Genomic DNA, 50,692 nt, shown 5'->3' on the forward strand with positions numbered 1-50,692 from the left:
CGCCGATGCCCGCCCCACCGGCACCGCCGATGCCCCCCCCCCCCCCCCCCCCCCCGGCGCCCCCCCCCCCCCCGGGGGGGGGGGGGGGGCGCCCCGCCCCCCCCCCCCCCCCCCCCCCCCCCCCCCCCCCCCCCGCCCCACTCCCCCGCCGACCCGGCTCCCACCCGGATCGTCGGCCCTCTCCACCAAGGACTCCGATGCACTCGATCCAGGTCACCGTCGGCTCCAGCAGCGGCCTGCACGCCCGCCCGGCCTCGCTGTTCGTCCAGGCCGCCGCCCGCCAGCCCGCCAAGGTCACCGTCGGCCGCCCGGGCCAGACCCCGGTCGACGCCCGCAGCCTGCTCTCCGTCCTCGCCCTCGCCGCCCGCTGCGGCGAGACCCTGGAGCTCACCACCACCGGCGACCAGGCCGAGGACTCCCTGAAGACACTCGCCGACCTGCTCGCCGCCGACCTCGACGCCGCGGCATGAACGACCCGATCCGCGGGATCGGCGTCGGCACGGGCAGCGCGGCAGGCCCGGTCGCCCGGATGGCGCCCGTCCCCGCGCTGCCCGCCCCGAGGCCCGTCACCGACCCGGCGGCCGAGACGGCCGCGGTCCGCACAGCCCTCGCCGCGGTCGTCACCGACCTCGAGGAGCGCGCCGCCCGGGTGACCGGCCCCGGCTTCGACGTCCTCACCGCACAGGCGCTGATGGCCTCCGACCCGCTCCTCGCCGACGAGGCGACCGGCCTGGTCGAACGGGGCACCGACGGCGCCCACGCGCTCACCGCCGCCTTCGACGGCTTCCGCGCCGCGCTGCTCACCGCCGGCGGTCACTTCGCGGAACGCGCCGCCGACCTGGACGACCTGCGCGACCGCGCGGTGGCCCACCTGCTCGGCCTGCCCGTGCCCGGCCTGCCCGACCCCGGGCACCCGTACGTCCTGGTCGCCGAGGACCTGGCACCCGCCGACACGGCGCTGCTCGACCCGGCCCGGGTGCTGGCCCTGGTCACCGTCCGCGGCGGGCCGACCAGCCACACGGCGATCCTCGCCAAGGCGCTCGGCGTGCCCGCCGTGGTCGGCTGCGCCGGCGCCGTGGGGTTGGCGGACGGCCGGTACGTCCTGGTGCACGGTGCGGACGGCGTGGTCGAGCCCGACCCGAGCCCGGAGGCGCTGGAACGGGCCGCCGAACGGGACCGCCGTCGCCGCGAGCTGTCCGCCGCGGTCCGGGGACCGGGCCGTACGGCGGACGGCCATCCGGTCGCGCTGCTGGTCAACCTCGGCGCGCCGCACGAGCTGGCCGGCGCGGCCGGCGCCGACGCCGAGGGAGTCGGCCTGTTCCGCACCGAGTTCCTCTTCCTCGACCGCGCCGAGGCGCCGGGCCTCGCCGAACAGGCCGCCGCCTACCGGGAGGTCTTCGCGGCCTTCGCCGGCCGCCGGGTGGTCGTCCGCACCCTCGACGCGGGCGCGGACAAGCCGCTGCCCTTCGCCACCGCCGCCGACGAGGAGAACCCGGCCCTGGGCGTCCGCGGCCTGCGGACGGCCGCCCGCGATCCCCGGCTCCTGGAAACCCAGCTCGCCGCGATCGCCGAGGCCGCCCGGACCGGCGGCGCACAGGTGTGGGTGATGGCCCCGATGGTGTCCGTCCCGCGGGAGGCCGCCGAGTTCGCCGCCCGGGTCCGCGCGCACGGCCTGCCGCTGGCCGGCGCGATGATCGAGGTCCCCGCAGCGGCCCTGCGGGCCGATCGGCTGGCCCAGGTCTGCGACTTCTTCAGCATCGGCACCAACGACCTGGCCCAGTACACCTTCGCCGCCGACCGCACCCTCGGCTCCCTCGCCGACCTGCTCGACCCGTGGCAGCCGGCCCTGCTCACCCTGATCGCCACCGCCGCCCGCGCCGCGGCCGAGCACGGCCGGCCGGTCAGCGTCTGCGGCGAAGCCGCCGCCGACCCGGACCTCGCCCTGGTCCTCGTCGGCCTCGGGATCACCAGCCTGTCCGCCGCACCCTCCGCGCTCCCCGAGGTACGGGCCGCCCTGGCCGCCCACACCCTCGCGCACTGCCGCGAACTCGCCGAGCTCGCCCTGCACGCCGACGACGCCGCCGACGCCCGCGCCAAGGTCCGGTCGAGGACCGCCGGCAGCCGGTGAACGGCGGCGCGGAGGACGGGTGAGATCGCCTTCCGCGGTGGCCCCGGTGGAACCGCGGCGTTCCGCCCTCCGGTCCCCGGGGAGGTCCCTCACCCCGGCGGCCCGCACAAACCGGTGAGAGGTCGTTTCGCGTCCAGGCCGAGGGGAAGCCGCTCGGCACGCCGCCGGGGCGCCGGAGCTCGGCCCGGCGGGCCGGTGGCGGCGCCCCCCGTTCCACCCGATCCGGGTGAACGGTCCCTGGAGGCGCACCGGAGGCACGCACGACGTCGTGCCGACTCTCGCGAGGCGGGCTCTCGCGCCGTCTCATTCACCGCCGTGCCGCAGTCGTGCCACGGCAAGAGGGAAGTCCTCATGAAGGCAGCGGTATACGAGGGACCGCGGACGGTCACGGTGAAAGACGTGCCGGACGCGAAGATCGAACATCCCTGCGACATCATCGTCAAGATCACCACCACCAACATCTGCGGCTCGGACCTGCACATGTACGAGGGCCGCACCTCGTTCGAGACCGGCCGCACGCTGGGCCACGAGAACATGGGCCAGGTCGTGGAGGTCGGCTCGGCCGTCCGCAAGGTCCGGACCGGCGACTACGTGGTCCTGCCCTTCAACATCGCCTGCGGCTTCTGCAAGCAGTGCGAGCGGGGCCTGACCAACTACTGCCTGACCATGCAGCCCGAACCCGCCCTCGCGGGAGCCGCCTACGGGTTCGCCGACATGGGCCCGTACCAGGGCGGCCAGGCGGAGCTGCTGCGTGTGCCCTACGGCGACTTCAACGCCCTGCGTCTGGGCGAGGACGCCGCCGAGCGGCAGACCGACTACGTGATGCTCGCCGACATCTTCCCCACCGGCTACCACGCCACCGAGATGGCGCACGTCAAGCCGGGTGACCAGACGATCGTCTTCGGGGCCGGTCCGGTCGGACTGATGGCGGCCTACTCGGCCCTCCTCAGGGGTGCCGGCCGCATCTGGGTGGCCGACCACCAGCGCGACCGGCTGCAGATGGCGGAGGACCTCGGCGCCATCCCGATCGACACCGGCGAGCAGGACCCGGCGGAGGTCGTCAAGGAGGCCACCCTCGGTCTCGGTGCCGACAACGGCTGTGAATGCGTCGGCTACCAGGCGCACGATCCCCAGGGACAGGAGGATGCCAGTCTCACCCTCAACGGGCTGATCGACTCGGTCAGGTTCACCGGCGACATCGGCGTGGTCGGCGTGTTCCTGCCCCAGGACCCCGGCGGCAAGGAGGCCCAGGGAGAGCTGGAGGCGCAGGGCAAGATCCCGATCGACTTCGGGATGATGTGGTTCAAGGGACAGCGCATGAGGACCGGACAGGCGCCGGTGAAGAGGTACAACCGGGCGCTGCGAGACCTGATCGCCGCCGGGAGGGCGATGCCGAGCTTCGTGGTCTCCCACGAGCTCAGCCTGGACGAGGCCCCCACCGCCTACGAGCACTTCGACGCCCGTGACGAGGGCTGGACCAAGGTGGTCCTGCATCCCGACGGACAAGGCAACGGCCACAAGCGGCGCTGAGGCCGCCGTGACACCTGGCTGGTGGACCGGCGACAAGCTCGCGGGGACGGTCACCCTGGAGTGGGCGGACGGCCGCGCGGTCATCGCCCGCGTCGTGGGGGGCATGGACGTCGTCAACCGCATCAAGGGCGTCGACACGGCCGACAAGGCTGGCCACCTGTGTGCCTGCCCCGCGGCACTGGCTCGGCATCACCCCTGGTAGCGAGCGGCCAGGGTCCGTACCGTCCCGGCGATGCGGTCGCGGAGTTCGGCCGGTGCCAGGACCTCGACGTCGGCGCCCAGCCGCAGGAACTCCCCGTGGGCGTGGTCGAGCGATTCGATGGGCACCCGGGCCTCGGTCCAGCCGTCGCCCACGGGTGTCACTCCGAGGCGGTGGGCGCCCTCCGGGGTGAGCCGTACCAGCGCCTCCCCGGTGTGCAGTCGGGCTCGGAAGTCGGCCAGATAGCCGTTCCAGTGCGCGGCCAGCTCGAACCCGTCCGGGATGACGAACTCCTCTTCCAGGGAGCCGAGTCCGATGACCTGGTCGACCCGGTAGGTGCGGATCCCGGACGGCCCGCCGGCGACCAGGTACCAGCGGCCGGCCTTGAGGACGAGCCCGTACGGTTCCACCCGCCGCTCGATCTCCTCCGGCGCGCGCCAGCGCCGGTACCGCAGGACCACCGCCCGCCGCCGCCACACCGCGTCGGCGACCGCGGCCAGGTGGGGCGTGCGGTCGGCGTTGCCGTACCAGCCGGGGGCGTCGAGCAGGAAGCGTTCCTGGATCCGCCCGGCGTGCTCGCGCAGCCCCGCCGGGAGAGCGGCCCGCAGCTTCAACCGGGCGGTGGCGAGCGCCTCACCGAGGCCGAGTTCGGCGGCGGCGCGGGGAAGTGCGGCGAGGAACGCGGCCTGCGCCTCGTCCGCGGTCAGCCCGGTGAGCCGGGTCCGGTAGCCGTCGACCAGCCGGTAGCCGCCCGCGTGTCCGGCGGCGCCGTACAGCGGGATCCCGGCGGCGCCGAGCGCCTCCACGTCCCGGTAGACCGTCCGGACGGAGACCTCCAGCTCCTCGGCCAGCTGCTGGGCCGTCATCCGGCCCCGGTTCTGGAGCAGCAGAAGCAGGGTGACCAGCCGGCTCGCGCGCATGCCGCCCAGTATCCCCTGACAGTGGATGTCAGTGGAGCGCCCCTAACCTGCGGCCCATGGACGACTTCGACTTCCTGCACGGCTCCTGGGACGTGGCCAACCGCCGCCTCACCGCACCGCTCGGCCCCGGCCCCGGCACCTGGGTGGAGTTCCCCGGACACGCGGTGGTCCGGCCGCTGTTCGGTGGTGCCGGCAACATCGACGAGATCACCTTCCCCACCCTCGACCGCCAGGGCGTGACCCTGCGGCTGTTCGACCGCGAGACGAAGCTCTGGTCGATCCACTGGTCCGACAGCCGGACGGGCCGACTGGATCCCCCGGTGACCGGCGGCTTCACGGACGACCGGGGTGACTTCCACGGCGAGGACACCTACGACGGCCGCCCGATCCGGGTGCACTTCACCTGGTACCGCCTCGGCCCGGACGCCGCCCGCTGGGAGCAGGAGTTCTCCGCCGACGGCGGCCGCACCTGGGAGCTCAACTGGATCATGGACCTCACCCGAACCGGGCGGGCCGGCGTATGAGCATCGTCGAACTGCGGCAGTACACCCTGCATCCCGGCGCCCGGGAGACCCTGATCGAGCTGTTCGAGCGCGAGTTCGTCACGGGCCAGCAGGCGGTCGGCATCACCGTCGGCGGCCGGTTCCGCGACCTCGACGACCCGGACCGCTTCGTCTGGCTGCGCGCGTTCCCCGACATGGCGGGACGTCGACGCGCGCTGGAGGCGTTCTACACCGGCCCGGTCTGGCGGGAGCACCGCGACGCGGCCAACGCCACCATGATCGACAGTGACGACGTGCTGCTGCTGAACGGTCCGGGCTTCGCGCCGGGGCCGGGCACCCGCGAGGTGGTCGCGACGCTCTGCCGGCCGTCCGACCCGGCCGCCTTCGACGCGTACGCCGCCCGGCACCTGGGCCCGGGCCACGCGCTGCACCGCACCGAGCACGCCGAGAACGACTACCCCCTGCTGCCCGTGCGCACCGGGGAGGACCTCCGGGTCTGGTTCGGCCCCGCCGACCCACCGCCCTGGCCGGTCCGGCGGCTGCGGCTGGCACCCGTGACGACTCGGCCGCGCCACTGCCCCGAGGCGAGCCGTCGAACGCCCCTCGCCGCCGGCGACGGTCCCGAACGCCGGTGATGCGAACGGCTTCCGTGGTCGTACGGGGTCAGAGGGCGCACGACGGGTCGTCCCGTGCGGTCGTCGTGCCGGATCACAGCGGCGGGTAGGCACCCGGGCCCGGCCCGCCTCACCGAGGAGGGCCGGGCCGGGAGCGCTCGGGGAGCCGGCCCCGCAGCCGGCCGGGGCGCCGGCCTCAGACCACGGCCGCACCGCTGCCGGCGATGACCTCGGGCCGCAGCAGGGCCGCGAGCCGCTCCGCCGGGAGCAGTCCCTTCTCCAGGACGAGTTCGGCCACGCCCCGGCCGCTCGCCAGGGCTTCCTTGGCGATGTCGGTGGCCGCCGTGTACCCGATGTGCGGGTTCAGTGCCGTGACCAGGCCGATGGAGTTCTCGACGGTCGCCCGCAGCACCTCGGTGTTGGCGGTGATGCCGACGACGCAGCGCTCGGCGAGGGTGAGGCAGGCGGCGCGCAGGTGGGTGATCGACTCCGACAGCGAGTGCAGGATGATCGGCTCGAAGGCGTTGAGCTGGAGCTGGCCGGCCTCGGCGGCCATGGTGATCGCGACGTCGTTGCCGATCACCTCGAAGGCGACCTGGTTGACGACCTCGGGGATCACCGGGTTGACCTTGCCCGGCATGATGCTCGAACCGGCCTGCACGGGCGGCAGGTTGATCTCGCCGAGGCCGGCGCGCGGCCCGGAGGACAGCAGCCGCAGGTCGTTGCAGGTCTTGGACAGCTTGACGGCGATGCGCTTGAGCACCCCGGACATCTGGACGAACGCCCCGCAGTCCTGGGTGGCTTCGACCAGGTTGGCCGCCGTGACCAGGGGCAGCCCGGTGAGGTCGGCGAGGTGGCGCCGGGCGGCTTCGGCGTACCCGGCGGGGGCGTTGAGGCCGGTGCCGATCGCCGTCGCGCCGAGGTTGATCTCGTGGATCAGCTCGACCGCCTCCGCGAGCCGGCTGCGGTCCTCGTCGAGCATCACGGCGAAGGCCGAGAACTCCTGTCCGAGCGTCATCGGCACGGCGTCCTGCAGCTGCGTGCGGCCCATCTTCAGCACGTCGCGGAACTCGACGGCCTTGCGGGCGAAGGCGTCCTGGAGGACGGCCATCGCGCCGAGCAGGCCCCGCACCGCGAACACCGTCGCGATCCGGACGGCGGTCGGGTAGACGTCGTTGGTGGACTGGCCGAGGTTGACGTCCTCGTTGGGGTGCAGGTGCCGGTACTCGCCCTTGGCGTGCCCCAGCAGCTCCAGCGCCCGGTTGGCGACGACCTCGTTGGCGTTCATGTTGGTCGAGGTGCCGGCGCCGCCCTGGATGACGTCCACGACGAACTGGTCGTGCAGCTTCCCGCCGCGGATCTCGCGGCAGGCGGCGACGATCGCCCCGGCCTTGGCGGGTTCCAGCAGGCCGAGTTCCTCGTTGGCGAGGGCGGCGGCCTCCTTCACCGCGGCCAGCGCGTCGATCAGGTGCGGGTAGGCGGAGATGGGCGTGCCCGTGATGGGGAAGTTCTCGGTGGCGCGCAGGGTGTGGACGCCCCAGTAGGCGTCGGCGGGGACGTCGCGGTCCCCGAGGAGGTCGTGTTCGCTGCGGGTGGCGGCGGTCATGGGTGGGCGGGTCCTCTTCTCGGAGTGGTGGGTCGGGTCACGCGGGGGCGAGCGCGGCGGACGGGTCCAGCGCCGCGACCGGCCGCACGCCGCCGACGGGTCGCCCGCCGCCGGTCGCCGGTTCCCCGGCGAACCCGGTGAGCAGCCGCGGGTCGACTCCCGCCAGCGCCAGGGCGGCCGCCGCGACCGGGACGCGCGCCCGGTTCGCCCCGTCGGCGATCTTCAGGGCGACGGCGCGGCCGTCCGGCAGCGCGGCGACCTGGACGCCCTCGAAGCCGTCCTTGGCGAGCAACCCGGGTACCGCACGCATCAGTTCGGCCACGTCCCGCCCGGCACCGGAGGCCATCTCCGGATGCTTGCGCAGCGCGTCCGCGACCCGGAACTCGGGGGTCCCGGGCGCGGCGGTGGCGATGCGTGCGGCGGCACGGGCCAGGCCGTGCAGGGAGACGGCGAACAGGGGGGTGCCGCAGCCGTCCACGGTGGTGCGCGCGATGCGCTGGCCGGTGAGGTCCTCCACGGCGTCCGCGATCATCCGCTGGAGGGGGTGCCCGGGGGCGTCGTAGTCGTGCAGCGGCCACCCGTTGAGCTTGCACAGGTGGAGCATCGCGGCGTGCTTGCCGGAGCAGTTCTGGGCGAGCCGGGTGGGCGGGCGGTCCTCGCGGATCCAGGCGTCGCGGACGGCCGGGCCGTACGGCAGGTCCGGGACGTTGCGCAGGTCGTCCTCGGTGAGGCCGGCGAGCGCCAGGATCCGTCGGGCGCCGGCGAGGTGGCGTTCCTCGCCGGAGTGGCTGCCCATCGCGAGGGCGAGCAGTTCGCCGTCGAGCGGCAGCCCGGCGCGGACCATGGCGACGGCCTGGACGGGCTTGAGGGCCGAGCGCGGGAAGAAGGCGGTCTCGACGTCGCCGAGGCGGAAGCGGACGCCTCCGTCCGCGTCGAGGACGACGACGGAGCCGTAGTGGGTGCCCTCGACCACGCCGCCACGGGTGACGTGGGCGACGGGCACGTGGTAGGGCTCGCGGATCGCGGGCGCGTCCGCGAGGGGGCTGGTGAGCATGGTGGCCTCGATCGGGATGGCGTGGGGGCTGCTGGCCTGCGGGCGACGGGCCCGGGCGGATGCGCGGGCGACGGGCCCGGGCGGATGCGCGCGGGGGTTCCGCTCATCCGCCCGGGCCGTCCGGGCCGTCCGCTGTCAGTCGTCGGTTCCGGCGGCGACGCGCGCGATGCGCCCGCGGATCGCGTACCAGCCGGCGACGAGTGCGGCGGCGATGAGCGGTACACACAGCACGGTGGTGCGCCCGGCGCCGCCGTCGGCGTACATCAGGACCAGGACGGTGGCGAGGAAGCCCAGCGTCAGGAGTTCGGTCCAGGGCGAGCCGGGCAACCGGTAGGCGGGGCGGGTCAGTTCGCCGGCCTGGGTCTTCCGCCAGAACAGCAGGTGGCAAACCATGATCATGCCCCAGGTGGCGATGATGCCGATGGCGGCGAGGTTGAGCACGATCTCGAACGCGTCGGCGGGGACGACGAAGTTGAGGACGACGCCGAGCACGCACATGCCGCTGGTGAGCAGGATGCCGCCGTAGGGCACCTGGCTGCGGCTCATCCGGGCGGTGAAGGCCGGGGCCGATCCGTTGACGGCCATGGAGCGCAGGATGCGGCCGGTGGAGTAGAGGCCGGAGTTGAGCGAGGACATCGCCGCGGTGAGGACGACCAGGTTCATCACGCTGCCCGCCGCCGGGACACCGATGTGGGAGAGCACCGTCACGAAGGGGCTCTGGCCGGAGCTGTACGAGCTCCACGGCATCAGCATCGACAGCAGCACGACCGAGCCGACGTAGAACAGGCCCACGCGCCACATGATCGAGTTGATCGCCTTCGGCATGATCTCCTCGGGGTTCTCGGTCTCCCCGGCCGTCACGCCGACCAGTTCGACGGAGGCGTAGGCGAAGACGACGCCCTGGATGATCAGCAGCATCGGCAGCAGGCCGTTGGGGAAGATGCCGCCGTTGTCGGTGATCAGGGACGGACCGGGGACGACGCCGTCGACCGGGTGCTGCGTGACGAGCAGGAAGATCCCGATGCCCATGAAGACGACCAGGGCGCTGACCTTGACGATGGCGAACCAGAACTCCAGTTCGCCGAAGATCCGCACGGAGATCAGGTTCACGGTGAGGACCACGGCCAGGGCTATGAGCGCGATCACCCACTGGGGGACGTCGGAGAACAGGTGCCAGTAGTGGGTGTAGGTGGCGACGGCGGTGATGTCGGCGATGCCGGTGGTCGCCCAGTTGAGGAAGTACATCCAGCCGGCGGTGAACGCGCCCTTCTCCCCCAGGAACTCCCGGGCGTACGACACGAAGGCGCCGGAGGACGGGCGGTACAGGACGAGTTCGCCGAGCGCTCGGACGACGAGGAACGCGAAGACGCCGCAGACGGCGTACGCGACGAACAGGGAGGGCCCGGCGTCGGCGAGCCGGCCGCCCGCGCCGAGGAACAGCCCGGTGCCGATGGCACCGCCGATGGCGATCATGTTGACGTGCCGGGCTTTCAGGGACTTGCTGTAGCCGGTGTCTCCGGCGTCGACGTGACGGGTCGTGGGGCGCTTCTCGTCTTTGAGGAACTGCTCGCTCACGCCTCGGCTCTGCCTTCTCTCGGGGTGTCCGCCCGCTGGGGGCGCACGATGTCGGTCAGGGTGGCCTCCACGCGGTGGAGGTGGTGGGACATCGCCTCGACGGCGTCGGGCTCGGAACCGTCGATCAGGGCCTCGACGATCGCCCGGTGCTCGCAGTTGGACTGCTCGCGCCGACCGCCGAGTTCGTTGAGGAAGGTCGACTGACGCGCCAGTGCGTCACGGATCTCCTCGATCACCCGGCGGAACACCGGGTTGCCGGAGGCCTCGGCCACCGCCAGGTGGAACACGGTGTCCAGGGCGACCCACGCGGTGGTGTCGGTCTCGCGCTCCATCCGGTCGAGCAGGTGGGCCAGGTGGTCCAGGTCCTCCGGGGTCCGGCGCAGTGCCGCGTAGCCGGCGACCGGGATCTCGACGTGCCGACGCACTTCCAGGAGGTCGCTGGCCGCGTAGTCGCCGAAGGTGGGGTCCTCGACCGCGTTCGCCACCACGAAGGTGCCCTTGCCGGTCTTCGAGACCGTCAGGCCCATGGCCTGCAGGGCGCGGAGCGCCTCCCGCAGCACGGGCCGGCTGACCTCCAGGGTCCGGCACAGCTCGGCTTCCGAGGGGAGCTTGTCCCCCACGGCGTACTGACCTTGCTCGATGGCGTTGCGCAGGTGGCCGAAGACCGCTTCCATCGCGCTGACGCGCCGCGGGACCCCGCCACCTGTCTGGCTGTCTGACAGGTTCACGGGCTGATCCTGCGGGGTGGAGCACAGCGGTGTCAAGAGACCGCGGTCGTACCGGTGACTTCGGGCGCACTCCGCCGGACCCGGACCCTCCGCTCACCGGCGGGGCTCGGAGCGGGAGGCGGAGACGGAGTCGACCTGGCCGCGGCCACCAGCGCGTGCACCACCGCCGAGTCGAAGGCCATCTCGGGGTGCCACTGCACGCCCATCACGAAACGGTGCCGCGTGCTCTCGATCGCCTCGACGGTGCCGTCCGCCGTGCGCGCACCCACGACCAGGCCGGCCCCGAGGGACTCCACCGCCTGGTGGTGGTGCGTGGCGACCTGGCGCGTCCCCGGGAGGAGCGCGGCGATCCGCGTCCCCGGCACCGTGGTGACGGCGTGCGGCGAGAAGTGCCCGCCGTGCAGGTTGTGCCCGTGGTGGCCCACCGTTTCGGGCAGGTGCTGGATCAGCGTGCCGCCCGCGTGCACGTTCAGCAGCTGCATTCCGCGGCACACTCCGAGCACCGGGATGTCCCGCGCCAGGGCCTCGGACAGCACGGCCCACTCCCACCGGTCGCGCTCGTGCACCGGCGGTCCCGTGCAGGGGTGCGGCTGCGCCCCGTACAGTGCCGGGTCCACGTCCTCACCGCTGGTCAGGACGATCCCGTCCAGGCGCGCGACGACATCGGCCGCGGCCTCCGGAACGTCCGGCGGCAGGAGGACCACGCGGCCGCCCGCCGCCTGGACGCAGCTGTTGTACGCCGCGGGCAGCAGCGCGGCGGGCAACTCCCACTCCGCCCACTGGGCGTGGGCGAGATAGGTGGTGAGTCCGATCAGTGGCTTGGGCATACCACTTCCTTCCGGGGGTGGCGGGATTCGACCGTCGACGGCCGTCTCCCCCGCAGCCCGACCGACGGAGGCGTGGCGGGCGGGCTGCGGAGGAGGGGGTGCACGGCCCCGACGGGCGCGCGAACGCGCCCGACGACGGTGGGGGCGGGCCGCGGTCCCGGGCTTGCGCATCCGGGCCGCGAGCAAGAATCCTGCTTCCGTTCACGCTTAAGCACAAGAAAAGACATCTTCGCGACAGATAAGTGAGCGTTAACTCGGTGCAGAGACTCGACCCCCGGCTGCTCGCCACCCTCGAAGCCGTGGTCCGCCACGGCTCCTTCAACGTCGCCGCGCGCGAACTGGGCTACAGCGCGCCCGCCGTCTCCCAACAGATCGCCGAACTGGAACGCCGGGCCGGCCTCATCCTGATAGAGCGCCGCCCGGTGCGCGCCACCGCGGCCGGCACGGTCCTCCTCGACGCGGAACAGCGCGTCCGGAGCGCCCTGGCGGCGGCCTCCGTGGAACTCGACGCGATGCGCGCGGGCACGGCGGGACGGATCAGGCTCGGCGCCTTCGCCTCCTCCGCCGCCGGCATCGTCCCGCAGGCGCTGGCCGAACTCCACGCGGCCTATCCCGACGTCCGGGTCAGCCTGTCCCAGGTGGAGCCCGAAGCCGGCTACAGCCGGCTCAAGCGAGGCGACATGGACCTGGCCCTCACGTACGACTACGACTTCATCCCGATGCCGCCGCCCCGGACGCTGCGCCGACTGCTGGTCGCCCGGGACCCGGTGGTGGCGGTCGTCCCGGCCGACCACCCCCTCGCCGACCGGGACGTCATCGCCCTGGCCGACCTCGCCTCGGAGACCTGGATCGCCGCCCCCGAGGCCGCCCTGCGCCTGGAACTGCTCGCCCAGATGGCCAGGACTCCCGGCTTCCAGGCCCGCCTGGACTACGACGGCGACGACTTCAACACCGTGCTCGGCTTCGTGGCCGCCGGCCTGTGCGTCGCCGTGATGCCCCGGCTGGCGCTGCCCCCGGGCAGCGCGCAGGTCGTGGCGCGCCCCCTCGCCGACCCGGAGCTGACGCGCTTCATCTACACCGTCCGCATCGACACCCGGCACGCCCCGCGCGCCCTCCTGGCCCTGGAACGGATGCTCGCCGCGCAGGCACAGGCCGCCCTCTCCTGAGCGGGGGGGGCGACGCCGCACGGTTCGGAGCGTCGTCGGCCCGCCCCCGGGCCGGCCCTCAGGCCTCCGACCCGGCGCCCCGGTCGGCGGTGAGCCGCTCGCGCCACTCGGCCACGGCGGCGGGGGACATCGCCGCGAGACCGGCGATCACCTCGTCGTCCCGCCCGTCGGTCCAGCTGAGGACCCGGGTCAGGACGGTGTTCCGGATCAGGCGGACCTCCTTCAGCAACTCCTCCAGACGCTTCAGCTCCTCCCCGGTGGCGGCGAGCGTGTCGTCGACTGCCTCCCTCTCCTCGGCCCGCTGCTGCCGCAGGTAGGCCGGCAGGCCGGTGAGGACGACGCCGTCGTCGGCCGCAGCGCCCCGGAACGTCTCGGCGAGGTGGTCCAACACGCAGTCGGGGGCGTCGGCGAGACTCGCTCCCACCACCTTCGCGCCCTCCCAGCTGCTCCGCCCGGCATCGCTGGTCCGCAGCCAGAGCCCGGCCTCGACCGGGGCGCGGTCGCCGCAGGCGGCCGCACGGTAGGCGTACAGGGCCGCGCGGTGACCGTAGAAGGTGTAGCCCTCCTCGATCCGGACGCCCGCCGGGGCGCACATCCGCCCCGGCACGCCGGCGTAACCGGAATCGGGCCGGTACGCGGCGTACGCGTCCAGTTCGGCGTCGGTGGCGGTCGCCCACGCCGGGTCGCACAGCTCGGGATTCCGGTCGAGGAAGTCCGCCACTTCGACCCGCCAGGCGGGAACCGGGCTCATCCGGGGTTCGGCCCAGGCCACCGCTCCCCCGGCGTCGAGCGTGTACCGGCAGGCCTGTTCGAGATCGACCCAGGCCGTGGCGGCTTCTGCGGACCATTCCAGGTCCGCGTCCGGACCCACCCGGTGCAGCGAGCCGATCACCCGCTGGACCAGGGGCAGGGTCCGTCGGGCCAGGGCGTGGAGCTCCTCGGCCGTGAAGAACCGCCAGGTCTCGGAGCCCCGCTCGTCGACGGCGCGGTGGGTGAGCAGGATCGCGAACACGGCCGGGGAGGGCAGCGCGCCGTCACCGACCGTCGCCCGGCGGTGTCCCGGGAGCCAGGAGCCGGCGTCCTCACCCCCGGTCCGCCAGTCGGTGTCCCCGAACCACACCGCACCGGTGGCGGCGTCGACGGCGAGCCACTGGTGGTAGCCGTTGCCCGGCCCGTACCGCTCCTCGCGGTGCTCGGCCTGCCGGTCGTGCCACACGTACTCCGCCGGGGGCGGGTTGAGTTGGACGGCGACGAAACCGTCCTGCGGGCTGTAGCCGACGACGAGGTGTGCTGCTGGTTTGCTGTGCTCGGTCCCGGACATGCGGCTCCCTCCGTGCCGGACCGTGGCGGTTCCGCCACTGTGCGGCACCGAGCCTGCCCTGCGACAGCCGAACGATCAAATCCGATCAGTTGTGGACTTGTCGCCCCCAGAAGGCTCCGTACACGAGCGGAACCGGCGACGGACGGGCCCCGGAGCGCGCACGCTCCTCGCGGGAGGGGCGCGGGAACCTCACCTTGACGCGATGCCGCGCGGCGGCGCATCATCGACCTGTGAACCTGTCAGACAGCAAGACAGGCAGGCGGTTTGGTTCCGGGCCGCCAGAACCACCGACTCGGCCCCGTCCTGTCGGGCCGCCTCGCACAGATGCCGTGCAAGCGGTCCACCAGGCGGGGCCGAGTCGGGGTTCGGCCCTCGTTCGCGACCGAACCGGGTGATGCGGCGAGGTCGATCGGTTCCGCGACGCGTGCCGGACATCGCTGGGGGCGGCTCGGCCGCCCGGCCGTGGCCCCGCCGCCTGGGCCGTGGCCGCCGACGTCCCGCTGAGCGCTACGGCGCGAGGGCCCGCTTGGCTTCCTGCCGCCCGGTGACGGTGAGGTTCACCGCCCGGTCTCCGAGGACGCCCAGCTTGTGCTCGTCGAGGTTCGCGCCCGAGGACGCCGACCACCGGTTGGCCAGGCAGACGGTCTGGTCCTTGAGCTGGACGAAGAGGCCCGCGCCCTTGGGGTGAGGCCGCCCAGTGCCGTGACCAACTCCCGCTGCTGGACGGCGAAGTGGACGCCCTGATCGTCCTGCCAGGCGTCACTGCTCGGCTTGTCGTGCACGTTGTAGGTGTCGTTGACCAGGGTCAGTACGGCGTGGGTGTCCGCGGCGTAGTCGGCGACGGCTTCGGCGAGGGGGGCGGCGGACGTCCGGGTGGACGCGGTGGTCCTTGCTCTCCGCGAGCGTGAGGACGACGGCGCGCATGGCGCGGGCCTGCTCCAGGGTGTGGACGCCGGGCCGGTCGCCGGTCGCGAGGCGTCGACCGCGCACCGGTCCAGGACCAACCGTCCTGCTCCCACCGCGTCCGGCGCCGACGCCCCGTCGTCGCGATCATGCAAAGAGCGGCCGACAGCACCCGACGCCGTCCTCGAAGGACCGGACCGACCGGGGGGCTGTCGCTCAGCCGGATCGTGGGGGCCGGGCGTCGTCGATCGGCCTTGCGTCGTCGATCGGCCTCCCGTCGTGGATCTGCTGGAGGTCGTCGAGCAGGCCCGCGAGCCAGACCGCCACGTCCACCGCGTACGGCGACACCGGTCCGGCGGCCCACGGCGCCGCGGCGTCGAGTTCGCCGGCCAGGGCGGCGCGGGCCCGGTCGAGGGCCGGGCGGGCGGCGCCCGCCGACTCGCGGGCGCGCAGGGCAGCCGCCTGGCGTCGGAAGGCCGCCGCGACGTCCTCCGCGTGGCGCAGCAGCGCCCGCGCCCCGCCCTGGTGGGGCGCGGCCGAGCCGGGCGGGATGCGGGCGAGCAGCGGTTCGGCCCTGTGGACGGCGTGCTGGCCGGTGAGGACGGCCGCCTGCCAGTTGGGCCCGTCCTCGGCGCGGTCGTGCCGTTCGCAGCGGTACTGGGCGTACATCGCCTCGGTGAGCAGGGCGGAGCGGCGGGCCCGCTGCAGGGCCCCGGTGGCCGGGCCGGCACCGGTCAGCAGGGTCACCGTCTCCCGCACGACGTCGGCGCTGTCCTCCAGCAGCCCGGCGGCGCGCCGGCGCAGGTCCTGGCCACCGCCGCGCGGCCAGGCGCAGAGCCCGGCCAGGATGCCGATCGCCGCTCCGGCGGCCACGTTGATCACCCGGGCCTCGGCGAGCCGCCAGCTCGCGGGTGCCAGCTGGGTGAAGACCAGGGCGACCACGAGGGTGAACAGCCCCTGGCCCCAGGCGAGTCCGAGCGCCGGGCCGGCCGTGAAGGCGAGCAGCATCACCGGGGGCAGCGCCAGCGCGTAGACCAGCGGGTGCTCCCCCACTCCGAGCAGCACCGCGGCGGTGACGGCGGCGCCCGCCGTCGTGCCGAGCAGCGCGGGGCGCAGCGTCATCCGGGTGTCGGCGGCGCTGGTGCGCATCAGGGTGAGCGTGGCGAGCAGCACCCAGAAGCCGTGGGTGAGGTCGAGGGCGCCGGCCAGCAGCCGGGCCGCGCCCAGGGCGCCGGCGGTGCGCAGCGCGTTCCGGAAGGCGACCGAGCGCGGGGTGAGGTTGGCGCGGAAGCGCCGCCACCAGAGCAGCGGGGTGGGGTCGTAGGCGTACCAGAACGGCCCGGGGCGCTGGTCGGCGGGCGTCTCGTCGGGCGGCAGGGCCGCGTGCCGGCTGACCCGCACCGCGCGGGCGACGAAGCGGGCGCCCTCGGCGGCGTCGAGGGCGGCGGTGCCGAGCGCCCGCCGGGCGGGTCGGACGCCGTCCCGGTCGGCGGCGCGGGCGGTGTCGAAGACGGCGAGCTCCGCCTCGATCGGCACAGTGTCCGGGGCGGGGCCCCCGGGGCGCACCCCGGCGGCGGCCGCGCGCAGGGCCTGTCCGGTGGCGGCGGTGAGCCGGGCCGCGCCCGGATCGGGCCGGGCGCCGGCGGTCCCGGCCGGGGCGAGCCGGAGGATCCGGAGCAGCTGCGGGCCGGTGTAGCGGAGGGCGGCCGCACCGTGGGTGAGGGCGCGGTCCACGGCACCGGCCGAGGTGGGGCGCTCCATCACCGGGACCCGGCTGAAGCGCAGCTCGTCCAGCAGCGCGCGGGCCCGGTCGGCGGCCGCGTCGACGGCGTCGCTGGCAGCGGGCGTGGCGGACGCGGCGGGCACGGCGGGCATGGCGGGCACGGCGGGCACGGCGCGGCCCGCGCAGGCGTCGGCGGCGAGGTCCGCCAGGTCCGCCAGGGCGGAGGCGGCCCGCGACAGCCGGCTCCGGTAGTCGGGCGGCGCCGGCTCGGGCCACAGCAGCAGCTCCGCGGCGGCGAGCAGCACCAGGCCCGCCGTCACGCCGAGCAGCCGCTGCGGAAGGGTGTCGGGGCTGTACGGCGGGAAGCACGGGAGGATGTAGAGCAGCTGCAGCCCGTTGGCCAGCCCGACCATCCGGGGGCCGCCGACGGAACCGTAGGACACCGCGAAGCCGACCGCGACCATGCCCAGGGCCGCCGCCCAGGAGCGCACGGCCAGGACGGTGCCGAGGCAGACCAGCCCGCAGGCGACCGGCAGCGTCCACAGGATCGTCCGGGCCCGCGCCCGCGCGGCCCCCTCGACCCGGGCCAGCACACCGAGGGCGACCGCCGCGAACAGCGCGTAGGTGGCGGACACCGGGCGGTGCAGGCCGTAGCGGAACACGTAGAACCCCGTGCACGCGGCCAGAGTGACCCGGACGGCGCGGTGCACCACCACCGCGTCGGGACGTGCCCTGCGCGGCCGCTCCGTGCGGGGCCGTGCCGTACCGGGCCGTGCCGTTCCGGGCCCTTCCGTGCCGGGCCGCTCCGTCCGCTCGCGCGATCGGTGCATCGCACCTCGCTCCGGTGGGGTGTGCCGCCCCGGCGGGCGCGTGCCGCCGCCGGGGAGAAGCCTGGGACACCTCTCACGGTAGGACGCCCCGGGCCTACCGGCAGCGTCTCCTACCCCGCCGACCGCCCGGCCGGAGGCAAGGTCGTCGCCGAGCCCGGCACCACCGCCGGAGCCGAACCCGCCGTTCGGTCGGGCGTCCGGTCGGCGGTCTGGTCACGGCGGCCGGGGCCTGCCAGGCTCTCAGGCCGACCCGGAACGACCAGGAGGATGCAGATGCCCGGATTACGGAGATGCCTGTCCCGCTGGCTGGCGGTCACGGCCCTGCTCCTGGGAGGGCTGACCCTCGTCGGCTCCCCGGCCGCGCAGGCCGCGCCCGCCACTCAGGCCGCACAGGCCGGACAGGCCGCGCCGCAGGACGGCGGCACCACGACCATCTGCGGCTACACCCCGGTGCCCACCGGCTGGGTGATCGTCAGCGAGCAGTGGTCCGGCTGCAGCGGCTACGGACTGTTCACCATCACCGACGTCTCGGCCAGAACCTCCGTCCAGGCCTGCTCCAACGGACCGGTCCCCGGCGGCTGGGTGATCACCGCGATGCAGAGCGGCGCGGGCACCTGCGGCAGCTACCCGCTGTACTCCCTGCTCAAGGTCACCACCCAGACCACGCTCCAGACCTGCGGACAGTCCCCCATCCCGGCCGGCTGGGTCGTCACCGCGATCCAGGCCGTCTCCCCCGCCTGCGGCACCTACGGCACCTACACCCTCGTGCCGCTGGGCGACCGCACCACCATCCAGGCCTGCGCCAACTCCCCCGTCCAGAGCGGGTGGGTGATCACCGCGATGCAGAACGGCGCCGGCTGCGGCAGCTACCCCCTCTACTCCCTGCTCAAGGTCACCACCCAGACCACCCTCCAGGACTGCGGACAGTCCGCCATCCCCAACGGGTGGGTGATCACCGCGATCCAGACCGACTCCCCCGCCTGCGGCACCTACGGGACGTACACCGTCCTCAAGGTCACGACCCAGACCGGCCTCCAGGCCTGCGCCAACTCGCCGGTCCCAAGTGGATGGGTGATCACCGCGATGCAGAACGGCGCCGGCTGCGGCAGCTACCCGCTCTACTCCCTGCTCAAGGTCACCACCCAGACCACGCTCCAGACCTGCGGGCAGTCCCCCATCCCGACCGGCTGGGTGATCACCGCGATCCGGACCGACTCCCCCGCCTGCGGCACCTACGGGACCTACACCCTCGTCAAGGTCACGGACCAGACCACCCTGCAGGTCTGCGGGCCCTCCACGATCCCGCCCGGCTGGGTCGTCAGCGCCCAGGGCTCCGGCGCCCAGTGCGGCGTCTACGTCGTCTACACCATCACCCGGACGGCCTGAGCCGACCCGGCCGTCGGGCCTGCCGGCGGTCCCGCGGGGTTCCGTCCGCGCGGGACCGCCGTCGTCCCCGGCGGCCGCCGGTCAGGACGCGCAGTCCCGGCAGATGGGCTGCCCGTTGCGGTCCTCGCCGGCGAGCTGGGCGCGGTGGTGGACCAGGAAGCAGGTCATGCAGGTGAACTCGTCGTCCTGCAGCGGTACGACCCGGACGGTGAGTTCCTCCCCGGACAGGTCGGCGCCGGGAAGCTCGAAGCCCTCGACGGCCTCGGGCTCCACGTCGACGCTGGAGCTCTGCTTGTCGTCGCGCTGGTTCTTCAGCGCCTCGATGCTGTCGTCACTGCTCTCGTCGCCGGTGTCGCGCGGGGCGTCGTAGTCGGTGGCCACGGTGGCGTCTCCTCGTCGGGTGTCGCTCACGGCGGGCGGCTCGTGCCGCCCGCCGGCCCCGCACGGTACCGCCCCGGCGCGTGTTCCCGGCCGATCCGGCCCGAGGGGCGCACCACCATCCCACCTGTGGTGGCCCGTCGGCGCACGACGGGCCGGTGGCGGCCGCGCTCGGCACGCCCGCCGCGCCGGGCTTGCGGGCCCGGCGCACGACGGCGCAGGGTTCGGTACGCGCACGACCGGGTGGCGCCCCGTGCGCGGAGGGCCGCGCCACCCGTTCGGGCGAACCGGTCGGGTACGACCGGTGGCACCGCCCGGACGCTCCGATACTGGCGCGACGTCCACGAGTCCCCGGGTGGGGAGAGGTGCGGTGACCGATGGGTAAGAGCGCGATCCTGCTGGCTTTGCACGAGGGGCCGGTTCGGTCCGGTGCCGCCGGCGAGCAACTCCGTCGAGTGGGAAAGGAGTTGGAGAACCGCGGCTTTGAGTTGCGGTGGGCCTCCACCGCCCGCGACGCCCGGGCGGTGCTGCAGACCGAGGCGGCGATCGCCGCGGCCGTCGTCGCCTGGGACCTCGCCCCCGGCGGGCCCGGCGGCGGGCCGGCCGGCCCACAGGACGGGGGCGCCGACGTGCTGCGGACGATCGGGCGCCGCTTCAAGGACCTCCCCTCCTTCCTCGTCATGCCGGACGACTCGGAGCAGGAGTTCGAAGCGCTGCCGCTCTGGGTGTCGGAGGTGGTGACCGGGTACATCTGGCCCCTCGAGGACACTCCGACCTTCGTCGCCGGCCGGGTCGAGGCCGCCGCGCGGGCCTACCACAGCGACATCCTGCCGCCGTTCTTCAAAGCGCTGCAGCGGTTCGACGACGCGCACGAGTACTCCTGGCACACCCCCGCCCACTCGGGCGGCGTCGCGTTCCTCAAGTCCCCGGCCGGGCGGGCGTTCTTCGACTACTACGGCGAGCGCCTGTTCCGCACCGACCTGTCCATCTCGGTCGGTGAACTGGGTTCGCTGTTCGAGCACAACGGTCCGATCGGCGAGGCCGAGCGCAACGCGGCCCGGGTCTTCGGGGCCGACCGCACCTACTTCGTCCTGCACGGCGACTCCACGGCCGACCGGATGGTGGGCCACTACAGCGTCGCGAGGGACGAGATCGCGCTGGTGGACCGCAACTGCCACAAGTCGGTGCTGCACGGGCTGGTGATCTCCGGCGCCCGCCCGGTCTACCTGGTCCCCACCCGCAACGGGTACGGACTCGCCGGACCGCTGCCACCGACCCGGACGGACCCGGAGGTGGTCCGCGCCAGGATCGCGGCCAACCCGCTGACCGCCGGCGCCGTCGACCCGCAGGCGCAGTACGCGGTGATCACCAACTCGACGTACGACGGCCTCTGTTACGACACCGTCCGGACCGCCCGCGCGTTCGCGCCCAGCGCGCCCCGGCTGCACTTCGACGAGGCCTGGTTCGCCTACGCCCGCTTCCACCCGCTGTACGAGGGCCGTTACGGCATGGCGGTCGGCCCGGAGACCTTCGACGACCCGCTGCGGCCCACGGTCTTCTCCACCCAGTCGACGCACAAGCTGCTCGCCGCCCTCTCCCAGAGCGCGATGGTCCACGTACGGTCCGCGCCCCGGGCCCCGGTGGAGCACGAGCGGTTCAACGAGGCGTTCATGATGCACGGCACCACCTCGCCGTTCTACCCGGGGATCGCCTCGCTCGACGTCGCCACGGCCATGATGGACGGCCCACAGGGGCAGTGGCTGATCGACGAGGCCGTCACCGAGGCCATCAGGTTCCGTCAGGCCGTCGTCCGGACGGCACGACGGATCGCCGCCGCCGGCGACCGGCCCGCCTGGTTCTTCGGCGTCTGGCAGCCGGACACCGTCACCGACCCGGCCACCGGCGAGCGGTTCGACTTCGCGGACGCCCCGGCCGCGCTGCTGAGCCGGGAACCGAGCTGTTGGCACCTGGAACCGGACGCGGACTGGCACGGCTTCCCCGACCTCACCGAGGGGTACTGCCTGCTCGACCCGATCAAGGTCACGCTCACCTGCCCCGGCGTCACGGCCACCGGGCGGACGTCCGACTGGGGCGTTCCGGCGCGGATCCTGACCGCCTACCTGGCCGGCCGCGGCATCGTCGTGGAGAAGACCGACAGCTACAGCACCCTCGTGCTCTTCTCCATGGGCATCACCAAGGGCAAGTGGGGCACCTTGATGGACGCGCTGATGGACTTCAAGGCGCTGCACGACGGCGAGGCCCCGCTCGACCGCGTCCTGCCCGGCCTCGTCGAGCAGTACCCCCACCGGTACACCGGTCTGACGCTCGGGCAGCTGTGCCGACGGATGCACGAGCACCTCACCGGCGCCGAGCTGATCGACGCCCTCGACACGGCGTTCCGCGAGCTGCCCGAGCCGGTCGCGCCACCCCAGCACTGCTACCGACAGCTGATCCGGGGCGGCACCGAGCGGCTGCCGCTGGCACGGGCCGCCGGCCGGGTGGCCGCCGCGATGGTCACCGTGACGCCGCCCGGGATCCCGGTGCTGATGCCGGGCGAGGCCGTCGGCGCCCCCGGCGGGCCGCTGCTGCGCTATCTCGGGGCACTTGAGGAGTTCGACCGGCAGTTCCCCGGGTTCCGCAGCGAGACCCACGGCGTCACGATCGACCCGGCCACCGGCGACTACCTGATCGAGTGCGTCCGCGAGCCGTGACCGGGCCGCAGTGCTTCACACGCCGTCCACTCGGGCGGACCGGGCGGACCGGACGGCCGGGCGGCCCCGCCTCGGACAGCGTCGGCGCTCAGTGCCGCCGGGACGGGCTGCCGATCCGTAGCAGGTTGCCACTGCGGTCGACCAGCGCGAACTCCCGCATCCGGTAGCCGGTGTCGGTGGGCGGCATCAGCCGGCTGCCGGTGGCCCGGTCGGTGGGCACGCCGAGCCGTGCCCAGTCCCGGTGCAGCGCGTCCGCGTCCCGGACCTGCAGGTAGCAGCTGCCGGCCGTGGTCAGCGGGTCCACGCCGGGGTCGTAGCGGAAGTGCAGTTCGACCGTGCCCCTGACGACGATCAGGTAGCCGTCCTCGCCGTCCTCCCCGTCCCAGCGCCCGCGCGGCTCGAAGCCCAGGCGGGCGTAGAACTCCGAGGTCTCGTCCAGGTCCCGGCTCGGCAGGACCGGTACCGCGTACTCGACGCGTGTCCCGTACTCGTCCACGGCGCCACCGTAGGGCCTCCCACTGACACCGGCCCCGTGCCGGGCGCTCGGGCGTGTCCGGAGCGCGGCCCGCCGCCGCGGGTGTGACGCGACGCCGTGCGGTGTGTGGGCGCTCTCCGGGCCGGGGACGTTCGTGCGATGCACAAGGAAATCACCGTACGGGTCGACGGGGCCGCGCGTCGGCTGACCGTCGACACGCGCACGACACTGCTGGACGCCCTACGCGAGCGGCTCGGGGTGACGAGCCCCAAGAAGGGGTGCGACCACGGGCAGTGCGGCGCGTGCACGGTGCTGTCCGGCGGCCGGCGCGTCCTGAGCTGCCTGACGCTCGCGGTCACCCAGGACGGCGCCGAGGTCGTCACCGCCGAGGGGCTCGCCGCCGGCGCGGCGACCGGCGACGGACCGCCGGGCGGCGAGGGCGGCCTGCACCCGGTGCAGCGGGCCTTCGTCGACTGCGACGCGCTCCAGTGCGGCTTCTGCACCCCGGGGCAGGTCGTCTCGGCGGTCGGGGCGCTCGACGAGCTCGCCAGGGGCTGGCCGAGCGCGGTGACCGAGGGGCCGGGGGCGCCACGGCTGGACCGGACCGAGGTGGCCGAGCGGATGAGCGGCAACCTGTGCCGCTGCGGGGCCTACGTCAACATCGTGGCCGCCGTCCGGCAGGCGGCCGGAGCCTCCCCGGCCCCGCGGGCGGGCGCCACCCGGCCGGGCGGTCCCCGGGCCACCGGCACGGAGGCGGCGGGGTGAAGCCGTTCGACTACCTCAGCCCCGCCGACGCCGCGGCCGCCGTGCGCAGCGTGGCCGGGAACCCGGGCGCGGTGTTCCTCGCCGGCGGGACGAACCTGGTGGACCACCTCAAGCTGGGCGTCGTGGCGCCCGAGTTGGTCGTCGGCCTCGCCGGTGTCCTGCCCGCCGAGGTCGAGGAGCTCGACGGCGGTGGTCTGCGGATCGGCGCGGGGGTCGGCAACAGCGAGCTCGCCGCGGATCCGCGGGTGCGCGAGCGCTTCCCGGTGCTGTCGCAGGCCCTGCTCTCGGGGGCGTCGGGGCAGCTGCGCAACATGGCGACCGTCGGCGGCAACCCGCTGCAGCGGACGCGCTGCGCCTACTTCCAGGACGTCACCACCCCCTGCAACAAGCGGGAGCCCGGCTCCGGCTGTTCCGCGATCGGCGGGTGGACCCGGCACCACGCGGTCCTCGGCGCCTCCGAGCACTGCATCGCGGTCCACCCGTCCGACATGGCGGTGGCGATGGCGGCGCTCGACGCGCGGGTGCGGGTGCTCGGTCCGGCCGGGGAGCGCACCGTCCCCTTCGTGGGGCTGCACCGGCTGCCCGGTGACGCACCCGAGCGCGACACCGTCCTGGAGCACGGTGAGCTGATCACCGCGATCGACCTGCCGGCCGCGCCGATCGCCCGCCGCTCGGCCTACCGCAAGGTGCGCGACCGCGCGTCCTACGCCTTCGCGCTGGTCAGCGTGGCCGCGGCGCTCGACGTCGAGGACGGCGTGATCGTGGACGCGCGGGTCGCGTTCGGCGGCGTCGCGCACACGCCGTGGCGGGCGTACCGGGCCGAGGAGGCGCTGCGCGGCGCGCCGGCCTCGGAGCGGAGCTACCGGGACGCCGCCGACGCGGAACTGGCCGGTGCCCGGCCCGCCGAGGGGCTGGACGGCGGCAACGCGTTCAAGATCCCGTTGTTGCGCCGAACCCTCGCCGCCACCCTGCGCGGCCTGGCAGGAGAGGACTCCCCATGACGTTCCCGAGCGAGCCGGACGCCGTCGGCCGCGATCTGCCCCGCCGGGACGGGGCGGTCAAGGTCCTGGGTACCGCCGGCTACGCCGGTGACGCCCCGTTGGCGGACCCCGCGTACCTGCACGCCGTCCAGGCCACGATCGCGCGAGGTCGCGTCACCGAGCTCGACACCGCCGCCGCCGAGGCACTCGAGGGCGTGGTCGCCGTGCTCACCCCCGCGACCGCCGAACGCCTGGCCTCCACCGAGGACCGCGAGCTGGCGGTCCTGCAGGACGAGGAGGTCGCCTTCCGGGGCCAGGTCGTCGCCCTGGTCGTCGCCGACAGCTCCGAGGTGGCGCGGCACGCGGCCGCGCTCGTCCGGGTCGGCTACGCACCGCAGGCGCACGACGTCGAGCTGCGGGCCGACCGCGACGACCTGTACGCGCCCGAGAAGGTGAACGCGGACTTCCCCGCCGCCACCTCCGAGGGCGACGTCGACGCCGCGCTGGCGGCCGCGCCGGTGACCGTCGACGAGACGTACACCACCGCGATGTACCACAACAACCCGATGGAGCCGCACACCACGGCGGCCCTGTGGGACCCGGCGGGTGACGGGTTCCTCACCCTGTGGGACTCCACCCAGGGCGTCCACCCGACGCGTGCCGTCCTGGCGCCGCTGTTCGGTCTGGACGAAGCGCGGGTGCGGGTCGTCTGCCCGTACGTGGGCGGCGGGTTCGGGTCCAAGGGGCAGCCGCACGTCAACGTGGTGCTCGCCGCGATGGCGGCGCGCGCGGTGCCAGGCCGACCGGTGCGGATCGCGCTGACCCGGCAGCAGATGTTCGCCCTCGCCGGCTACCGCACGCCGACCGTCCAGCGGTGCCGCCTCGGTGCCGACCGGGACGGCAGGCTCACCGCGCTCGCCGTCGACGTCGTCGAACAGACCTCGCGCATCAAGGAGTTCGCCGAGCAGACCGGGGTGCCGGCGCGGATGATGTACGCCGCGGCGAACCGGCGGACCTCGCACCGGCTCGCCGTGCTCGACGTCCCGGTGCCCTCCTGGATGCGCGCACCGGGCGAGTGCCCCGGCATGTTCGGCCCGGAGGTGGCGATGGACGAGCTGGCCGAGCGCCTGGGACTGGACCCGGTCGAGCTGCGGATCCGCAACGAGCCCGCCGTCGAACCCGGCTCCGGCAAGCCCTTCTCCAGCCGCGACCTCGTCGGCTGCCTGCGGGAGGGCGCGGCGCGGTTCGACTGGTCGCGGCGCGATCCGCGGCCCGGGGTGCGCCGCCGCGGCGACTGGCTGGTCGGCACGGGCGTCGCGGCCTCCACCTACCCGGTCAGCCGCATGACGAAGTCGACGGCGACGATCCGGCGGGAGGGCGGGCGCTACGTCGCCGAGATCGGGGCGGCCGACCTCGGCACCGGCACCTGGACCACCCTGGCGCAGATCGCGGCGGACGCGCTCGGCGTGCCGGTGGACCGCGTGGAGGTGCGGATCGGCGATACCGATTACCCGGTGGCGTCGGTGGCCGGGGGCTCCTCGGGCATGACGACCTGGGGCTCGGCCGTCGTCGAGGCCGCACGCGCCTTCCGCGCGGTGCACGGGGCCGAGCCGCCGGACGGGGCCGAGGCCTCCGGCGCCGTCGGTCCGGCCGACGACCGCTACGCGATGCACGCCTTCGGGGCGCAGTTCGCCGAGGCGCGCGTCCACGTCGACACGGGCGAGGTGCGGGTGGCGCGCCTGCTGGGCGTGTTCGCCGCCGGCCGGATCATCAACCCGCGCACGGCGCGGTCCCAGTTCGTCGGCGGGATGACGATGGGGCTGTCGATGGCCCTGCACGAGCAGAGCGTGCTCGACCCCCGCACCGGCCACGTCGTCAACCACGACTTCGCCGACTACCACGTCGCGGCCAACGCGGACGTCGACGGGATCGAGGCGCACTGGCTGCCCGAGCACGACCCCCACGTCAACGCCATGGGGTCCAAGGGCATCGGGGAGATCGGCATCGTCGGCACGGCCGCCGCGGTGTCGAACGCGGTGTGGCACGCCTGCGGGGTGCGCGTGCGGGACCTCCCGATCACGCTGGACAAGGTCCTGCACGCTCTGGAGCAACGGCCCGGGCGGTGAGCGCGGGGCGGTGAGCGCGGCGGCGGACCGGGTGAGCGTCAGGCCGAGCCGTCCGTCCGCCGCGCGTGGTCGTGCGCCGCCAGCACGGCGAGGTACCGCCGCCGGACGTCCTCCCGGTCGGCCGGCTCGGCGACCGACTCCCGGCTGAGGCGCTCGATCATCCCCGCCTGGTCGAGCAGCACCTGGCGCTGCCCCTCGTTCCTCGTCTCGGCCATGATCTCCGCGAGGGCGTCGAGCTGGCGGATCAGCACGGCCGGCATCCCGGGGGCGGCCTGGCGGATCTTCTCGAAGGCGCGCTGGACCAGCCGCTCGTAGCTGACGGGCGCGGTCATCACCCGGATGTAACCGGCCTCGTCCCGGTGGACGGGGTTCGGGCTCCACCGGGCGGCGATCCGGCACAGTCCCTCGCCGAGCCAGTCGATGCAGGTCAGGGTGGTGAAGGTGTCGTTCACCGCGGTGGACAGGGCGCGGATGGCGATCTCCACCAGCTGGTCGACCGCGAAGGCGATGTCCTGGGCGAGCGTGCGCGTCGAGCCCGCGACGTGGGCGCGGGCGAAGCTGCGGGCCACCTCGGGCGCCGCCTCGGGCGGCCAGACGGTGGCCAGTTGGTGGCCCTGGACCAGGAAGTGCCCGGGCCGGTGGTCCAGCCGGATGACGGCGTCCAGGTCGGCGGCCATCCGCACCAGCGTGCGGTGCCGGACGAACTGGAGGTACCCGCTGGCGGGCGCCGGAACGGCGGCCCCCTCGGTGTCGAGCCGGATGCCCAGCTCCTGGGCGGAGGGCCCGCGGGTGACGCCCTTCGGCTCCGGGCCGCCCGCGCTCGCCTCGATCGCCTCGGACAGCTCGGCCGCGATGCTGGCGATCACCCGGGGCAGCTGGATCGAGGTGGCGATGTGGTGGATGAAGAAGATCAGCACGGCGAGGTCGGCGAGCACCAGCACCATGCACACGGTGATCGACAGGTGCGGGACGAAGTCGCCGTTCGGACCCGGCCCGGTGACGACCAGCGCGAGGATCGCGAAGGTGAACGTGCCGACGAAGGTGCCCAGGGTCAGCTGGGTGGTGCGGTCCCGGATGAAGGTGCGCAGCATGCGCGGCCCGAACTGGGTGGAGGCCAGCGTCAGGGTCACGATCATGATCGAAAACACCACGCCGACCACCGTGATGAGGGCCGCCGCGATCGCCGCCAGGATCTGCCGCGCCGAGTCCGCCGTCCCGCTGATCACCCAGGACGGCAGCCCCAGGTCGCCGGCGTAGGCCGCCCGGTCCAGCGCGGCGGTGCCCGCGAACAGCGCCCCGGCGAGTACCACCTCCAGGATCGGGACGACCCACAGGTTGGTACGCAGCGCCTCCCGCCGCCACTGCGCCTCCAGGTGGACCCCACGGATCACAGCGCGCCCACTTCCCGTACCCCGGCCCGGTGCGGCGCCGTTCGGACGACCGCGTACCCACCCTAATCAACCCATGTCGGACGGTACGGCCGGATGGCCCTCACCCTCCGTCAGGTGTCGGCCTCCGTCCGTCGGTCTCCGCTCCTCGGTCTGCGCCCGTCCTGCGCTCCTCGGTCTGCGGGCGTCGGTCTCCGCTCCCGGCCTCCGCCAGGCGGCGGCGGAGGTACCGGCGTTCGGCGTCGCCGGTCGCGAGGGCCAGGGCCGCCCGGTAGGAGTCGGTGGCCTCGCGGTGGCGGCCGAGGCGGCGCAGCAGGTCGGCGCGGGTCGCGGGGAGCAGGTGGTAGCCGGCCAGCCGGGGGTCCTCCGCCAGACGGGCGACGAGCTCCAGGCCGACGGCCGGGCCCTCGGCCATCGCCCGGGCCACGGCCAGGTTGAGCGCGACCACCGGGGAGGGCGTCAGTTCGGCCAGCCTGCCGTACAGCCGGGCGATCCGCGGCCAGTCGGTGTCGGCGGCCGTGACGGCCGTGGCGTGGCAGGCGGCGATCGCGGCCTGGAGGCCGTAGAAACCGGGCCCGGCCGACCGCCGGGCGGCGGCGTCCAGGACGGCCACGCCCTCGGCCACCGCGCCGGCGTCCCACCGGGAGCGGTCCTGCTCCTCCAGGGGGACGAGTTCACCCGCGGCGTTCACCCGGCCGGCCCGGCGGGCGTCGTGCAGCAGCATCAGGGCGAGCAGGCCGAGCGCCTCGGGCTCGTCGGGCATCAGCTCGGCCAGCAGGCGGGCCAGTCGCAGCGCCTCCGCGCAGAGTCCGGCGCGGATCAGCTCGGCTCCCCCGGTCGCGCTGTACCCCTCGTTGAACAGGAGGTAGAGCACGGCCAGCACGCCGGCCGTCCGCTCCGGCAGCAGGTGCCCGGGCGGCACCCGGTAGGGGATCCGCGCGTGCCGGATCTTGGCCTTCGCCCGCACCAGGCGCTTGGCCATCGCCTGGTCGCTCACCAGGAAGGCGCGGGCGATCTCCGGGGTGGTCAGCCCGGCCAGGGTGCGCAGGGTGAGCGCCACCCGGGCCTCCAGCGGCAGGGCCGGGTGGCAGCAGGTGAAGATCAGCCGCAGCCGGTCGTCGGCGATGCCGCTGTCGTCCGCCGCCGGCGGCTCGGGCTCGGGCGTCGTCATCGCGAGCTCCCGCAGTTTGGCGGCCTCGGTGCGGGTGCGGCGCAGCCGGTCCACGGCCCGGTTGCGGGCCGTGGCGATCAGCCACGCCCTGGGGTTGGCGGGGACGCCGTCCCGGGCCCAGCGCTCCAGCGCCTTGGCGAAGGCGTCCTGGGCGCACTCCTCGGCGAGGTCCCAGTCACCGGTCCAGCGGATCAGGACGGCGACGATGCGGCCCCACTCGGAGCGGAAGGTCTCGGCGACGGCGTCCGCCGCGTGGTCGGTCACCGCTCCCAGATCGGTCTCACCTCGATCGTCCCGTGGCGCGCCCCGGGGATCCGGGACGCGATCTCGATCGCCTCGTCGAGGTCCCGGGCGTCGACCAGGTAGTAGCCGCCGACCTGTTCCTTCGTCTCCGCGAAGGGGCCGTCGGCGACCAGCACCTCGTCCTCGCGCACCCGCACGGTGGTGGCGTCGGTGGTCGGCCGCAGCCGCTCCCCGCCGAGGAGCACGCCGCGCCGGCCCATCTCCTCGCCGAAGGCGGTGTACTCGGCGAGCATCGCCCGGCCCTCCTCGGGGCCGAGGGCGCCGACGGCGTTCTCGTCCGTGCAGATCATCAGCAGGTACCGCATCTCGTCCTCCTCGTTCCGGTCGCACGTTCCGGCCGTTCGGACCGGTCGCACGTTCCGGACGGTCGTTCCGGCCGTCACCAGTGGGACGAACGGGACGAACCAGGATGGACCGGACGGACCACCCCGAGCGAACCCATCGTCCGCCGGGGGAATCCGGGCGGCCATCGCTGTCCGAGCCATCGCCCTCCGGGCCATCGCCGTCCATCCGGGCCGCCCCCGTTCGTCCCACCCGTGGAAACCGAGCGAGGAGGTGCCATCCGTCATGGCCACAGCCCCCAGCGCGACACCATCCGGTGCCGCGGCATCCGGCGCGCCGGCCCGGCCGGCCCACCAGGCCTGGACGCTCGTCCTGGCCTCGCTGGGCGTCTTCATGACCGCCCTGGACACCCTGGTCGTCACCACGGCGCTGCCCGTCCTGCGGGTGTCGCTGCACGGCGGCCTCACCGACCTGGAGTGGACGGTCAACGCGTACAACCTGTGCTTCGCCTGCGCGCTGCTCACCGGTGCGGCGCTCGGCGACCGCTTCGGCCGGCGGCGGATGTACGGCATCGGCCTGGCCGTGTTCACCGCGGCCTCGGCCGCCGCGGCGCTCGCCCCGACGGTCGGCGCACTGGTCGCCGCCCGGGCGGTGCAGGGCGCGGGGGCGGCGCTGGTGATGCCGCTGACCCTGACCCTGATCAGCGAGGCGTTCCCGGCCGGCAGGCGCGGCATGGCCATCGGTCTGTGGGGCGGCATCGCCGGGCTGGCGGTGGCCGCCGGGCCGGTGGTCGGCGGCGCGGTCGTCCAGGGGATCAGCTGGCACTGGATCTTCTGGCTGAACGTCCCGATCGGCCTGGCCCTGATCCCGCTCGCGCTGACCCGGCTGCGCGAGAGCTTCGGGCCCGATCCGCACCTCGACGTTCCCGGGCTGCTGCTCGCCGGGGCGGGGTTCTTCGGGCTCACCTGGGGGCTGGTGCGGGCGAACACCGTGGGCTGGGGCAGCGGTGAGGTGCTGGCATCGCTGATCGCGGGCGGGGCCGTGGTGGGCGCGTTCCTGTGGTGGGAGCGGCGCGCCCCGGCGCCGATGCTGCCGCTGACGATGTTCCGCCGACGCCGCTTCGCGGCCGCCAACGGCGTCAGCTTCTTCCTCTACGCCGGACTGTTCGGCGCGCTCTTCCTGATGGCGCAGTTCTTCCAGACGGCCCAGGGGCTCTCACCGATGCAGGCGGGTCTGCGGCTGCTGGCCTGGACGGCGGCACCGGTGGTGGTGGCGCCGCTCGCCGGGCGGCTGGCCGACCGGTTCGGGAACCGGCCGTTCATCGTGGTCGGCCTGCTGCTCCAGTCCGCCGGGTTGGCCTGGGTCGCCGGCCTCGCCCGGCCCGGCCTCGGCTTCGCCGAGCTGGGCGTCGCCCTCGCCGTCGCCGGGATCGGCACCTCGCTGGTGTTCCCGACCGTGGCCAACGAGGTCGTGGCGGCCGTCGACGACCGGGACGTCGGGATGGCCGCCGGCACCAACAGCGCGCTGCGCGAGCTCGGCGGGGTCTTCGGGGTGGCCGTCCTGGCCTCGGTGTTCGCCCGCCCGGGCGCGTACGGCTCGCCCGACGCCTTCGTGGACGGCTTCACCTCCGCCCTGTGGGTGGGGGTCGGACTCTCGGCGGTGGGCGTCCTGATCGGCCTGCTCGGGCCCGGGCGGCCCGCCGTCCGGATGCCGGCGGCCGTCACCGCCCTGCTGGGCGGCGACCGGGTGCCGGCGCGACGGTAGCGGCCCGCCCCGGCACCGACCGGACGTGGCCTCAACCCACCTGCGGTGCGGCGGTGGCCCGGGCGTACGCGGCGGCGCGGATCTGCGAGGGGCCGCAGGCCCACACCATGATCCGCCCGCCCGTCCGGGCCAGCGGGCGGTCCCACGCCGCCCGGACCAACCGGGGCCGCCGGACGGCGAGTTCGGCCCGGGCCCAGGGCGGCAGCAGGCCGATCGAGGCGTTCGTCAGCACCCGGACAGCGGCCCGCTCGCGGCGGCTTCGGCCGAAGCCGCGCAGCAGCCGGAGCACGTCCAGGGCCGGCGGCGTCACCCGCAACTCCGGCCGGATCCCGGCCAGATAGGCCACCACCTCGGCACGGGAGCGCGGCACCTCGCGGGCGCCCAGCCGCTCGGCGACGCGCGCCGCCTCGGCGTAGTAGCGGTCGCACTCGGCGGCGGACAGCGGGGTCGCGGCGAAGACCTGGTAGCCGGTCAGGAGGCACACCACCTCGGCGGTGTGCACCCAGGTGAGCAGCTCCGGGTCGTCGGCGCGGTAGGGGCGGCCGTCCGGTGCGGTGCCGGTGATCCGGGGGTGGATCCGCCGCACGGCGGCGATCGCCTGCTCGGCCGCCGTCGTCGAACCGAGCGTGGTGGTGGTGACGAACCGGGCCGTCCGGTTCAGCCGCCCGGTCGGGTCGACGCGGAAGTCCGAGTGCGCGTCGACGGCGGCCATCGCCAACGGGTGCAGGGACTGCAACAGCAGCGCCGCGAAGCCGCCCATCAGCATCCCGGCCGGGTGCCCGTGTACCCGCCACACCACGCTGTCCGGACCGAACAGGCCCGGGTCGCCGGCCGGGCGGTCGTAGCGCTCCAGGTGCAGGTCCCGGCCGTGCACGGTGGCGTTGATCTCGGCCAGCAGCCGCGCCCGCAGTGCGCCGAGCGGCGTCCACCGCGCAGGCCCCGCTCCCGTCGCCGTCCCCGATGTCCCCATGCCCACCGTTCCCATGCCCACCCCTCCTCGCCCCGGCCCTCACCGTACCGAGGGGGCCGACGGCGGTCCGGCCCCGGGTCCGCGCGCATTGCGGTTCTAGGGCGAACCGTTCGTCAGGAGTAGGTGGAGGGTGTGGCCCCGGTGGATGAGCGTGGCGGTGTCGGACGGACCCCCGTCGAAGTAGGCGGGGTGCCGGGGCACCTCGTCGGTGCGGTAGCCGGTGGAGCGGAGGAAGTCCGGGGTGACGGCGGCGCATGACCACCGGGGGCCGTTCGGGCCGAGGAGCGCTCGGGTGAAGGCGGACACCGAACGGTCGGCGTCGGCGGGCGAGGAGTGGCGGCCGTAGGGGCTGGGCGCCTCGGTGAGCATCCAGCGCAGGCGGGTCCGGAGGCCGGCGTGGGTGAGCGGGGTGAGGATCGCGAGGTGCCCCTCACGCAGAAGGGGCAGGTCGGACGGCTCGGCCAGGTTGTGCCAGTTCCGGCGGGCGTCGGCGGCACACAGCAGGTGCTCGAACGCGGTGCTGCGCAGGAAGGCGTGCAGGACGTCCTGTTCGTTCTCGGCCGTGACGGGCACGTCGCATTCGGCGCTGAGCAGCAGGGTGTTGCTGTTCATCGCGCGGTCGACGGCGGTGAGGAAGGCGTCGACGGCCGGGGGTTCGGGTCCGGCCGGCGACGTCGTGAAGGTCGGGGCGTCCATGGGGGCAGTTTCGCGGACGGCATGCGGCGGCTTCACATCGATGGGATCCGGGTCTTCGTCCGCCGGGCGCCCGAGGTCTCCGAGACCTCGGACCGAACCTGCCAGCGTCGCGACTGGAGGGGCCTTTCGGTCTGCTCGGGCGGGCGGCTCGGCGACGGTCTACGGCTCTGCCCCGATGAGGGGCAGAGCCGCCGGCTGGAGACGCCGTCCGGTTCAGGGGATGACCGTGTAGGTACCGTTCATGTCCAGGGCGTACTTTCCGCTCTTGTGACCGTCGACGGCGGTGTGCTTGAGCCATTGCCGGGCGATGTGGTGCAGGCACGGGGCTCGGGTCTCCCAGACCAGCTGGTGCCCTGCGCAGTCGAGTCTGATCATCAACTTGTCGGTGCCGGGGATGGCGGCATAGAGCTGGGGGACGGAGAAGTTGAGCCGGGGGTCGGCCGACGGGTGCATGGCCTGGGTGTCGAACTCCCCGTAGACGATGGCCACGGGCACGACCGTGCCGAGGATGTTGTCGAGCGGCACGGTGGTGTTGTTCCAGCCCCACCAGAAGGAGTTGCGGAACCGGCAGACGCCCTCCGGCGCGCCGGCGGACCCCGCACCCCAGGTCCTGCCGACGGGGTCGTTGTCCAGGACGGCCTCCCACACGACGTCCTCGATGCCGCTCTCCCGCTGGTCCGGGCACTGCAGCTCGGGGGCCCACACGTTCTTCAGGGCGGTCTTCGTGAGGAGGTTCATCGGGAAGCCGAACTGGGCGGCCGGGGTGGACAGGGGCAGCGGGAGAGGCGCGCCGAACCGGGTGCCCGGTTTGCTGGCGCTGCCGTTGGGCGGGAAGATCGGCGCCAGCAGGAACAGGCTGCTCACCTTGCCGGGGTGTTGGATGACGTACGGTCCCATCACGAACGCGGCCGCGGACCAGCCGATGAACGCGACCCGTGACACGTTCCGCAGCTTCTTGATGAATTCGACGACCGTGTCCAGCTCGTCCCACTCGCTCTGCGAGTTGCCCAGCTGGTGCGGATAGGCCGGGGGGCACGTGGCGGCGAGCGGGTCCGGGACCAGGTCGTCGTGCTGCTGCGCGGGGTTGGCGTTGCACGGGTTGTCCATCTTCGGCCGCGGTGACAGGCCGGAGCCCTGGAGCTCCATGATGAACACGTCGTAGCCCGCGTGGGCCAGGTTCTGGGCCCAGCTGTAACTGCCGTGCTGGAGGTCGAACCCGGCGACGGCCGGAACGCTTCGGCCGTGCAGCATCAGGACGGGCTCGGGGGCGTGGGACCCCGTGGTCCCGTCGTACTCGCGGACGAAGAGCTCGACGTGCTCGTTGAGGTTCGCGGGGAGGGTCGAGACGTGCGGGACGGCGTGGTCCTGGGGAGGGATCTGGGGCATCGTTCGCCTCCAATCCGTGGACTCGGCCCGGGTCCGGGCGGCCGGGGCCATCCCGGCCAGGATCCGCCGGACGGGTGTTCGATGCGCAGCTGGTTGGGCTGCTCGGGTGATGCGATCGTCCGTCCTTCTTGTTGACGCCCGTCCACCCCGTCGGCAACGCCCCAAGGCCGTGCCGACGAAAACCCCCTTGCACCAGGGGAGGTGAGTGATCCTCAGGTCGTTCTCCCCCCTCCGATCACCACCCCGTGCGCACGACAGCGAAGTGTTCGGCGCCGGTGATCCAGTGGCCGCGGCGCATGACGGCGACCAGGTCGTGGGTGGTGGAGTCGAGGACGGCGAGGTCGGCGAGTTTGCCGGTTTCGAGGGTGCCGATGGAGTCGGCGAGGCCGAGGAGGCGGGCGGGGGTGGTGGAGAGGGCTTCGACGGTCTGGTGGAGGGTGAGGCCGTTGACGGTGACCGAGCGTTTGAACGCGGTGTCGAGGGTGAGGGTGGAGCCGGCGATGGAGCTGCCGTCGGGGAGCATGGCGATGCCGTTGGTGACGTGGACGTGGAGGGGGCCGAGGGGGTAGCGGCCGTCGCCCATGGCGGCGGCGGCCATGGCGTCGGTGATCAGGGCGACGCGGGAGGGGCCGGCGGTGCGGTGGGCGAGGTCGAGGACGGAGGGGTGCAGGTGCACGCCGTCGTTGATCAGCTCGACGGTGACGCGTTCGTCCTCCAGCAGGGCGATGATCGGGCCGGGGGCGCGGTGGGCGATGGCGGGCATGGCGTTGAACAGGTGGGTGGCGACGGTGGCTCCGGCGTCGATCGCCTCCTGGGTGGTGGGGTAGTCGGAGTCGGTGTGGCCGATGGCGGCGATCACGCCGAGGTCGGTGAGCATGCGTATCGAGTGGAGGCCGCCGGGGAGTTCGGGGGCGAGGGTGAGCATCCTGGCGTGGCCGCGGGCGGCGTCGAGGAGTGTGCGCACGAGGGCGGGGTCGGGGTCGCGGAGCAGGTCGGGGCGGTGGGCGCCGCAGCGGCCCGGGGAGATGAAGGGGCCTTCGAAGTGGATGCCGGCCAGGATGCCGTCCTCGGCGAGTTCGGAGAGGACGGCGGCCTGGCGGGCGAGGTCGTCGATCTCGCCGGTGACGGTGGAGGCGACGGTGGTGGTGGTGCCGTGTTCGAGGTGGGTGCGGGCAGCGTGCAGGGCCTCCTCGGCGATGCCGGAGGTGTAGGAGGCGCCGCCGCCGCCGTGGACGTGCAGGTCCACGAAGCCGGGGACGACGGTGTGGCCGGTGAGGTCGAGGTCACCGGGCTCGGCCGCCCCGCTCGCGACGGCCGCGATGCGGTCACCCTCGACCACGATCCGGCCGGCCACCAGGACCTCACCGGGCAGCACCAAGCGGGCTCCGGCCAGCACGACACGGGAGAAGGACATGCCATCACCTGCTCACAGTTGATCGGTACATGACTCTCGAATCACTTTCGCGCAGGCCTGATTCTCGGCCAGACCGGGCCTCCAGGGAATCCCCAGGCTGGTGATGGCCACTGTCGGGCCGTCGGAGGCTACACTTCGGTCATGCTCAAAGCTGATCGCGCCGCCCGGATCCTGGCGCACGTCACCGAGTCGGGCAGCGCCGATGTGCACGAGCTGGTCGAGCTGCTGCAGGTGTCCTCGGCCACCGTCCGGCGCGACCTGCAGGAACTCAACGACCAGGGCCTGCTGCTCCGCACCCGCGGCGGCGCCGTCACCGGAGCCGTCAACCTCGAACTGCCGCTGCGGCACAAGCACGGGAAGCGACAGGCCGAGAAGCGGCGGATCGCCCTCGCCGCCGACCGACTGGTGCCGGACGGCGCGGTGGTGGGCCTGACCGGCGGCACGACGACGAGCGAGCTGGCGCGACTGCTGGCCGAGCGCAGCGGGATCACGATCGTGACCAACGCGGTCAACATAGCGGCCGACCTGATCGTCCGCCCGGACGTCCGGCTGGTCGTGATCGGCGGGATCGCCCGGACCACGAGCTACGAACTGGTCGGCCCGGCGGCCGAGCGGATGCTCTCGCAGTACCACCTGGACATCGCCTTCATCGGCGTGGACGGCCTGACCGCCGGCGAGGGTTGCACCACGCACGACGAGATGGAGGCCAGCACCGACAAGGCCTTCCTCCGCAGCACCGCGCGCTCCGTGGTGCTCGCGGACAGCACCAAGGTCGGCCGGGTCACCTTCGCGCGGATCTGCCCGCTCACGGACATCCACGACCTGGTCACCGACGGCGAGTTGACGGATGCTCAGGAACAGGACATCGCCGCCGCCGGTGTGGAGGTCCTGCGGGCCTGACCGAGTACGCTTCGGCCCGGCGTGAACCTCCCGGCACGAGCCCACGGCGTGCATCCCCGGCATGAACCCCCCGGAGCAGCGGGCTACTTGACCGACCCGGCCGTGAGCCCGGAGACGACATGCCGTTCGATGACGGCGAAGAGCACCACGACGGGCACGATCGCCACCAGCGAGGCCGCGAACACGTGGTTCCACTGCACGCTGTAGGCGCCGATCATGTTGTTGATGCCGACGGTCAGCGGTTGCCGGTCCGGGGAGTCCGTCAGGGTCAGGCCCATGATGAACTCGTTCCAGGCCGCGATGAAGGTGAAGATCACCGCGGTGACCACACCGGGCAGCGCGAGCGGCAGGGTGACCCGGAACAGCGCACCGGCCCGGCCGTTGCCGTCGATCTGCGCGGCCTCCTCCAACTCGACCGGGATGGAGCCGATGTAGGCGCTGAGGATCCAGATCGCGAAGGCCAGGTTGAACGCGGCGTTGGCGAGGACCAGCACGAGCACGGTGTCCAGCAGGTCCAGCGTGTAGAACTCCCGGTAGAGGCCGACCTGGAGGGCGGTGGGCTGGAACATCTGGGTGACGAGCACCAGCAGCAGGAAGGCCTTGCGGCCGCGGAAGCGGACCCGGGCGGTGTAGTACGCGGCGGGCAGCGCGACCAGGAGGACCAGCAGGGTGGACCCGCCGGCGACGAGCAGGGTGACCTGGAGGTTCTGCCCGAGCGTGGTGTCGGTCCAGACCCTGGTGAAGGAGGACCAGTCGAAGCGCGTCGGCAGGTAGGAGGAGTCCCGCAGCTGGTCGGCGGGGCGGCCGGCGGTGATCAGCATCTCGACGTAGGGCAGCAGGAAGAGCGCGGCGAGCGCCCAGGCGGTGGCGGTGAGCAGGACGGTCCGTCCGCGCGGTCGGCGGGGGCTCGGCGTCCGGCGCTGGGCGGTCATCAGTTCTCCGCTCCCTTCCAGCGGCTGACCTTGAGGAAGACGATCACCATCAGGATCACCACGGCGAAGTTGACGACGGACATGGCGGCGGACTCGGCGACGTCGTAGCCGCGCAGCATGTACATGAACACGGTGGTGGTGGCGGTGTCGGCGTTGGGGCCGCCCTGGGTCATGCCCCAGATCACCGGGAAGGAGTTGAAGACGTTGATCAGATTGACCACCAGGGCCACCAGGAAGGCCGGGCGCAGCAGCGGCAGGGTGATCCGCCGGTACGCCTGCCAGGTCGTGGCGCCGTCGACCCGAGCGGCCTCGTAGAGCTCGCCGGGGACGGTCTGCAGGCCGGCGAGCAGGGTGTAGGTGGTGAAGGGCAGCGAGACGAAGACGGCGGCGAGGACCAGCCAGGGCTTGGCGTGTCCGGCGTCGCCGAGCCAGGCCCGGGCGTGGTCGATCAGGCCGAGGTCGAGGAGCAGCCGGTTGAGCACGCCGGCGACCTGGTCGAGCATCCAGCGGAAGCCGATCGCCGTCATCAGCACGGACGCGGCCCAGGGCGCGATGAGCGCCCAGCGGGTGATCCTGCGCCCGGGGAAGTTCTGGTGGAACAGCTGGGCCAGGGCGAGGGAGACCAGCATGGTCAGCCCGACCACGGCGACCGTCCAGACGACGGTCCAGCCGAGCACGGCCGGGAGCCGGGGGTCGTCGAACAGCTTGTGGTACTTGACCAGACCGGCGGGGCCGTGGTCGGTGCCGGTGGTGTCGATCCGGCGCAGCGAGGTGGCGACCATCTCGATCACCGGCCAGACGACCACCCCCAGGATCAGCAGGACGGCCGGGGCCAGCCAGGGCAGCGGGCCGAGCCGCGCGAGCAGCGGTCGGCGCCCGGCCCGGGTCACTCGGCGGCCTGCCGGGCGGCCTGCTGGAGCGCGTCGAGGGCCTTCCCGGGGTCGCTGACGGCCGTGCCGATCTGGGTCTTGACCTGGGCGGAGACGGCCGGCCAGGTGGGGTCGCTGAGCGGGTAGAAGGTCGCGGTGGGCAGGGCCGCCAGGAAGGGTGCCAGGGCCTTCTCGTCGGGGTCGGCCTGGAGGGCGGCGAGTGCGGACTGGGTGACCGGGAGCAGGCTGTACTCCTTGTCGAAGGCCACAGTGTTGTCCTTGCGGTACGCGAAGTCCAGGAAGGCCTTGATCTGGTCCTTGTGGCCGCCCTTCTTGAAGGCCATCATCCAGTCGGCGACGCCCAGGGTGGCCTTGGTGGCACCGTCTTTGCTGGGCATCGCGGTCCAGGTGACGTCCATGGCCTTGACGTCATTCAGCTGGGTGGGGATGCCGTTGAGCATGCCGACCTTTCCGGAGGCGAAGTCCTTGGCCAGCTCGGTGCGGTTGACGGACGCCGGGCTCTGTTCGGTCAGCCCGGCGTCCACCCAGCTCTTGAGCTGGGTGAAGGTCTCGACGTTGGCCGGGGAGTTGATGGCGTACGCGCCCTTGGCGTCCTGGTAGCCGCCGTGGTTCTCCAGCATCCAGATGAAGGACTCGCCCTGGGCCTCCTCCTTGCCCAGCGGGACGCCGAGCGGGATCTCCACCCCGGCCTTCTTGAGCGCGGTGGCGGCGGCGGTGACGTCCGCCCAGGTCCTGGGCGGGGCGGCCGGGTCCAGGCCGGCCTTCTTGAACAGGGCGTTGTTGATCAGGAACATCCGGGCGCTGGAGATGAACGGGATGCCGTACGCGGTGCCGTCCTGCTCGCCGGCATGGGCGATGGCGGGGATGAGGTCGCTCAGGGTGGCGTCGGAGAGGACGTCCCGGGCGGGGTAGAGCTGGCCGTTCTTCGCGAAGTCGGCGTAGCCGCCGGTCTGCAGGATGTCCGGTTGCCGGCCGTTCTGCACCATCGTCTTGACCTGGGTGTCGATGTCGTTCCAGTTGATGACCTGGAGGTCGACCTTGATCTTCGGGTTCTGCTGCTCGAAGGCGGAGATCACGCCCTGCCAGTACGCCTGGCTCGGGTTCTGGCCGTTGGAGCCGTAGTCCGCGGCGACGAACCTGATGGTCGTGACGCCGTCGGCGGACGTCCCGCCGGAGTTCGAGCCCTTGCCGCACCCCGACAGCGCGAGCGTTCCGGCCAGGGTGACCGCCGACAGGGCGAGAAGACGCCGCTTCATCTCTGATACCGCCTTTGCTGCAGGGGCCGGCCGCGACGGCCCGGGTGGGGGCGTGCGTGTTTGCACGGAGGTGCGCCACTCTGGGGGGTATCTGCGCAATATCGAGCAACTGTGCCCCCAGAGTGTGCATCCTTGCTGTCACGGCGGGCCAGCCGCGTTATCGAAGCGTTGCAGTGGGGTGGCCCGACCGCACGGATGACTGACGATTCCTCAGTCACCTTCGGTGTTGCCTTCAGCCTCTTCAGTCGTCGGATTGGGCGCTTCGGCGACCGACGCCCTCTTGCTCAGGGATGATTCGTTGGGTTATCAATAGCTCAGTTTTGTGCACTCATTTCTCAGCATGAGCCACTCAAGCCACTCACCCTGCGCGGTCCGCCCCCGTCAGCCCCGTCGAGGAGAGCCCGATGAGCCCGATGAGCCATGTCGAGCATGAGATCGCCAGCCAGCCGGACTGCTGGCGCAAGGCACTGGAGCTGGAGCCGGCCGGGCTGCCCGAGCGCGGCGAGCGGGTCGCCGTGCTCGGCTGCGGCACCTCGCTGTTCATCGCGCAGGCGTACGCGGGGCTGCGCGAGAGGGCCGGGGCGGGTGAGACCGACGCCTTCGCGGCCTCCGAGTTCCCGGAGGCCCGGGACTACGACCGGGTCCTGGCCATCAGCCGCTCCGGCACCACGACCGAGGTGCTGGCCGCGCTCCTGCGGGCGGCCGACACCCCGACGACGGCGCTCACCGGCGATCTCGCCACCCCGATCAGCACGGCCGCCGACACCGTCGTCGACCTGGAGTTCGCCGACGAGCGCTCGGTGGTGCAGACCCGCTTCGCCACCACCGCGCTGGCGCTGCTGCGCAGCCACCTCGGCCTCGCCCCGGTCGACCTGGTCGCGCAGGCCGAACGGGCCCTCATCGAGCCGCTGCCCGAACGGGCTCGATCGGCACGGCAGTTCACCTTCCTCGGCAGCGGCTGGACGATCGGCCTCGCCAACGAGGCCGCGCTCAAGCTCCGTGAGGCCTCCGGGTCGTGGACCGAGTCGTACCCGGCCATGGAGTACCGGCACGGCCCGATCAGCGTCACCGGTTCCGACAGCGTCGTGTGGTTCTTCGGTGAACCGCCGGCCGGGCTGGTGGACCAGGTCCGGCCGACCGGCGCCGTGCTGTCGGTGAGCACCCTCGACCCGCTGGCCGACCTGGTCCGCGCCCAGCGCCTCGCCGTCGAACTGGCCGCCGCCCGGGGCCTGGACCCGGACCGGCCGCGCAACCTCACCCGCTCCATCGTGCTGCCCCGGCCGTGAGCGCCGGAGGCGCGCCGTGATCCTCACCGTCACCCTCGACCTCACCCTCGACGTCGCCCTCGACCTCACCCGTCACCTGGACCGGCTGGTCCCGCACCGCGGCAACCGGGTCCGGGCCGGGGCCCAACACGTCGGCGGCAAGGGCGTGAACGTCTCCCGGGTGCTGCACGCCCTCGGCCACGACACCGTCGTCACCGGACTGGTCGGCGGCGACGCCGGACGGGCGATCCGCGCCGAACTCGCGGCCGCCGGACTGGCCGACCGGATGCTGACGATCCCGGGCGACTCCCGGCGGACGGTGGCCGTGGTCGAGGAGGCGGAGGAGGAAGCGGCGGCGCAGGCAGCGGCGGCCGGCGACAGCGGGGGCAGCGCCGGGACCGGCCCGGAGCAGGACACCGGGAACCCCACGATCCTGCTCGAACCGGGGCCCGTGGTGGGCGTCGAGGAGTGGGAGCAGTTCGTCGACCACCTCGACACCCTGCTGCCGGACGCCGAGGCCGTCGTCCTCTCCGGCAGCCTGCCGCGCGGCCTCCCCCACGACAGCTACGCCCACCTGCTGAGGCTCGCCCACGCCCGCGGCGTCCCCGCGGTGCTCGACGCCGACGGTGCCGCCCTGCGCGCCGCGCTCGCGGCCGGGCCCGCCCTGGTCACGCCGACCGCCGCGGAGCTCACCGCCGCCACCGGCCTGGCCGAGCCGCTCGCCGCCGCCCGCGCGCTGCACGCCGCCGGAGCCGGCGCGGTGGTCGCCCCGCTCGGCGCGGACGGGCTCATCGCCGTCACGCCGCAGGGCGATTGGCACGCCCGGGCACCCGAGCGGCGGGCCGGCGCCCCCACCGGCGCGGGCGATGCCGCCGTCGCCGCGCTCGCCCTCGGCCTGGTGGCCGGCACCGCCTGGCCCGAGCTGCTGGCCGAGGCCGTGGCGCTCTCCGCGGCGGCCCTCGACGCCCAGCTCGCGGGCGACCTCGACCCCGCCGTCCGCCGGGCCCTGCGACCGCTGGTGGACGTCCGCCCCCTCGCCGTCCAGGAATCCGTCCCGCGGCAGGAGTCCTTTCCTCGGAAGGAGTCCGACCCGCGGCAGGAGTCCTCTCCCCGGAAGGAGTCCGCCCCAAGGCGGGAGCCCGACCCGCGGCAGGAGTCCGACCCGCGGCAGGAGCCCGACCGGCGGCAGGAGCCCGACCCGTGGAAGGAGTCCGACCCGTGCCCCTGACCGGAACCGGCGCGATCACCACCGCCGCCGCCCTCGCCGGGCGCGGCGTCGGCGCGTTCAACGTCATCCAGCTCGAACACGCCCAGGCCATCGTGGCCGGCGCCGAGTCCGCCGGAGCACCGGTGGTCCTCCAGCTCAGCGAGAACGCCGTGCGCTACCACGGCGGGCTCGGCCCGATCGCCGCCGCCACCCTCAGCGTCGCGCGCGCCGCCTCGGTGCCGGTGGCCGTCCACCTCGACCACGCCACCACCCCCGAACTCGTCTACGCGGCGGTGGAGTCGGGCTTCACCTCGGCGATGTTCGACGCTTCCGCGCTCGGCCACCAGGACAACCTGCGCGCCACCGCCGAGGTGGTGGAGCACTGCCACGCCGCCGGCGTCTGGGTCGAGGCCGAACTCGGCGAGATCGGCGGCAAGGACGGCGTCCACGCCCCCGGTACGCGGACCGATCCCGCCGAGGCCGCGGCCTTCGTCGCCGCCACCGGCGTGGACGCGCTCGCCGTCGCCGTCGGCACCTCGCACGCCATGCCGACCCGGGACGCCGCCCTCGACTTCGGGCTGATCCGCAGACTGCGCGCGGCCGTTCCCGTCCCCCTCGTGCTGCACGGCTCCTCCGGTGTGGCGGACGAACACCTGACGGCCGCCGTTGCGGCCGGCATGACCAAGGTCAACATCGCCACCCAGCTCAACCGGGTCTTCACCGCCGCCGTCCGCCGGGCCCTCGCCGACGACGCCCGGCTGGTCGACACCCGCCGCTACCTCGGCCCGGCCCGGACCGCCGTCGCCGACGAGGTCGCCCGGCTGCTCGGCGTCCTCAAGGCGGTACCGACCGGCCGGGGCGCCATCGGCCCGGTCCACGACCCGTCGGCCCGCCGACCCGCCGGACCCTGACCTGAGCGCACACCAACGGCCTTTCCCACCAAGGGCTTTCGACCCCACCACGGACCCTTCCCGGCCACCGCCCACCCTCGCCGGCACACGCCGCCTGCCCGAACTTGTCTGACCAAGTTCGGCATTCATTCTCCCGCCGTACAGCGCCGCCCGATAGCTATGACCCGCCCATGGCGCACCGCCATGGCACCCACCCTCACCACACCACGAGGTACCCCCATGCGACTGCGCTGGAGCACCGTCGGCGGGCTGTTCGCCGCCCTCCCCCTGGTCGGCGCGCTGACCGTCGCCGCCCCCACCGCCGCCCACGCGGCGGGCGGCAGCGCCAACCTGATCGTCAACGGCGACGCGGAGGCCGGCGGCTACTGCACCACCGACTGGAGCGCCGCCTCCACCGTCCCCGGCTGGACCGTCCAGGCCGGCGGCATCGACGCCATGTGCCACTCGGTGAGCTCCTTCGGCCTGCCGAACGACGGCCGCACGCCCGGCAAGGCCTTCTTCGGGCCGGGCAACTTCGGCGACGGCTCGATGGCCCAGACCGTCGGCGTCTCCTCGGCCGCCGCCGCCATCGACGGCGGCGGGGTGCACTACAACCTGTCCGGCTGGCTGGGTGGTTGGGCGGCCTACAGCGGCTACGTCGCCGTCAGCCTGCACTTCCAGGACGCGGGCGGCCGCCCGCTCGGCGCGACCGCGAAGCTGCCCACCGTCTCCGCCACCGACCGCGGCCTGAGCACCCAGTTCCTCTCCCGCAGCGCCACCGGTGCCGTCCCGACCGGCACCCGGTCCATCCAGGTCGAGGTCCAGTTCCTCTCCACCTCGCACGAGACCGGCTACCTGGACAACCTCTCGCTCACCCTCGACACCCCGGTCGCCGCGCCCGCGCCGCTCACCCCGCCCGCCTCGGCCGTGCCCGGCTACGACCACGTCTTCGTCGTCATGATGGAGAACACCGACTACTCCCAGATCATGAACGACCCGGCGGACACCCCGTTCATCCACAGCCTGATGAGCCAGGGCGCCACCCTCACCGACTCCCACGGCGTCTACCACCCCAGCGACGAGAACTACCTCGCCATCGCGGGCGGCGACACCTACGCCAAGGGCGCCACCTACTTCCCCAACATCAACTCCCCGCAGCGCAACCTCGGCGACACCATCGAGGCGGCCGGCAAGAGCTGGAAGGCCTACGAGCAGGGCATGGGCTCTCCCTGCAACACCACCAACACGTACGACAGCTACTACGAGCCCGACGACGCGCCGTTCATCAACTACACCGACATCAGCGGCAACCCGGCCCGCTGCGCGGCGCACCTCTTCGACACCACCCAGCTGACCACCGACCTCCAGTCGGCCGCCACCACCCCGAACCTCGCCTGGATCGCCGCCGACGACTACTACGACGGCGAGGCCTCCGGCAACGGCAACGCCACCAGCCTGAAGGTGCAGGACGGCTGGCTGAAGCAGACCCTCGCACCCGTGCTGTCCTCCCCGGCGTGGACCCAGCAGCGCTCGCTGCTCCTGCTGACCTGGGACGAGAGCAACAGCGAGAGCTACAACCACCTCGCCACCGTCGTCGTCGGCTCGCAGGGCACCGTGCCGGCCGGCACCAGCAGCCCGCTGCACTACGACCACTACAGCGTCGGCCGCACCATCGACGCCGCCCTTGGCCTGCCCGGGCTGACCGGCAACGACACCTACGCGACGCCCCTCAACGCCGCCTTCACCCCGTCCACCGCGACCGGACCGATCCTGACCGGCGACCTGAACGCGGTGGCCGACGGCGGCAACGTCACCCTCCGCTACGCCCTGCCGAACACCGCGCAGGTCAGCGCGAAGAACTGGGTCGGCGTCTATCCGGCGGGCGTCACCCCCGGCTCGCGCTCCGCGCTGACCTGGGCCTACACCCCCCACCAGAGCGGCGCCGTCACCCTCTCCACCGGCAAGCTCAACGGCGCGGGCGGCTACGACGCGTACTACCTCGCCAACGACGGCTACTCGGTCCTGGCCGGCCCCTTCCGGCTGACCGTCGGCTGAGGCCGAGGCCGAGGACGTCCGTGAGCGGTTCCCGGGCAGGCCTGACCCCTCGGCCGACCGACCTGGCTCGGGTCCTGACCGGGGTCCAGCCAAGGTGAGCCCAAAAGCCGCCACGGGATGATCTTGAAGCCCTGAACGCCAGCTTCGCAGCCGTACCGCCCGGGGCCCGGCCCGGTCCCGGGTTCCGCCGTTCCGATCCTCTCCCCCGCGTCGATCTCGCGATGATCCCGCGCGGGCGTGTACGGCGCGTCCGGCTGGAGCTGGGCATCGGGTGGGGTGGGGATGGCTTCGATCGAGCGGACCGCGTATCCGCGGTTCAAGCGGCTGATCACCGCGCGCGAACCGCACGTGTTCTTCACGCCCTCCGAGGAGGAACGGGCGTGGGCGGAGGAGGCCGCGGACTCCGACGAGCACCAGCTCGCGCTGCTGTTGGCGCTGAAGTCCTACCAATCGAGGCCCAGCAAGCGCAGGGCGTGCCGAGCACCGCGGCGTTCACCCGGCTGCTCACCAAGCAGGTTGGCGATCCCGGCCGCTCGCTGGAGGGCATGTTCCGCGCCCAGCCCTACCGGGAACTCCGCCTACCCGTCGTGCCGCCCGGCGCCACCCGCTATGGCCGCCTGGACACCGTCATCTGCCAGCCCGGCGCGGCCGACATCGTCGTGGAGATCGACTCCGCGCCCAACGCCTCTTCCGCCGCCGAGCTCGCCTTCGCCCGCGACGCAGGCGCTGTCCCGATCTGGCTCCGCTTCGGCAAGGGCAACGTCGATGCCCCGGACGGTGTCGTTGTATCCACGCGCTCCGCGCGCCGAGGCCGCAGGCTAGAGCCGGATCCCGTTGCTGAAGTCGACGGCGACAAGTCCGGCAAGAACGCGCTGCGCCCCGAGCTGAAGGCGTGCCACGCCTTCCTCGACCCCGGCGACACCCTCGTGGTCCCCTCGCTTGACCGCTATGGCCGCAGCCTCCAGGACCTCATCAACATGGTCGCCGAGCTGCGCGAGCGCGGGATCGGCTTCACCTCGCTGCACGAGAACCTGGACGCCACCACCCCCGGCGGCCGGCTCGTCTTCCACGTCTTCGCCGCCCTCGCGGAGTTCATCCGCGAACTCATCGTCATCGGCACCAAGGGGGGCCTGGCCGCAGCCCGCGCCCGGGGCCCCGTCCGCGGACGCCCCACAGTCGCCACCGAGGAAGTCAGCCGGGCCGCACGCGACCTGCTGCCCGACCCCGGCCGCTCCATCACCCCGATCGCCAAGCTGCTCGGCGTCTCCCCGGGCACCCTGTACAACCACATCCCCGACCTACGCGAACTGCGCGCGGGCGCCGGTCCCCGCCAGCTCGAAGCCCCGCGAAGTAGCCCAGCACGAGCGAGATCAATCTCAGCGGCACTTTCTGTACGGCACCTACTCACACCCGGAGAGGCCCGCGAGTTCGCGGAAACCGAAGGTCTTTTCGCGGGAACCCGAGGATGGATGGTCGTGTTCTCGTGGGTTCGGCTTCCGGGTTCAGGCGAACACGCGGGGCAGGTGCTGAGCGGGCCCGCCCCTGGGTGCCTTCCCTGGAACGGTCCTGGCACCGTAGGAGTCATGAGAGCAGAAGGAATGACACGGGAACCGGAAACCTCTATGCAGAGTGGGCTCACATCTCTGGGTGAAGTAGCGTGCCGTTATCAGGCGGATGAGATACCCCGGAAGATCTGCTGATGATCGCCGCTGAGGCGCTCGCGGCCGGACTGGACACCCCGAGATTGTGCGAGCTCGCCGGTTGGCCTCGCAACGCGGATGCCCGCGACATTCGTGACGCGTTCGAGCAAGCACTTGCCGAGTCCGGGATCCGGTTGCCGGATCGGGGCCTGGCGCGGCGCCACGCTCTGCGCCGGATGGAGGCGAGATTCATCGATGGAGAGATAACTCCCGCTGACCTGGCGACGGACGATTGGTGGGAGACGGATGTAGAGACCGCGGCGGAGCAAGCGTTCGTGGCGCTGATCCCGCAGTGCGATTGCTGCATCGAGTACAGGTTGGGGCTTGACCAGCAGACGTGGGCGGCCCAGCTGCGGAACGCTGCCCTCGCCCTGACATCGTCTCCGCCGATCAGCCGCGGATGCTGACTGTGCCTGGCGTGCTCATCCTCAGCAAAGGCGTGGACGTTAAGCAGATTTCACTGAGCCTCTTTCATCCTCTGCTGGAGGGTGTGCGCGCAGAGAACACTCCGACGGCGCTGCCAGACAAGCATCGTTTGTACGGACCCGTAACTTCTACGTGCAAGGGGCCTGTCTGCAACTGACGGTCCCGCGCGCTGTATCAAGGGAGTGAGTCATGAGTTCTCAGGTGAAGGCATTCGGGTTCGGCATGCCGTGGGAGTCGTTGTACGGGTACAGTCAGGCCACTCAGGTCGGTGACACGGTTTATGTGTCGGGGCAGCTGTCTCATGACCGTCACGGCAACTTCGTGGGTGCCGGCGACTTCGAACTGCAGGTCCGCACCACGCTGGAGAATCTGGACCTGGTGCTGAGGCAATTCGGGGCCGAGCGTGGCCAGATAGCGGAGACCACGGTTCTGGTGAGGAACCTGCGGGAGAACTTCGACACGACAGCACGCCTCCACGCCGAGTACTTCGGGGAGCACCGGCCCGCCAGCACGGTCATGGGCGTTTCCGACTTGGCACTGCCGGACCAACTCGTGGAGATCGGCGCGCTCGTGCGTCTCGATGTGAAGCCATAGGTGAGGAGGCCGGCCTGATTCCTTCAGTGAACCTCTTACATCCTGAATAGTTGCAGGTCAGCAGCGTGTGGACGGCTTGGACGATGGTGCTGATAAGGCGGGTGGAGCATCTGGCTCGTCGTAGCAGCCGCCAGGCTTTCAACTGGGCGAAGGCGCGTTCGCCGGGGGCTCTCAGCCGGGCGTGATCGCGGATGAACTGCTGGTAGTGCGGGGGCTGCTCGCGGTGGCCATGCGGGACGTCGAGCGGGGCTCGATACCGAACCAACAGGGCCCCTTCGGCCGCCGGTGTGATGAGTGGAATCACCACGCCGACGACGAGGGGCCCTGCCCCGTCACCACACCCGCTGACCAGCCCATTTCATCCTCCAGCACAGGACGAAAGAGGTTCACTGAAGTGGCTGTTCAGCGGCCTGGTGCAGCAGCGCCCGTGCGGAGTCCGCGTAGCGCATCGCGGTCTTCTCGTCGAGCCCGAACACCTCGGCGAGGTGGAGCGGGTCGGGCCCGTGAGTCAGGGCCTCTTCGAATTGTCGGTCGACGCGGAGCCGCTCCAGCGTCGCGTCCTGCCCACGCATCGCGGCGCTGGTCCAGTGGTTGCTGGCGCGGCTGGTTTTCGTGGCGGTCTGGTTGTTGATCAGCAGGTGGAGATTCGCGGTGTTCGGCCACCGGCGGCGCCGGTGCTCTAGCCGGTCCAGCAGCAGCTTCCGGGTGAGATCGTCGAGCGGACGGACGCGTCCGGCGATGGTCAGCCGGCGATTGCCGAGATCGACGTCGTCGAGTATGAGGTCGGCGATCTGGGCGACCCGGGCGGCGTGGACCGCTGCGAGGGCGAGGATGAGCCGCGTCGCCGGCGTGGTGGCCGCCGCGACGGAGCGGTCGACCTGCTCGGGGACGAGCGGTTGCAGCACGGCGTACTCGTATTGCCCGACCTTGATCCGACTGGTGGGGTTGCGGAAGATCAGCCCGTTCCGCTTGGCCCATGTGAATAGCGGGCGCAGGGCGACGAGTTGGTCGTGGCGCTGGTGGCCGTGCAGTGTCTTGATGTAGGTCAGGACGTCGTCGCGGGTCACTTCACGCAGGTGGTCGAGGGGTTCGACCATTCCAGCAGGGCCGGGCGGACTCGGTTGGGGTAGAGCCAGACTGTGCCTTCCCGTCGCGGGAGGCTGCGGGGGCCGCCGTCGTGCAGGACGCGGGTCCAGCGCTCGGCCTCCGAGCGGATGCCGGGTGCGAGACCCTCCAGCCTTTTGGCGAGCCAGCGTTCGAAGGAGGGTTCGCTGTCGTCCTCGAAGATCCCCATCTCGTCCAGGACCGTGACGGTGTGGCCGACCGGCAGGTCCAGGGCCCGCAGCGGGGTGAAGATCTCCGTGTGCCGGATGACGTCGCCCTCGACGTGTCCGGTGAGGACGAGAGCCAGGCCGCGGTTGACGGCGAAGCGAATGTTGCGTCCCCAGCCTCGGGTCTCGGCGAGCCGGTGGGCAAGGTACTTTGCCCAGGCCAGCCACGGGCTGGTCAGGTCGGCGTCGGCCAGGGCGAGCCGGCTGTAGTCGCGGGGGATCTGTGCGAACAGCGGTAGCTGCTGCCAGCCGGGATCCGGGTGCCAGGCCGGTGCAGGAGGCGGCTTGCGCGGGGCTCCCCGCCGTCCTCCCCGCGTCCGAAATGTGGGGGTCGGTCTCCTGCGGTAGTGCATCCCGACGAAGAACAGTTGGTGATGCCGGACGGCGGCGAGCCGGTCCCGCACGTCCGTCTCGTCCGTGGGCTGGCCGACGACGGCCTTCGCACTGAGGCGGGCCTGGCACCAGCACAGGCGGCAGTAGTTCCACTTCAGCGGCTGGACGCGACGGCAGCCGGTGCATGCGGCCGCGTCGTGGCCGCGGCCGAACATGTAGCAGGTGGGGCAGAGGCGGCCGCTGAAGTTTCCCCAGGCAAGGCAGCTGTCGCAGGAGTCGGTGGGCTTGACGTAACTCCGGCGGCAGCGACCGGCCGTCCCGGCGCCTCGCTCGGGAACAGAGGGGCACCAGGGCGACAGCTCGCCGCCCCAGCCGGTGAACAACGTCCGGATCTCCGGCTCACTCGGCGGGATACGCAGCTGCGCGTCCCTGGCCCCGCGCGGCCGGTTCATCTCATCGATCGGGCACTCGACCACCCGGCCGGTCATCCGGTGGATTTCGACCTTGTGCCGCAGCTCCAGGAACATGAAGTACGTGCTCAACGCCTGCGACCGGCCCAGCCGGGTGCCGCTGGGCGAGTCCCGCAGCACCTTCCCGAAGTACATGTCCGCGTCAGCAGGCTCCATGTCTCACAAGGGCCGGCCGAACCAGGTCCTGATCTGATCCAAGTGACCGACGTCCCCGCGGATGGTGCCGTCCGCCAGCCCTGCTGAGGCCCGTGCCAGGACGAACCCGGACAGAACATCGGTCTCGAACCGCTCCAGCTCCTCCGCCGACGCGGGCGCCCAGTGCTCACGCAGGTCCCGTACGACTGCCAGCGCCGCCAACCGAGCTTCCTCGCCTTCCACCCGACTGCGAATCAGTCGGACGAGATGAGAACGCTTCAAGAATCCCGAAGTTACGTCACAAGCAAGCAGAGCACACAAAGGAGGAAGAACCCCCTGGCCACAGGTCCGGGAACTCAGCGGGCTCAGGGGAACTCACGGAATGTCGCACATCAGCGGGGCAGGATGCGCAGTACTGCCTCGCGTTCTCCGCTGAGCTGCAGGCCTTGCTGTACCGCGGTGCCCAGGTCGAGGTCGCCGAGCAGG

General features: G+C 73.0%; 44 protein-coding genes and 1 pseudogene. 21 read left to right on the forward strand and 24 right to left on the reverse strand.

Going from position 1 to position 50,692, the window contains the following annotated elements; translation table 11 throughout:
- Positions 1–197 precede the first annotated feature (197 nt).
- The 4 genes from ACIRD3_RS37975 (at position 198) to ACIRD3_RS37990 (ending at position 3,860) form a co-directional block, all read left to right on the forward strand.
- On the forward strand, positions 198–470 hold the full coding sequence (locus ACIRD3_RS37975) for an HPr family phosphocarrier protein (RefSeq protein ID WP_402226036.1): 273 nt from the start codon (positions 198–200) through the stop codon (positions 468–470).
- Positions 467–2,128: a phosphoenolpyruvate--protein phosphotransferase gene (gene ptsP, locus ACIRD3_RS37980; RefSeq protein ID WP_402226038.1), complete on the forward strand. Its 1,662-nt coding sequence runs from the start codon at positions 467–469 to the stop codon at positions 2,126–2,128. The genes ACIRD3_RS37975 and ptsP overlap by 4 nt, the downstream gene beginning before the upstream one ends.
- A 351-nt stretch (positions 2,129–2,479) precedes the next feature.
- Positions 2,480–3,658: a glutathione-independent formaldehyde dehydrogenase gene (locus tag ACIRD3_RS37985; protein WP_402226040.1), complete on the forward strand. Its 1,179-nt coding sequence runs from the start codon at positions 2,480–2,482 to the stop codon at positions 3,656–3,658.
- 7 nt (positions 3,659–3,665) lie between these two features.
- Positions 3,666–3,860 (forward strand): hypothetical protein, encoded by a 195-nt coding sequence (locus ACIRD3_RS37990; protein WP_402226042.1) that lies wholly within the window; start codon positions 3,666–3,668, stop codon positions 3,858–3,860.
- On the opposite strand, the gene ACIRD3_RS37995 is transcribed toward ACIRD3_RS37990, so the two are convergent.
- The gene (locus ACIRD3_RS37995) at positions 3,848–4,777 is read right to left on the reverse strand and encodes a helix-turn-helix transcriptional regulator (RefSeq protein ID WP_402226044.1); all 930 of its coding nucleotides are present in this window, start codon (positions 4,775–4,777) and stop codon (positions 3,848–3,850) included. The genes ACIRD3_RS37990 and ACIRD3_RS37995 overlap by 13 nt on opposite strands.
- Before the next feature lie 56 nt (positions 4,778–4,833).
- Between ACIRD3_RS37995 and ACIRD3_RS38000 the strand changes: the two genes are divergently transcribed.
- Both ACIRD3_RS38000 and ACIRD3_RS38005 read left to right on the forward strand, forming a co-directional pair.
- Positions 4,834–5,301 carry a hypothetical protein gene (locus tag ACIRD3_RS38000; RefSeq protein WP_402226046.1) on the forward strand — a complete coding sequence of 156 codons (468 nt, stop codon included), beginning with the start codon at positions 4,834–4,836 and terminating at the stop codon, positions 5,299–5,301.
- Complete coding sequence (locus ACIRD3_RS38005) at positions 5,298–5,915, forward strand: NIPSNAP family protein (RefSeq protein ID WP_402226048.1); 618 nt, start codon at positions 5,298–5,300, stop codon at positions 5,913–5,915. Before ACIRD3_RS38000 ends, ACIRD3_RS38005 begins: the two co-directional genes overlap by 4 nt.
- A gap of 175 nt (positions 5,916–6,090) precedes the next feature.
- Here the strand turns inward: ACIRD3_RS38005 and aspA are convergent, their stop codons facing one another.
- From aspA to ACIRD3_RS38030, 5 genes are all read right to left on the reverse strand, one after another.
- Positions 6,091–7,500 (reverse strand): aspartate ammonia-lyase, encoded by a 1,410-nt coding sequence (aspA, locus tag ACIRD3_RS38010; RefSeq protein ID WP_402226050.1) that lies wholly within the window; start codon positions 7,498–7,500, stop codon positions 6,091–6,093.
- 37 nt (positions 7,501–7,537) lie between these two features.
- Positions 7,538–8,554, reverse strand: a complete 1,017-nt coding sequence (locus ACIRD3_RS38015) for an asparaginase (protein WP_402226051.1) — start codon at positions 8,552–8,554, stop codon at positions 7,538–7,540.
- Positions 8,555–8,689: 135 nt separating this feature from the next.
- A complete protein-coding gene (locus ACIRD3_RS38020; protein WP_402226053.1) occupies positions 8,690–10,129 on the reverse strand; it encodes an amino acid permease in 1,440 nt (479 codons plus the stop codon).
- Positions 10,126–10,803, reverse strand: coding sequence for a FadR/GntR family transcriptional regulator (locus ACIRD3_RS38025; protein WP_402226123.1), 678 nt, complete (start codon positions 10,801–10,803; stop codon positions 10,126–10,128). Before ACIRD3_RS38025 ends, ACIRD3_RS38020 begins: the two co-directional genes overlap by 4 nt.
- 86 nt (positions 10,804–10,889) lie before the next feature.
- Positions 10,890–11,684 carry a gamma-glutamyl-gamma-aminobutyrate hydrolase family protein gene (locus ACIRD3_RS38030; RefSeq protein WP_402226055.1) on the reverse strand — a complete coding sequence of 265 codons (795 nt, stop codon included), beginning with the start codon at positions 11,682–11,684 and terminating at the stop codon, positions 10,890–10,892.
- A 257-nt stretch (positions 11,685–11,941) separates the two neighbouring features.
- On the opposite strand from ACIRD3_RS38030, the gene ACIRD3_RS38035 reads away from it, so the two are divergent.
- On the forward strand, positions 11,942–12,850 hold the full coding sequence (locus tag ACIRD3_RS38035; protein ID WP_402226056.1) for a LysR substrate-binding domain-containing protein: 909 nt from the start codon (positions 11,942–11,944) through the stop codon (positions 12,848–12,850).
- 58 nt (positions 12,851–12,908) lie between these two features.
- Here the strand turns inward: ACIRD3_RS38035 and ACIRD3_RS38040 are convergent, their stop codons facing one another.
- Complete coding sequence (locus ACIRD3_RS38040; protein WP_402226057.1) at positions 12,909–14,171, reverse strand: hypothetical protein; 1,263 nt, start codon at positions 14,169–14,171, stop codon at positions 12,909–12,911.
- A 1,119-nt stretch (positions 14,172–15,290) separates the two neighbouring features.
- Positions 15,291–17,510: an FUSC family protein gene (locus tag ACIRD3_RS38045; RefSeq protein WP_402226059.1), complete on the reverse strand. Its 2,220-nt coding sequence runs from the start codon at positions 17,508–17,510 to the stop codon at positions 15,291–15,293.
- Between the two features lie 390 nt (positions 17,511–17,900).
- Here ACIRD3_RS38045 and ACIRD3_RS38050 point away from each other — a divergent pair, with 390 nt between their 5' ends.
- Positions 17,901–19,013 (forward strand): hypothetical protein, encoded by a 1,113-nt coding sequence (locus ACIRD3_RS38050; RefSeq protein WP_402226061.1) that lies wholly within the window; start codon positions 17,901–17,903, stop codon positions 19,011–19,013.
- Between the two features lie 81 nt (positions 19,014–19,094).
- Here ACIRD3_RS38050 and ACIRD3_RS38055 read toward each other — a convergent pair whose 3' ends face one another.
- A complete protein-coding gene (locus ACIRD3_RS38055) occupies positions 19,095–19,394 on the reverse strand; it encodes a DUF4193 domain-containing protein (RefSeq protein ID WP_402226063.1) in 300 nt (99 codons plus the stop codon).
- Positions 19,395–19,768: 374 nt separating this feature from the next.
- Between ACIRD3_RS38055 and ACIRD3_RS38060 the strand changes: the two genes are divergently transcribed.
- Complete coding sequence (locus tag ACIRD3_RS38060) at positions 19,769–22,102, forward strand: Orn/Lys/Arg decarboxylase N-terminal domain-containing protein (protein ID WP_402226065.1); 2,334 nt, start codon at positions 19,769–19,771, stop codon at positions 22,100–22,102.
- 88 nt (positions 22,103–22,190) lie between these two features.
- On the opposite strand, the gene ACIRD3_RS38065 is transcribed toward ACIRD3_RS38060, so the two are convergent.
- Positions 22,191–22,598 (reverse strand): bleomycin resistance protein, encoded by a 408-nt coding sequence (locus ACIRD3_RS38065; RefSeq protein WP_402226068.1) that lies wholly within the window; start codon positions 22,596–22,598, stop codon positions 22,191–22,193.
- A 138-nt stretch (positions 22,599–22,736) separates the two neighbouring features.
- Here ACIRD3_RS38065 and ACIRD3_RS38070 point away from each other — a divergent pair, with 138 nt between their 5' ends.
- The 3 genes from ACIRD3_RS38070 to ACIRD3_RS38080 are packed head-to-tail and all read left to right on the forward strand — an operon-like array spanning position 22,737 to position 26,448.
- The gene (locus ACIRD3_RS38070; protein WP_402226071.1) at positions 22,737–23,342 is read left to right on the forward strand and encodes a (2Fe-2S)-binding protein; all 606 of its coding nucleotides are present in this window, start codon (positions 22,737–22,739) and stop codon (positions 23,340–23,342) included.
- Positions 23,339–24,343, forward strand: coding sequence for an FAD binding domain-containing protein (locus ACIRD3_RS38075; protein ID WP_402226074.1), 1,005 nt, complete (start codon positions 23,339–23,341; stop codon positions 24,341–24,343). Before ACIRD3_RS38070 ends, ACIRD3_RS38075 begins: the two co-directional genes overlap by 4 nt.
- Entirely contained in the window at positions 24,340–26,448 is a 2,109-nt protein-coding gene (locus ACIRD3_RS38080; RefSeq protein WP_402226077.1) for a xanthine dehydrogenase family protein molybdopterin-binding subunit, read from the forward strand. Before ACIRD3_RS38075 ends, ACIRD3_RS38080 begins: the two co-directional genes overlap by 4 nt.
- A 38-nt stretch (positions 26,449–26,486) precedes the next feature.
- Here ACIRD3_RS38080 and ACIRD3_RS38085 read toward each other — a convergent pair whose 3' ends face one another.
- The 3 genes from ACIRD3_RS38085 to ACIRD3_RS38095 form a co-directional block, all read right to left on the reverse strand.
- Positions 26,487–27,839, reverse strand: a complete 1,353-nt coding sequence (locus ACIRD3_RS38085; protein WP_402226079.1) for a DUF2254 domain-containing protein — start codon at positions 27,837–27,839, stop codon at positions 26,487–26,489.
- Between the two features lie 100 nt (positions 27,840–27,939).
- Complete coding sequence (locus tag ACIRD3_RS38090; protein WP_402226081.1) at positions 27,940–29,271, reverse strand: RNA polymerase sigma factor; 1,332 nt, start codon at positions 29,269–29,271, stop codon at positions 27,940–27,942.
- Positions 29,268–29,615 carry a YciI family protein gene (locus ACIRD3_RS38095; protein WP_402226083.1) on the reverse strand — a complete coding sequence of 116 codons (348 nt, stop codon included), beginning with the start codon at positions 29,613–29,615 and terminating at the stop codon, positions 29,268–29,270. Before ACIRD3_RS38095 ends, ACIRD3_RS38090 begins: the two co-directional genes overlap by 4 nt.
- 262 nt (positions 29,616–29,877) lie before the next feature.
- Between ACIRD3_RS38095 and ACIRD3_RS38100 the strand changes: the two genes are divergently transcribed.
- Entirely contained in the window at positions 29,878–31,356 is a 1,479-nt protein-coding gene (locus ACIRD3_RS38100) for an MFS transporter (protein ID WP_402226085.1), read from the forward strand.
- 31 nt (positions 31,357–31,387) lie between these two features.
- Here the strand turns inward: ACIRD3_RS38100 and ACIRD3_RS38105 are convergent, their stop codons facing one another.
- From ACIRD3_RS38105 to nagA, 4 genes are all read right to left on the reverse strand, one after another.
- Positions 31,388–32,341, reverse strand: coding sequence for an oxygenase MpaB family protein (locus tag ACIRD3_RS38105; RefSeq protein WP_402226087.1), 954 nt, complete (start codon positions 32,339–32,341; stop codon positions 31,388–31,390).
- Positions 32,342–32,422: 81 nt separating this feature from the next.
- Positions 32,423–33,022 (reverse strand): hypothetical protein, encoded by a 600-nt coding sequence (locus tag ACIRD3_RS38110; RefSeq protein ID WP_402226088.1) that lies wholly within the window; start codon positions 33,020–33,022, stop codon positions 32,423–32,425.
- A 213-nt stretch (positions 33,023–33,235) separates the two neighbouring features.
- Complete coding sequence (locus ACIRD3_RS38115) at positions 33,236–34,408, reverse strand: alpha/beta hydrolase (protein WP_402226091.1); 1,173 nt, start codon at positions 34,406–34,408, stop codon at positions 33,236–33,238.
- A gap of 235 nt (positions 34,409–34,643) precedes the next feature.
- Positions 34,644–35,822: an N-acetylglucosamine-6-phosphate deacetylase gene (nagA, locus tag ACIRD3_RS38120; RefSeq protein WP_402226093.1), complete on the reverse strand. Its 1,179-nt coding sequence runs from the start codon at positions 35,820–35,822 to the stop codon at positions 34,644–34,646.
- A 141-nt stretch (positions 35,823–35,963) separates the two neighbouring features.
- Here nagA and ACIRD3_RS38125 point away from each other — a divergent pair, with 141 nt between their 5' ends.
- Positions 35,964–36,722 carry a DeoR/GlpR family DNA-binding transcription regulator gene (locus tag ACIRD3_RS38125; protein ID WP_402226095.1) on the forward strand — a complete coding sequence of 253 codons (759 nt, stop codon included), beginning with the start codon at positions 35,964–35,966 and terminating at the stop codon, positions 36,720–36,722.
- Positions 36,723–36,805: 83 nt separating this feature from the next.
- On the opposite strand, the gene ACIRD3_RS38130 is transcribed toward ACIRD3_RS38125, so the two are convergent.
- From ACIRD3_RS38130 to ACIRD3_RS38140, 3 genes are read right to left on the reverse strand one after another with little or no spacing between them, the layout of a single operon-like run.
- The gene (locus tag ACIRD3_RS38130; protein WP_402226098.1) at positions 36,806–37,654 is read right to left on the reverse strand and encodes a carbohydrate ABC transporter permease; all 849 of its coding nucleotides are present in this window, start codon (positions 37,652–37,654) and stop codon (positions 36,806–36,808) included.
- A complete protein-coding gene (locus ACIRD3_RS38135; protein WP_402226100.1) occupies positions 37,654–38,544 on the reverse strand; it encodes a carbohydrate ABC transporter permease in 891 nt (296 codons plus the stop codon). The genes ACIRD3_RS38130 and ACIRD3_RS38135 overlap by 1 nt, the downstream gene beginning before the upstream one ends.
- Entirely contained in the window at positions 38,541–39,800 is a 1,260-nt protein-coding gene (locus ACIRD3_RS38140; protein WP_402226103.1) for an extracellular solute-binding protein, read from the reverse strand. The genes ACIRD3_RS38135 and ACIRD3_RS38140 overlap by 4 nt, the downstream gene beginning before the upstream one ends.
- Positions 39,801–40,213: 413 nt before the next feature.
- Here ACIRD3_RS38140 and ACIRD3_RS38145 point away from each other — a divergent pair, with 413 nt between their 5' ends.
- From ACIRD3_RS38145 to ACIRD3_RS38175, 7 genes are all read left to right on the forward strand, one after another.
- The gene (locus tag ACIRD3_RS38145) at positions 40,214–41,086 is read left to right on the forward strand and encodes an SIS domain-containing protein (RefSeq protein WP_402226126.1); all 873 of its coding nucleotides are present in this window, start codon (positions 40,214–40,216) and stop codon (positions 41,084–41,086) included.
- Between the two features lie 16 nt (positions 41,087–41,102).
- The gene (locus ACIRD3_RS38150) at positions 41,103–42,293 is read left to right on the forward strand and encodes a PfkB family carbohydrate kinase (RefSeq protein WP_402226105.1); all 1,191 of its coding nucleotides are present in this window, start codon (positions 41,103–41,105) and stop codon (positions 42,291–42,293) included.
- The gene (locus ACIRD3_RS38155) at positions 42,284–43,183 is read left to right on the forward strand and encodes a ketose-bisphosphate aldolase (protein ID WP_402226108.1); all 900 of its coding nucleotides are present in this window, start codon (positions 42,284–42,286) and stop codon (positions 43,181–43,183) included. Before ACIRD3_RS38150 ends, ACIRD3_RS38155 begins: the two co-directional genes overlap by 10 nt.
- Positions 43,184–43,402: 219 nt before the next feature.
- A complete protein-coding gene (locus ACIRD3_RS38160; protein ID WP_402226110.1) occupies positions 43,403–45,217 on the forward strand; it encodes an alkaline phosphatase family protein in 1,815 nt (604 codons plus the stop codon).
- 473 nt (positions 45,218–45,690) lie between these two features.
- Positions 45,691–46,917: a recombinase family protein gene (locus ACIRD3_RS38165; RefSeq protein ID WP_402226113.1), complete on the forward strand. Its 1,227-nt coding sequence runs from the start codon at positions 45,691–45,693 to the stop codon at positions 46,915–46,917.
- Complete coding sequence (locus tag ACIRD3_RS38170) at positions 46,917–47,324, forward strand: hypothetical protein (protein ID WP_402226115.1); 408 nt, start codon at positions 46,917–46,919, stop codon at positions 47,322–47,324. Before ACIRD3_RS38165 ends, ACIRD3_RS38170 begins: the two co-directional genes overlap by 1 nt.
- Before the next feature lie 208 nt (positions 47,325–47,532).
- Positions 47,533–47,937 (forward strand): RidA family protein, encoded by a 405-nt coding sequence (locus tag ACIRD3_RS38175; protein WP_345515915.1) that lies wholly within the window; start codon positions 47,533–47,535, stop codon positions 47,935–47,937.
- Between the two features lie 40 nt (positions 47,938–47,977).
- On the opposite strand, the pseudogene ACIRD3_RS38180 reads toward ACIRD3_RS38175, so the two are convergent.
- The 4 genes and pseudogenes from ACIRD3_RS38180 to ACIRD3_RS38195 all read right to left on the reverse strand — a co-directional run.
- Positions 47,978–48,163 (reverse strand): annotated as a pseudogene (locus ACIRD3_RS38180) (IS5/IS1182 family transposase); the annotation flags it as partial.
- A gap of 160 nt (positions 48,164–48,323) precedes the next feature.
- Positions 48,324–49,034 carry a hypothetical protein gene (locus ACIRD3_RS38185; RefSeq protein WP_402226117.1) on the reverse strand — a complete coding sequence of 237 codons (711 nt, stop codon included), beginning with the start codon at positions 49,032–49,034 and terminating at the stop codon, positions 48,324–48,326.
- On the reverse strand, positions 49,001–50,227 hold the full coding sequence (locus ACIRD3_RS38190) for a hypothetical protein (RefSeq protein WP_402226119.1): 1,227 nt from the start codon (positions 50,225–50,227) through the stop codon (positions 49,001–49,003). The genes ACIRD3_RS38185 and ACIRD3_RS38190 overlap by 34 nt, the downstream gene beginning before the upstream one ends.
- Positions 50,228–50,230: 3 nt before the next feature.
- Complete coding sequence (locus tag ACIRD3_RS38195; RefSeq protein WP_402226122.1) at positions 50,231–50,428, reverse strand: hypothetical protein; 198 nt, start codon at positions 50,426–50,428, stop codon at positions 50,231–50,233.
- Positions 50,429–50,692 lie beyond the last annotated feature (264 nt).

It is taken from the genome of Kitasatospora sp. NPDC093550 (assembly GCF_044764985.1).
Classification (GTDB): Bacteria; Actinomycetota; Actinomycetes; order Streptomycetales; family Streptomycetaceae; genus Kitasatospora.

What these genes read in the sequence shown, in the direction of transcription:
- ACIRD3_RS38100 (WP_402226085.1), top strand. Translation starts at nt 29,878, where the DNA reads ATGGCCACAGCCCCCAGCGCGACACCATCCGGTGCCGCGGCATCCGGC.
- ACIRD3_RS38000 (WP_402226046.1), top strand. Translation starts at nt 4,834, where the DNA reads ATGGACGACTTCGACTTCCTGCACGGCTCCTGGGACGTGGCCAACCGC.
- ACIRD3_RS38080 (WP_402226077.1), top strand. Translation starts at nt 24,340, where the DNA reads ATGACGTTCCCGAGCGAGCCGGACGCCGTCGGCCGCGATCTGCCCCGC.
- ACIRD3_RS38115 (WP_402226091.1), bottom strand. Translation starts at nt 34,408, where the DNA reads ATGCCCCAGATCCCTCCCCAGGACCACGCCGTCCCGCACGTCTCGACC.
- ACIRD3_RS38060 (WP_402226065.1), top strand. Translation starts at nt 19,769, where the DNA reads ATGGGTAAGAGCGCGATCCTGCTGGCTTTGCACGAGGGGCCGGTTCGG.
- ACIRD3_RS38110 (WP_402226088.1), bottom strand. Translation starts at nt 33,022, where the DNA reads ATGGACGCCCCGACCTTCACGACGTCGCCGGCCGGACCCGAACCCCCG.
- ACIRD3_RS37995 (WP_402226044.1), bottom strand. Translation starts at nt 4,777, where the DNA reads ATGCGCGCGAGCCGGCTGGTCACCCTGCTTCTGCTGCTCCAGAACCGG.
- ACIRD3_RS38170 (WP_402226115.1), top strand. Translation starts at nt 46,917, where the DNA reads ATGATCGCCGCTGAGGCGCTCGCGGCCGGACTGGACACCCCGAGATTG.
- ACIRD3_RS38095 (WP_402226083.1), bottom strand. Translation starts at nt 29,615, where the DNA reads ATGCGGTACCTGCTGATGATCTGCACGGACGAGAACGCCGTCGGCGCC.
- ACIRD3_RS38130 (WP_402226098.1), bottom strand. Translation starts at nt 37,654, where the DNA reads ATGACCGCCCAGCGCCGGACGCCGAGCCCCCGCCGACCGCGCGGACGG.
- ACIRD3_RS38140 (WP_402226103.1), bottom strand. Translation starts at nt 39,800, where the DNA reads ATGAAGCGGCGTCTTCTCGCCCTGTCGGCGGTCACCCTGGCCGGAACG.
- ACIRD3_RS37985 (WP_402226040.1), top strand. Translation starts at nt 2,480, where the DNA reads ATGAAGGCAGCGGTATACGAGGGACCGCGGACGGTCACGGTGAAAGAC.
- ACIRD3_RS38040 (WP_402226057.1), bottom strand. Translation starts at nt 14,171, where the DNA reads ATGTCCGGGACCGAGCACAGCAAACCAGCAGCACACCTCGTCGTCGGC.
- ACIRD3_RS38005 (WP_402226048.1), top strand. Translation starts at nt 5,298, where the DNA reads ATGAGCATCGTCGAACTGCGGCAGTACACCCTGCATCCCGGCGCCCGG.
- ACIRD3_RS38190 (WP_402226119.1), bottom strand. Translation starts at nt 50,227, where the DNA reads ATGGAGCCTGCTGACGCGGACATGTACTTCGGGAAGGTGCTGCGGGAC.
- ACIRD3_RS38185 (WP_402226117.1), bottom strand. Translation starts at nt 49,034, where the DNA reads ATGGTCGAACCCCTCGACCACCTGCGTGAAGTGACCCGCGACGACGTC.
- ACIRD3_RS38015 (WP_402226051.1), bottom strand. Translation starts at nt 8,554, where the DNA reads ATGCTCACCAGCCCCCTCGCGGACGCGCCCGCGATCCGCGAGCCCTAC.
- ACIRD3_RS38145 (WP_402226126.1), top strand. Translation starts at nt 40,214, where the DNA reads ATGAGCCATGTCGAGCATGAGATCGCCAGCCAGCCGGACTGCTGGCGC.
- ACIRD3_RS38175 (WP_345515915.1), top strand. Translation starts at nt 47,533, where the DNA reads ATGAGTTCTCAGGTGAAGGCATTCGGGTTCGGCATGCCGTGGGAGTCG.
- ACIRD3_RS38025 (WP_402226123.1), bottom strand. Translation starts at nt 10,803, where the DNA reads ATGGAAGCGGTCTTCGGCCACCTGCGCAACGCCATCGAGCAAGGTCAG.
- ACIRD3_RS38030 (WP_402226055.1), bottom strand. Translation starts at nt 11,684, where the DNA reads ATGCCCAAGCCACTGATCGGACTCACCACCTATCTCGCCCACGCCCAG.
- ptsP (WP_402226038.1), top strand. Translation starts at nt 467, where the DNA reads ATGAACGACCCGATCCGCGGGATCGGCGTCGGCACGGGCAGCGCGGCA.
- ACIRD3_RS37975 (WP_402226036.1), top strand. Translation starts at nt 198, where the DNA reads ATGCACTCGATCCAGGTCACCGTCGGCTCCAGCAGCGGCCTGCACGCC.
- ACIRD3_RS38070 (WP_402226071.1), top strand. Translation starts at nt 22,737, where the DNA reads ATGCACAAGGAAATCACCGTACGGGTCGACGGGGCCGCGCGTCGGCTG.
- ACIRD3_RS38050 (WP_402226061.1), top strand. Translation starts at nt 17,901, where the DNA reads ATGCCCGGATTACGGAGATGCCTGTCCCGCTGGCTGGCGGTCACGGCC.
- aspA (WP_402226050.1), bottom strand. Translation starts at nt 7,500, where the DNA reads ATGACCGCCGCCACCCGCAGCGAACACGACCTCCTCGGGGACCGCGAC.
- ACIRD3_RS38105 (WP_402226087.1), bottom strand. Translation starts at nt 32,341, where the DNA reads ATGGGAACGGTGGGCATGGGGACATCGGGGACGGCGACGGGAGCGGGG.
- nagA (WP_402226093.1), bottom strand. Translation starts at nt 35,822, where the DNA reads ATGTCCTTCTCCCGTGTCGTGCTGGCCGGAGCCCGCTTGGTGCTGCCC.
- ACIRD3_RS38160 (WP_402226110.1), top strand. Translation starts at nt 43,403, where the DNA reads ATGCGACTGCGCTGGAGCACCGTCGGCGGGCTGTTCGCCGCCCTCCCC.
- ACIRD3_RS38125 (WP_402226095.1), top strand. Translation starts at nt 35,964, where the DNA reads ATGCTCAAAGCTGATCGCGCCGCCCGGATCCTGGCGCACGTCACCGAG.